The organism is Mycobacterium sp. ML4, assembly GCF_054515735.1.
On sequence record NZ_JBTNSY010000001.1, the window covers coordinates 1 to 57,671 of the forward strand.

The window sequence follows — 57,671 nt, forward strand, 5'->3', positions numbered from 1 at the left end:
CATGCGGGCTCACACCCCAGTCGGAGCACCGCCGTCAAGCCTTCGGCAGCTTCAGCACCCGATTCTTACCGCTTTCGGCGACAAACAGGTTCCCCGCGCCGTCGACCGCCACCCCGTGCGGCCCGTCGAGCCCCGGGAACGGCAGCACCGACTGGGAGCCGGTCTCCGCGGCCACCCGCACCACCCGACCGGTGCCCGCATCGCTGACGTACACGTTGCCGGCACCGTCGACCGCCACCCCCCACGGCTTGACCAGACCGAAGAACGGCACCGTCGTCTGGGCGCCGGTTGCGGCGGTCAGCTTCGTCACCTGGCCGTCGCCGAGGTCGGCCACGTAGACGTTGCCGGCGCCATTCACCGCCACCCCTTCCGGCCCATCGAGGCCGGTCATCGGCAACGCCGTGTGCGGCTTCGCCGCGACGGTTCCTGGGGCCGGGGCTGCGGCGAGCGTCGGGGCACTGCTGGCGCCGGCCTCCGGCGCGGCAGGGGCAGCTTGTGCGGCGGCGGCCAGCTCCGTGACGGTCTGATACCGTTCGCCGGGTTCTTTGGCCATGCCTTTAGCGATGACGGCATCGAAATCCGGCAGCAGGTCGGGGCGGGCCACCGACGGTCTTGGCGGCGGCAAGCTCAGGTGCGCGGTGACCTGACTTTCCAGCGAGTCGCCGGGAAAAGGACGGTTGCCGGTCAGGCATTCGTACAACACACAGGTCAGCGCGTAGATGTCCGCGCGGGCATCGACGTCGCGGGCCATCAACCGCTCCGGGGCCACGTAATGCCAGCGCCCGAAGTGCGTCCCCTGCACGGGATCACCATGAGCCCGCGTTCAGCCCGTGTGCGGCATCGGCGGCGTCTGGCCGATGACGACGCCGCCGGCGTCGAGCGCCTGAAGTTGGTAGTAGCCGTCGTCGCTGCCGCCGCGCGGCAGCGGGGTGTCATACCCGGCCCAGTCGACGGTGGACAACATCGTCATCGCGGTGCTCTGCGGACCGTGTAACAGTCGCCACTGCCGCACTTCGGTGGCGCCGTTCCACACCGCATGGACGGCGTCACCGCCGAAGACCAGTTTCGGAGGTTCGGCCGGGCGGCCGGTCCACTGGTCGAGGTACGCGCGGTAGGTGCCACCGTCGACTTCAGCGTCGTACAGCATCGTTCCGTCCGGCGCGAATTCGGCGATGTGTGCGGCCGTTCCCCATCCACCGAACGTGGTCCCGCCGGGGAGCTGCTGCAGATTGCCCATCGCTCCGCTGCTGAGATTTCCGGGATGGCGCTGCGCACGCAGCAGGGTGGCCGTGCGCGCGGCGGGGTCCAGGCGGATCCATTTGAGGCTGCTCGGCACCGACCCGCCACCGGGCTGTCCGGCCTTGCCCTCGGCGTGGTTGTCGAACAGCGTCAGCATGTTCGCGCCGGGCATCTCGACATCGTGCTGGTAAGCGAATTCGACGCCCTCTGCCAGCGCGAACGTCGACTGCTGCCCGCCCAGGCGCCAATTGATCGTGCCGGTGCGAGGGTCGACGTTGAAAACCGTCGACATCGCACGCAGGCTGATCACCAGGTTGCCCGCGGGATCGAGTGCAATCGAATTCATGTGGTACGGGTCGAGCACCTGTCCGGCGGAGTACTTGGCGGGCGAGTCGCCGACCGGCACGTGCGCGAGGGCATCCCATTGGAACAGCGTCTCCCGTGAGGCAAGGTCGATCACCGAGGCGACGCAGTTGTAGACCCTGCCGTCCTTCGGGCCCCCGACGGTGCTGAGGTCGACGACGACCTCCTGATAAGACGTGACCAGGGCGTGCCCGTCGGGAGTGAGCCGGAATTCGTGAATGTCCGAGGACAGCGCGCCGCCCGGGGTGACGGTGTCGATCACGTTGTAGCGCTCGTCGGCGATGTAGCTGGCGCCCACGCCATGACCGCCCTGCTTGAGACCCTGCCACCAGGTGAGCACCGGTTTGCCAAGGTAACTCTGCACACGTAGATTGCCGGCGGTCTGGCCCGCGGGAAGCTCACGTTGCCACACCACTTTGCCGGATTTGTCGCAGACGACAAGGATCGCGGGTCTCCCCTCGCCACCAACCGCTCTGGCCGCGGTGGTGCCTGAGACGAAGAAGACGTAGCCGGCTCCGCCACCGGGTTTGTCGACGTTGACGGTGTAGCCCAACGACTGGGCCGACACTTCGGTACCCGAAGACGGTGTCGCCGGCGTCTTAGGCGGGTTGTCGTGCGAACCGCACGCCGCGGCGCCGGCGGCCAGCGCGGCGCCCGCCGCGACACCGAGTTGACGCCGCGATATGCGCCGGTCCATCGATCTCCTTCGAGGAGTCCACTCCTGCGGGCCGCTACCTGGGCTATTACATCAGGCGCAGTCCCGGGGCGGGATGAAACACTGAAGCCATGTGGTCGAGGGGGCTGGGCATCGCCGTGCTGACGGGCTTGGCGTCCGTCGGCTGCGCTGTGACACCCCCGGCCGGCCCGGGCTCGGCCGCCCGGTCGAACTATGTCGCAATGGGTGACTCCTTCGCAGCCGCTCCCGGTGTGCCGGAACCGGCGCTGCCGCGCGGATGCCACAAGTCAACCAACAATTACCCGGCCGTCCTGGCGCGCCGGCTGGCCGCCGCGGCATTCCATGACGTCACCTGCAGCGGGGCGACGGCCGACGATGTGGTCGATCGCGAACAGCGGACAGATCACGGGCTGATCCCACGCCAGATAGATATGGTCGGGCCGCCGACCGACCTGATCACGATCACGATCGGCGCCAACGACGTCGGGTTGGCCGGTGACGCGGAATCATGCGAAGTGAAGGCGGCCAATCCCAAGCCGTGCGCCGCGGCGTTCGTGGTCAACAACGTCGACCGGGTGTCAAGCGCCATTGCCCAGCAGGTGCCGGTGTGGAGCAGCATGATCGACCAGCTGCGAGCCAACGCGCCCAGAGCGCGCATCATCCTGGTGGGCTACGGAGTGTTCGTCCGGCCCGGTGGCTGTTTCCCCGATCAGCCCTTACTTCCCAACGACGCCAACTACCTGCAGTCCAAAGTCGACGAACTCGATGATCGGCAGCGAGAACTCGCCGCGGCCAAAGGGGTGGAGTTCTTCGACACCCGGTCGCTGTCAGCTGGGCACGACATGTGCGCACCGGCCGGTGAACGCTACGTCGAGGGCTACGTCACCAGGAACAGCGGCGTACCCCTGCATCCCACCGCGCTGGGCGCGACCGCCCTTGGGAATGCGCTGACCGATTACCTGGTCTTGTCGGAGAACCGATAAGCCCCCCGCTCTTCGCGGGTTCGCGCCGGGCACCGGTGCGGCACAGCCCAGCCGCGGTCACCCGCCGAGTTCCGCAGGGAAATTTGACGCGGGTGCAGGTTTAGCAGGCGAAACGGCAGTCAATCACTCCGGAGTCCGGCACGGCGTCAATGGTGGAATGGACGGGCATGATGCACACGCTGACTGGCTTCGGGACTTGTGCTTCGGTATTCACTGTGCTGGCCGCTTCGACGGTCACTCTGGGGACGGGCATGGCTGCCGCGACTGCGCCGGTGCCGATTAATCCCGTCTTGCGGAACTGCGATTTCAGCAGGGTCAACACGGCGGTCCAGATTCCACGTACCCTGCTCGGCCGCGGTATCGTCACTGTCCGCAGGTCCGGGTCGACGGTGACCGCCGACGTCAACCTGGTCATCTCCAACCAACCCGGCGCGCATTACGACGCCGGCCTGATTCAGGCGCCGCGCCCTGCCTCAGCCACGTGCGGCCCCGGGGACCCCGGCACCACGTTCACCGGCCTCGACACCGACCCGATGGGCCAGGCCAGTGTGTCCATCACCGCTCCGCTGCAGCAGGGCACGACCGGTATCTGGGTGATGATCACGTCACCCAACGAGCACAACCAGGCGCCGGGCGAGTTCTACTCCTCGGAGTACGTGGCGCCCGTGTAAGACCGGCGGGTGTTGTAATACCGTCGCAGGAATGACCGAGCACGAGATTCAATACGGTCAGGAAGCCGTCGACCGGCTGCCGTTCTCTTCGCCGGAGAAGTCGCAGCGGTATCGAACCGAGAACTACGCGGGTGCCGTCGGGCTCAACTGGTATCGCACGGACCCGACGCTGCAGGCCACCATGGCTTACTACCTCAAGCCCGACGAGCTGGCGGTGGTCGAGCCCCATCTGACCGGGATGGGCGAGCTGATGGGCGGGCCGGTCGCCCGCTGGGCCGAGGAGACCGACCGCAACCCGCCGCGACTGGAACGCTACGACCGGTGGGGCCACGACGTCAGCCGCGTGGTAATGCCGCCGTCGTTCACCGCTGCCAAGCGGGCAGTGCTCGACGCGCAGCAATCGCTGCGGGAGGCGTGTCGCGATGCGGGTTTCCGGTCGTCGCTGTCAATGTTCGCGTCGAATTATCTGCTCAATCAGGCCGACATCGGCATGGGTTGTGCGCTGGGCACCGGCGGGGGCATGGTCCAGTCCCTGGTCGCCGCCTATGCGCCGGCCGACGTCCGTGACCATGTGCTGGCCAAGTTCGACTCCGGCGAATGGGCGGGCGAGACCGCGCAACTGCTGACCGAACGCACCGGCGGTTCGGATCTGGGTGCGCTGGAGACGACGGCCCGGCGCTCCGGCGACGCGTGGTTGCTGAACGGCTTCAAGTGGTTCGCGTCGAATTGCGCCGGGGAGGCGTTCGTCGTGCTGGCCAAGCCCGAGGGCGCACCGGATTCCAGCCGTGGGGTCGCCAATTTCCTGGTGCTGCGCACCCGGCGGGACGGCACCCGCAACGGGGTACGGGTCCGGCGCCTGAAGGACAAGCTCGGCACCCGCTCGGTCGCCTCCGGAGAAGTCGAGTTCGTCGATGCCGAGGCGTTTCTGCTGTCCGGGGAGTCTTCCGATGATTCCGGCCCCTCCGACGGCAAAGGCCTGGGCCGGATGATGGAGCTGACCAACGCGGCGCGCCTGGGCATCGCGTTGTTCGGGTTGGCCAACGCGCGTCGCGCCCTGGTGGAATCGCTGTGTTACGCGCGGCAGCGACAGGCGTTCGGTTCAGCGCTGATCGACAAGCCCCTGATGCGGCGCAAACTCGCGGAGTTGATCGTCGATGTCGAAGCCGCCCAGGCGCTGGTGTTCGACGGCACCGGTGCCATCAATCACCGACAGCCCCGCAGCACGAGGCAACGCATCGCGGTGCCGGTCACAAAGCTCAAGGTCGCACGGCTCGGCATCACCGCGGCCTCCGACGCGATCGAAATCCACGGCGGCAACGGGTATATCGAAACCTGGCCGGTCGCGAGGCTCTTGCGCGACGGTCAGGTGAACACGATCTGGGAGGGGCCGGACAACATCCTTTGCCTGGACGTGCGGCGGGGCATCGTCCAGACCCGTGCCCACGAGGCATTACTGACCCGGCTGCGTGATGCGGTGTCGGTTTCCGACGATGACGAGACGACGCGCCTGGTGGGCGACCGGGTCGACGATCTGGAAGCGGCGGTCACCGCGTGGCAGAAGCTGGACGGCGCCGTAGCGGAAGCGCGGCTTTTTCCGCTCGCCCAGTTCATGGGCGACGTGTACGCCGGTGCGCTGTTGACCGAGCAGGCGGCGTGGGAGCGGCAAACGCGGGGCGGTGAACGCAAGGCGCTGGTCGCCCGACTGTATGCGCGCCGATACCTGGCCGATCACGGTCCGCTACGAGGCATCGACATCGTGGGTGACGAGGCGCTGGAGCGCTTCGACGAACTCGCCGAGGGAGCCCTGCGGCTATGAGTCGATCCATCTCGCGGGCCAACAGCGCGTTCTCCATGAATCCGTAATGGGTCCGGTAGTCGCGACGCGCGGGCCGGGGATGAGACGCCGGAACAGCGCCGCCCGCGGTGCCGCTGCCGCGACAGTGGTGGCGAACAGCACCTCTTGTTCGGTGATGAGTATGGGCGCCCGGCTCATCCCGTCGGAGGGCTCGCGGGCGGGTAGCTCCCGCGCGCCGACAGAGCCGGACTAGATCGGGATCAACCCGTGCTTTCGGGCCAACCGCGCCCAGTTCTGCTTGTCCCGCAGCAGGTGCATCGACCTGCGCAGCAGCAGCCGGGTTTGGTGCGGGTCGATGACAGCGTCGATGAACCCCCGCTCGGCGGCGATCCACGGAATCGCCATGTTGAGGTTGTAGCCCTCGATGAAGTCCTTCTTGATCTGCTGCGCCTCGGGCGTGGTCGGGTCGGGGAAGCGCTTCATCAGAAGCTGAGCGGCGCCCTCGGCGCCGATCACCGCGATGCGCGCGGTGGGCCAGGCGTAGTTGAAGTCTGCGGTCAACTGGCGAGAACCCATAACGGCATACGCACCGCCATAGGACTTGCGGATGGTGATGGTCACCTTCGGTACGTCGGCCTCGACCACGGAGTAGAGGAACCGGCCGCCCCGCTTGATGATGCCCCTCTTCTCCTCCTCGGCACCCGGCAGGAAGCCGGGCGTGTCCACCACGAACACCAGCGGGATTTGGAAGGAGTCACAGAACCGGATGAACCGCGCCGCCTTGTCGGACGCCTCGTTGTCGATGGCACCGGAGAGGTGCATGGGCTGGTTGGCGATCACGCCCACCGGACTCCCGCCGACCCGGGCGTACCCGGTGATGATGGCCGGCCCATGCTGCTGGGCGACCTCCAGAAAGTCGCCGTCGTCAAAGATGCGCAGCAGGATCTCGTGCATGTCGTAGGCCGCATTGTCAGAATCCGGCACGATCGAGTCGAGTTCGAGATCGGTCGGGGTGATCTCCGGTTCGAGTCCGGGATTGATGACCGGCGGCTTGGCGAAGCAGTTCGACGGCAGAAACGACAGGAATTCACGCACGTACTGGAACGCCTCGGCCTCGGAATTCACCACTTGATGAATGTTGCCGTAGCGGGCCTGCGCGTCGGAGCCGCCGAGCTCGTCGAGGGTGACGTCCTCGCCGGTGACCTCCCGGATCACGTCGGGGCCGGTGACGAAGAAATAGCCCTGGTCCCGCACCGAGACGAGCAGGTCGTCCTGGATCGGCGAATACACCGCTCCGCCGGCGCACTTGCCGAAGATGAGCGAGATTTGCGGCACCACCCCGGACAGCGCCTCGTGACGCTGGCCCAGCTCGGCGTACCACGCCAGCGAGGTGACCGCGTCCTGGATGCGGGCGCCGCCGGAGTCCTGGATTCCGATGATCGGGCAGCCGACCATCGCGCACCACTCCATCAGCCGGGCGACCTTGCGGCCGAACATCTCGCCGACAGTGCCCTGGAACACCGTCTGGTCGTGCGAGAACACCCCGACCGGACGACCGTCGATCAGCGCGTGCCCGGTGACCACCCCGTCGCCGTACAGGGCGTTCGGATCACCGGGGGTCTTGCACAGAGCACCGATTTCCAGGAATGTCCCCGGGTCGACCAGCGCGTGTACGCGGGCCCGGGCGCTCGGGATGCCCTTCTTCTCGCGCTTGGCCGCGGCCTTTTCACCGCCCGGCTCTTGGGCCAGCTCCAGACGAGCTCTCAGCTCGGCCAGCTTCTCGGCGGTGGAATGGATGACGGGAGCTGGTTCCGGAGCTAATTCGGTCACTACTTGCCTATCTCGCTCGTCAGTTCGGCCTCGATGTTGTCCAGCGCGCGGCTCATGTGTTCACCCACCTTGGCGATGATCGGCTCGTCGATGGCCTGGATGTGCTCGCCACCGATCGGCACGACCTCGAGGTCGGCGACGTACTCACCCCAGCCGCCGTCCGGCTTGCGGATGCCGTACCGCGGCTCGAACATGATCGCGTCGTCATGGTATCGATCGGCCATGTAGAGCGTGACATGCCCGTCGAACGGCTGGATCTCGGCGGTGTCGATCGCCCGGTTGTCCAGGTACGACGTGCGCTGGTGCTCGATGATCCCGGCCGGGATCTGTACGCCGCTCTGGCTGACGGCGTCCAGCACGAACCGCACCTGGCCATCGTCGTCGAGCTCCTCGAGCTGCTCGTACGGGATCGCCGGGATCGTGACGTTGAACGTCTTCTCGGCGAACTTGGCGTAGCGGTCCCAGCGCTTGCGGACCTCCTCCTTGGTCTGCGGGATCTCCTCGCCGGCGCGGACGGCGTCGATCAGGCCGACCCACTTCACGTCTTTGCCGAGGCGCTTCAGGCCGATCGCGCACGCGTAGGCCAGCACCCCGCCCAGCGACCAGCCGGCCAGGATGTAGGGCCCGTCGCCCTGCATCTCGATCAGCTTCGGCACGTATTGCGCGGCACGTTCTTCGATCGACCCCTCGACTCGTTCGAAACCGTACATCGGCGTGTCCGGCGGCAATCTCCTGAGCAGCGGCTCGTACACCACCGTCGAGCCGCCGGCCGGGTGGAACACGAACACCGGCGTCCGCGAACTGCCCTCGGGCCGCGCCCGCAGCGTTCGTACGAAGCCGTCGATCACGCCGGCCTCCAGGTAGTTGCGCACCTTGTCGGCCAGCGCCTCGATGGTCTCCGAACTCTGCACGTCCTCGACGGAGATCGGGCCGTCCGCACGCTCGGAGAGCCGCTGCGCCATCTTGGCGGCCCTCTCGTCGTCCAGCTTGGGCAACGGGTTGAAGATGCCGCCCGCGGACTTGCCGGTGACGACCGCCCAGGTGGCGAAGACGACGCGCTCGGCGGCGTCCCGAGGCGGAACGTCGGAGTTGAGCGCCTTGGCAACCGCCTCCTGACTCAATGCACCAGCCGTGGGCTTGTCGCCGTTACCGCTGGCGCCGTTGGCGCCCGGGCCGGCGGGATTCGTCGGTGGCGGTGGAATCGTTACGTCCGACGGCGGGGCGGGCTGCGTCTGCGGCTCCGCTTGCGGGACGGGCGCCGGCGCCACCAGGCTGGCTGGCGACGCTCCGCTGAGCAACTCGGCCTGCGCCCGCGCGATCTCCTCGGCGGTCTGCGTCTTCTGGTATTCGTGCAGCTGCTCGACCTCTTCGCGGTGCTCGATCGCGTACTCGATCAGCTTCTCCACGGCGTACAGGTTGGCATCGCGCACCGCGGTCAGCTGGATCGGAGGCAGGTCGAAGTCGTACTCGACGCGGTTCTTGATCCGCACCGCCATCAGCGAGTCCAGGCCCAGCTCGATCAGCGGCACCTCCCACGGCAGGTCCTCGGGCTCGTAGCCCATGGCCGCGGCCACGATGGTGCCCAGCCGGTCGGCGATGGTCTCGCCGGAGTCCGGAGACCACCGCCCGACGTCCGAGGGCAGGTAGCGGTTGGTGAGGCTGTCCGTCAGCGTCTCGGCGTCGGGCTCTTCGACGACAGGCGCCGGCGCGGCCGATTCGGCGGCGACCGCAGTGCCGGCGCCGACGGCAACCGGCAACACCGCCTCGGAACCGCCACGAGCCACCAGGGCGTCGTAGACCAGCGTGAAGGACTCGTCGATACGGGCGTGCACCTGCACCGACGCGCCCCCGGGATGACGGGTCAGCGTCGTCACCAACCGGGCGCCCTCGCCGGGCACCGCGCGCGGCTCGGCCGCCGTCAGCGTCGCGTCCGGCAGGACCGACGAGGCGGCGGCTTTGACCAGCGCCGCAAGATCGGGCGTCCTCTCCCGGGGCTTGTACTCCCACACATGGCGACCGTCGGGCAGCGCAACGTGGGCGCCCGGCATCAATATCGAGCCATCCCCGGCGAAATGCGCGTCCAGCCAGTGCTCTTTGCGCTTGAACCGGGTCGGCGGGATGTTCGCATAATCCTCGGGCCCGGATGCGCGGGTGAACAGGGTGCGGACGTCCAGGTCATGGCCGTGCACATACAGCTGCGCCATGGTCGAGATCATCGACTCGACCTCGTCCTGCTTGCGGGCCAGCGTCGGGATCAGCTGGGCGTCATGCAGACCAGCGGAAGCGGTGGTCAGACCGACCTGCATCAGCGCCACCGGGTTGGGCGCCAGTTCCAGGAAGGTGGTGTGGCCGCTGTCGACGGCGTTGCGGATGCCGTGGGTGAAGTAGACGCTGTGCCGCAGCCCCTTCTTCCAGTAGTCGACGTCGTGGATCGGCTCGCTGCCGGGCTTGATGTAGCGGCCCTCGTGCACGGTTGAGTAGATCCCGCAGGTCGGGCTCATCGGCTTGATGCCCTGCAACTCCGCGGCGAGCTCGCCGAGCAGCGGATCCATCTGCTGGGTGTGGCTGGCGCCCTTGGTCTGGAACTTGCGGGCGAACTTCCCCTCGGATTCCGCGCGGGCGATGATCGCGTCCACCTGCTCGGGCGGACCGCCGATGACGGTCTGGGTGGGTGCGGCGTAGACGCACACTTCCAGGTCCGGGAAGTCGGAGAACACCGTCTTGATCTCGTCGGCGGAGTACTCCACCAGCGCCATCAACCGGATGTACTCACCGAACAGCATCGCCTCGCCCTCACCCATCAGGTGCGAACGCGAGCAGATGGTGCGGGTGGCGTCCTGCAGGGACAGACCGCCGGCGAAGTACGCCGACGCCGCCTCGCCCAGCGACTGCCCGACCACCGCGGCGGGCTTGGCGCCATGGTGCTTGAGCAGCTCACCGAGCGCTATCTGGATCGCGAAGATGGTGACCTGGGTGGTCTCGATGCCGTAGTCCTGCGAGTCGTCCAGGATCAGTTCGAGCACCGAGTAGCCCAGCTCGTCCTGGACCAGCGCATCGACCTTCTCGATCCACTCGGCGAACACCGGGTTGCGCAGGTAGAGGCTCTTGCCCATCTTGCGGTGCTGCGCACCGAAACCGGCGAGCACCCACACGGGGCCGTTGGTCACCGGCCCATCGACGCTGAACACGTTCGGCCGCTGCTTGCCCTCGGCGATCGCGCGCAGCCCCTTGATGGCTTCTTCGTGGTCGTGGGCCAGCACCACCGCGCGCGAGCGGCCGTGGTTGCGCCGCGACAGCGAGCGGCCGATCGACTCCAGCGACGACGCCTGCCCCTCGGGGCTTTCCATCCAGTCCGCGAGTTCGGCGGCCGCGGCCTTTTTGCGTGAGGTCAGGAACGCCGAGATCACCAGGGGGACCGTTGATGGCGGAAGTTCTTGTGTCGCAAGCTCTTCCAGCGCCGCTTCCTTGAGCGCCAGCGCCTCCTCGGTGACGCCGGGCAATTCGTATTCGTCCGCGGCGGCGGCCGGCGCGTCGTCGTCGATGATCTCGCCGTACTCGTCGAAGCGCAGCGAGTGCCCGACCCCTTCGGTCAGGTCGCCGCCAGCGGAAACCACGGCGGCCTGCGGCGTGGCCGCCGGCTCCTCGGGCTCACGCTCCACCACGTCCCGGGGCAAGGTCTCGCGCACCACCACGTGCGCGTTGGCGCCGCCGAAGCCGAAGCTGGACACGCCGGCCAGCGCGTAGCCGCCGTAGCGAGGCCAATCGGTCGGCTCGGTGATCACCTTCAGGCGCATCGCGTCGAAGTCGATATACGGGCTGGGGCCCGCGAAGTTGATCGAGGGCGGCAGCTTGTCGTGCTGCAGTGCCAGCACCACCTTGGCCATGCTCGCCGCACCGGCCGCCGATTCCAGGTGCCCGACGTTGGTCTTGATCGCACCCAACAGCGCCGGGCGGTCGGCCGGACGGCCCTTCCCGACGACGCGGCCCAGCGCCTCGGCCTCGATCGGGTCACCCAGGATGGTGCCGGTGCCGTGCGCCTCGATGTAGTCGACATTGCGCGGGTCGATGCCGGCGTCCTTGTACGCCCGCCGCAGCACGTCGGCCTGGGCGTCCTGGTTCGGCGCGATCAGGCCGTTGGAGCGGCCGTCGTGGTTGACCGCGGTGCCGGCAATGACGGCCAGGATCTGGTCGCCGTCGCGGCGGGCGTCGTCGACGCGCTTGAGCACCAGCATGCCGGCGCCCTCGGAGCGGGTGTAGCCGTCGGCGTCGGCGGAGAAGGACTTGATCCGGCCGTCCGGCGCCAGTACCGCGCCGATCTCGTCGAACCCGAGCGTGACCGCGGGGGTGACCAGCGCGTTGACGCCTCCGGCCACGACCACGTCGGCCTCGCCGTTACGCAGCGCCTGCACGCCCTGGTGGATAGCCACCAGCGAACTCGAGCACGCGGTGTCGACCATGACCGAGGGGCCGCGGAAATCGAAGAAGTAGGACACCCGGTTGGCGACGACCGCACCCGAGTTCCCGGTGATCGCGTACGGGTGGGCGACCGTGGGGTCGGAGATGGCCAGGAATCCGTAGTCGTTGTTGGTGACGCCGACGAAGACGCCGACCGATTCGCCGCGCAGGCTGGACGCCGGGATGCGGGCGTGCTCGAGCGCCTCCCAGGTCAGCTCCAGCGCCATCCGCTGCTGCGGGTCGATGTTGTCGGCCTCGGTCTTGGCCACCGCGAAGAACTCGGAGTCGAAGCCCTTGATGTCTTTCAGGTAGCCACCGCGGGTGCGGGCCTTGGCGACGCGCTCGGCCAGCCGCGGCTCTTCCAGGAATTCCGACCAGCGGCCCTCGGGCAGATCCGTGATCGCGTCGCGGCCTTCCATCAGCGCGGCCCATGTCTCGTCCGGGGTGTTCATGTCGCCGGGCAGGCGGGTCGACAGGCCGACGATGGCGATGTCGACGCGCTCGGCGGGGCCGTTGCGCGTCCAGTCGGCGGCATCGCCACCGCCGTCGTCGGGCCGTTCGGGTTCACCCTCGATGATCCGGGTGGCCAGCGACTCGATGGTCGGGTGCTGGAACGCCACGGCCACCGACAGCGTGACGCCGGTCAGGTCCTCGATGTCGGCGGCCATCGCGACCGCGTCACGCGACGCCAAGCCCAGTTCCACCATCGGCACCGACTCGTCGATCGAGTCCGGCGACTTCCCCACGGCCTTGCCGACCCACTCGCGCAGCCATTTGCGCATCTCGGGGACCGTTAGCTCGGGCGAGTTCTCCTGGCTTATGTCAGACATCAGTTACCTTGTTCAGTCGTCAGTCAGAAGTGGCGAAGGTCGTCGCGGAGTTGACGCCGCTGCGCAAGCTGCCGTCGAGGTAGGCCGTGCGGCAGGCGCGGCGGCCGATCTTGCCACTGGAGGTTCGCGGGATCGAGCCGGCCTGGACCAGCAGCACGTCGCGCACGGTCACCCCGTGCCCGACGGCGATCGCCGCCCGGATGTCGTCGGCGATCGGCTGGTACTCGAGCTTGTGGGTCCCGGCGGCACGCTCGCCGACGATCACCAGCTGCTCGGAGGTGTCTTCGGCGTCGAACTTCAGGCCGGCGTGTGGGTCGTCGAACACTTTCTGCGGCAGCTCGTTGGCCGGCACCGAGAACGCGGCGACGTAGCCCACGCGCAACGCCTTGGTGGATTCCTGCGCCGTGTACTCGAGGTCCTGCGGATAGTGGTTACGCCCGTCGATGATCACGAGGTCTTTGATTCGGCCCGCGATATAGAGGTGACCGTTGTGGTAGGTGCCGTAGTCACCGGTGCGCACCCACAGCGCGTCGTCCGGGGCGCCCTCGGCGTGGGACTCGCTGACCCGCGACTTCAAGATGTTCTTGAAGACGTTGGCGGTCTCTTCCTCCTTGCCCCAGTAGCCGACGCCAAGGTTGTTGCCGTGCAGCCAGATCTCACCGACCTGCCCGTCGGGCAACTCGCTGGCCGACTCGGCGTCCACGATGACCGCCCACTCGTCGACGCCGACCTTGCCCGCGGATACCTGCGCAACCGCTTTCGGCGAGTCGGCGGCGACCTCGACGAAGTGCTGCTTGTTCAGTTCGTCGCGGTCGACGTGGATGACGGTGGGCGGCTCGTCCATCGGAGTGGTCGAGACGAACAGCGTGGCTTCCGCAAGACCGTAGGACGGCTTGACCGCGGTGGGCTTGAGGCCGTAAGGCTCGAAGGCCTTGAAGAACTTGCGCAGCGAGGCCGGCGACACCGGCTCGCTGCCGTTGAGGATGCCCTTGACGTTGCTGAGGTCCAGGGGCGGTTCGTCGTCGCGGGGCAGGCCGCGCACCGCGGCGTGCTCGAAGGCGAAGTTCGGCGCGGCGGAGAACGTTCCGCCGGTTTCGCCGGGTTTGCGGGCCAGTTCGCGGATCCAGCGGCCGGGGCGGCGCACGAATGCGGCCGGTGTCATGAAGGTGAAGCTCTGGCCGAGCACTGACGTCAGCAGCACCGTGATCAGTCCCATGTCGTGGAAGAACGGCAGCCAGCTGACCCCGCGGTCGCCTTCCTGGCCTTCCAGTGCGTTGAGCACCTGGACCACGTTGGTGGGCAGGTTCAGGTGGGTGATCTGCACGCCGGTGGGGGTGCGGGTGGAGCCGGAGGTGTACTGCAGGTAGGCGGTGGTGGTCTCGTCGGCGTCGGGCTCTTGCCAGGTGGAGGCGACCTCGGTGGGCACGGCGTCGACGGCGATGACCCGCGGGCGCTCCTTCGACGAGCGGGCCCGGATGAACTTGCGGACACCCTCGGCCGACTCCGTGGTGGTCAGAATCGTCGACGGCGTGCAGTCGTCGAGCACCGCGTGCAACCGGCCGACGTGGCCGGGCTCGGACGGATCGAACAGCGGGACCGCGATGCGGCCGGAATACAGTGCGCCGAAGAAGGACACCATGTAGTCCAGGTTCTGCGGGCAGAGGATGGCGATGCGGTCACCCGGCTGGGTGACCTGCTGCAGCCGGGCGCCGACGGCCCGGTTGCGGGCGCTGAACTCCGACCACAGGATGTCGCGTTCGATACCGTCGCGCTCGGTGGAGTAGTCCAGGAACCGGTATGCCAGCTTGTCGCCGCGCACCTTCGCCCACTTTTCGACGTGACGAACCAGGTTGGTGTTCGACGGGAACCGGATCTTGCCGTTCACGATGAACGGGTTGTGGTACGCCATGACGCCTTCTCCTGTCACAAACTCACTGTTAGTCGGCTACACCGACGGGTACTTCTCTAGCTGCCGGCGTACGCCGACGGTCGGTTTGGCCGACTGAAAAGCTCTGCGCGTAGCCCGGCTACGACGATCGCCTGCATGCGTAGGCGCCTGTCGTAACCGGTTTCGACCCACCCGGGTCAACCACATGCTCTTAATTTTCTCTTAATGTTAAGGGGCCGGGGGCGGCAGACCAAATCACAAGGTACGCCTGATCGTGGCCGCCAACGTCGCACTGCGGGCTGTGTCTGGATAGCTCAGCTATCGAATTGGTATCGAAGGATCAGCTGTGCTTGGGGTGAGGCGCCTTGTCGAGCACGCCCTGTGCCCAATTCAGCGTCCACTGCGTGGCAGACATGCCGTCGGAACTCCAGAAATCCGTGGTGGCATACAACGCGTGGATGGGCTGCCCGGCCCCGCCGGCCAGCGTATTCAGCGTGGTCGGCAGGTTGGCGGGACTGAACGCCTCCTTGGGGGCCGCGCAGATCAAATCGCCCTCGGCGCAGATCTCGTTGGTGCGGCTGTTGAGGTCGCCGAAGCCGCCCGGGCGCGCGCCGGTCATGGTCAGACCGAGGCCGGACAGCACCGGCACTTCGTGCAGCGTGATCTCAGCGCCTACGCCGGGCGGGGTGGGCGGAATGTTGTTACCCACGCCCTCTTGCCGGCGGCCGTCAGCGATCAACGTCACACCCAGGACGAGGTCCTCATCGACGGGACCGAGGCCGGCCCCGATATCGCTGGCGACGTCGCCGGCGATCACCGCGCCCTGGGAGAACCCGACCATCACGTAACTGGTCAGCGGGCACCGGTTGTTCATATCGGTCATCGCCTTGACCGTCGCCCGGGTGCCCTCGGCGCGGCTCTCGTTATAGGTCATCTGACCGTCGGCGCTCAACGGATTTCGGAACTGCGCCGTGTAGGGGACGGTGTACGTCTGCACGCGGCCCGCGGCGAATTGCTGGTGGATCGGCCCGGTCACGTTGAGCAGCAATGCCTTCGGAAACTGGATCGGGTTGAGCGGGTCGTCCGTTGGCCATGACTCCCAGGTCCCCGGAACCGAGATCAGCTGCACATCGGGGCAGGAGGCATCCTGGGAAGCCGGCCGCGGCTTCTTCGGGTGCGAGGTCGTCGGCCCGGGCGGCAACACCCCCGGTGGTACCGCGCTCGGCGGGACCTCGTGCTGACGTAACAGCATCACCCCGGCGATGATGACAAGGGCCACCACCAGAGCCATCGAGCCGGCTGCCAACCAGGCAAGCCGCCGGTGGCGTTTGCGCCGCGTGCTGTTCTTGGCCATCTTCTCCCGCTCACAGAGTCCGGTAGGACCCTCGGCGGGTCCCAGGCGAATGGTTGGGCAAGTGCCTTACCAGGTAACGCACCTTCGCGCCCTTCTCACCCGCGCAGCGTGGTGATGCGGACATACCGCGCTCTGCTGCACTCCCTACACGGTACCGGTCCGTGAAACGGTTTCGGCGCGGTGAATGCGCCGAGTGGCTAGCGAATGGCGCCGACTATGTCACCCGACATGGCGCTCAGCTGGCCGGCCCAGGAGCCCCAGCCGTTGTCTCCGCCGCCCGGAAAGTCGAAGTGACCGTTGTGGCCGCCGACGTCGCGGTAGTGCTGGTAGAAATTCCTGCTGTCACCCATCGCGGCATCCCCGGCGCCGAGCATGGCCGCGGGATTGCTGGCCGCGCCGGTGGTCGGACTCCACACCCACACCCGGGTGTTGTTCTGGGCCAGCAACGCCTCATGCACCCACGGGTCGTGCCACTTCCAGCGACCCAGCTGCGGAGCTCCCCACATACCGTTGCCGTCCACCCCGCCGAACTGCTGCAGACCGGCCAGGATCGCGCCGTTGGTGAAGGTGTTCGACGGGTACAGGAAACCGGACAGCGAACCGGCGAAGCCGAAGCGGTCGGGGTGGAATGTGGCGAGCGCCATCGCGCCGTAGCCGCCCTGTGAGGCGCCGACGACGCCGTGACCGCCCGGAGCCAGGCCCTTGTTGGCGGCCAGCCAGTCGGGCAGCTCGCTGGACAGGAAGGTGTCCCACTGCTTGCTGCCGTCCTGCTCCCAGTTGGTGTACATGCTGTAGGCGCCACCTGCCGGTGCGACCACCGAAATCCCCTTGCCGGCAAGCGTGTTCATTGCATTGCCCGCGGTGACCCAGTTGCTGACGTCCGGGTTGGCGTCGGCCGCGTCCAGCAGATACACCGCGTGCGGCCCGCCCGCCAGGAAAGCGACGGGAATGTCACGGCCCATGGCACCCGACGGCACCATCAGAGTTTCGTACGGAGCCGCCTTAGCTGTGCCCGAGCCCAGGGAGGCCGTCACACCCGCCACCGCGACCGAAAGCACGGCAACGCACAACAGCCGTAGCACTACCGACAGACCCCTCATGTCCACCCTCCATGGTGTGACGCTGTGCACGACAGAACCCTAGCCCGAAGGTAGCTAACCACACCCGGCGCGGCGGGATAAAGGGGAGCTGACGCTGACGGCGGCGACCCGAATGGGTCGCCGCCGTCAGACGGTTGTTCCTCGCGCCGGCGATTTAGGTGCCGGTGCCCTGGTTCACGCCTACCGCAGCCGCGGTGGCGGGACCGGCGCCGGGGGTCGCACCCAGCGTGCTCTGCAGGTCACCCTTCATCGCGTTGAGCTGCGCGCCCCAGTACGGCCAGTCGTGCGTGCCGTTGGCGTCGAAGTTGAACACCGCGTTGTGGCCACCGGCCGCGTTGTAGGCGTCCTGGAACTTCAGGTTGCTGGTCCGCACGAAGCCCTCCAGGAACTTGGCGGGCAGGTTGTTACCGCCGAGGTCCGACGGCTTACCGTCGCCGCAGTAGACCCAGAGCCGGGTGTTGTTGGCGACCAGTTTGCCGACCTGCAGCGACGGGTCGTTGCGCTGCCACGCCGGGTCATCCTTCGGACCCCACATGTCCGATGCCTTGTAACCGCCGGCGTCACCCATGGCCAGGCCGATCAGCGACGGGCCCATCGCCTGCGACGGGTCCAGCAGCGCCGACAACGAACCGGCGTAGATGAACTGCTCGGGGTGGTAGGCAGCCAAAATCAGGGCCGACGAGCCGGCCATCGACAGACCAACCGCGGCGCTACCGGTCGGCTTGACCTGCTTGTTGCTGGCCAGGTACGCGGGCAGCTCGCTGGTCAGGAAGGTCTCCCACTTGTAGGTGGTGCAACCCGCCTTGCCGCAGGCCGGGTTGTACCAGTCGCTGTAGAAGCTGGACTGGCCACCGACCGGCATGACCACGGAGATGCCGGACTGGTTGTACCACTCGAACGCCGGGGTGTTGATGTCCCAACCGTTGTAGTCGTCCTGAGCACGCATGCCGTCGAGCAGGTACAGCGCCGGCGAGTTGGCTCCACCACTCTGGAACTGGATCTTGATGTTGCGGCCCATCGCCGCCGAGGGCACCTGCAGGTATTCCACCGGCAGCCCCGGACGCGAGAACGCACTCGCGGTCGCGGAGCCACCGACGAAGCCGACCAGACCCGAGAGCAGGGCCGCACCAACGGCTCCCACCATCAGGCGGCGCGGCATACCTGTCACGGCGCCACGAAACCTGTCAACAAGCTTCATCCTTGCTTCCTCATCCTCATCCTCATGGGCACACCCTTACGCACCAATGTGCTTGGGGGCGCGTCCCGAATTGGGTCAGACTGCACGCACGCGGCGCTGCAGTGCACAGGTAGTCAACCACACCTTGAGGCCCCGGCTCTCCTTCGGGATGGCCTCGACGGCGGCATCCGACCGCGTTTCGGCGCTGTTTCGGCGCTCCGCGCGGCGTCCGGAAACCCCGTTTCCGCATGTGCCCCCCGCCGCGTGCTTGCTGGTGACGGCTCACATGTGATGTTGCTGAAAGTTTCCCGACGGCGCCAGGTGGACCGTGTCGGGTGATTCTTAAAAAAATTCTGAGCCGCGGGGCCGGGCGGACGCCGATTTCGGTTCGGGAGCGGAGTTCATTCGCGCGGCGGGGACGGCGGCACCCTGGGCACCTCCAGGCCACACTTCACCAACTCGTACAGCGGCACCCGGTCGATGCGGTACTGGGTGAACTCGTAGGCGTGCAGCACGTTCGACACGAATCGGCGCAGCGTCATCGGGGCACGTACCGAATTCAGCACGGCCTGGGTCGCGGGGCACTTCAGCGCGGCTTCGGCTTCGGCCACCCACTGCTGATCCAGGTAGCCCGGAATGCCCGGCGGCCACTTCACCCAGGGCCCGTCGGCGACCACCCAGTCCGGGAACAGGTTCTTGTCGTGCCCGATGCGGCCGTGCTTGAGGCGCTCGGTGTGCGCAGCCAGCGGGTTGGCCAGCCCGATCTGGTCGATCACCCGGACGTCGAGCCCGACGTTCATGCCCAGCATGCCCAGGTTGGTGAAAAACACCGTGTGCTGCGGTTTCTGGTCGACGGGGATGCCCGGGGCGCTGCCGGGCGGGATCATCGGCACCAGGTCCCACTGCGTGTAGTTGCCCGACGGCAGTAGCAGCGCACCCCCGGGGGTGTTGTCGAGTGCGACCAGCACCGCCGCCATGCGGGGGTAGTCGAGGTAGTCGGCGGCGGTCAGCGGGTGCGCGCGGCCGGTGGCCTGCGCATAGAAGCGGCGTTCGTCAACGATCCCGGAGTAGCTGACGTGCGTGGCGTCGTCGCCCATCCCGGGCGAATTGGCCGCCCACAGCGACCAGCCGGCCACCGCCAGCCAGAGCGCGCTCACGCCGCCGGCCAGCCAGTAGCCGGTCTCCTTCGAATAGTCCTTGCCGTCAGGTATCACCACCGGGATAACGGCGACCGGCGCCAGCAAACAGAACAGCGGCGTCAGCAACACCCGGCCGTGCATGAAGTCGCCACCTTGACGGATCCAGTACAGGGCCTGCAGCAGACCGCTGACGAGCATCCAGGTCACGACCGCCGCAGGACTCTGCAGGGCGCGCGCCAGCCGGCCATAGCCCGGCGCCAACGTGGGTCGCATAAACGAGGGCCGCCGCCGTGCCACCAGCAGCACGATCCCCAGCGGCACCAGCAGCACCACCGGCACCCACAGGGAGTAGGGCGCGTTGAAGTTCGCCAGGTAGATCATGCCTTGCGACCACTTGTCTCCGGCGGCATCCTTGGCCAGGGCGGTGCCCGGGACCAGCAGCCCGTAGTACCCCATCCGGAAGATCTGGTAGGCGACCGGCAGCAGCCCGCCGGCCAGCACGATCAGCCCGCGGCGTCGCCAGGTGCGAGCCGCGATCATCATCATGACCAGCGCCGCGCCGCCGATCAGCGCCAACTCGGGCCGCACCAGCACGCTGCAACCCGCGACGAAGGCGAGCGCACCGATGAACCACCGACTTTGCGGGCGGACCCGCAGCGGCTGCGCCCAGCAAATCATCATCCACCACAGCAGGCCGAGGTAGGCCATCACCAGCCCGCTCTCCAGGCCGGATGTGGCAAAGTCGCGCGCAGGTGGCACCGCGATGTAGGCGAGCGCGCCGGCCGGCAGCATGATCGCGCGGCGGCCACGCAGACTGGGCGCGTACAACCGGCCCGTCCCCAGCATCAACAGCACCACGCCGAGCACCGACAGCGTCAACGCCGCCGCCAGTGCCACATACTCGAGCCGCAGCGGGCCACCCACCCAGCTGCACACGTACAGCAGATACGTCCATACCGTGGAGGTGTTGGCCTCCACGCGCTCACCCGCGTTGAACACCGGCCCGTTGCCGGCCAACAGGTTGCGCACCGTGCGTAGGACGATCAGGCCGTCGTCGGCGATCCACCGGCGTTGCCAGGCACCCCAGCCGAACAGCACGGCGACCACCGCCACACTGGTCCACAAGCTGACCCGCACCGTGGCGGTGTAGGGGAACACCGGCCACTTGACCCGCCGAACCGACGGACGCCGTGCCAGTGCCGCGGCCTGCAGCGCCCTGAATCTCTGGCTAGCCGAAAGCAACAGCAGCACCAACTGTTGCGATCCAGGCCAGAGCGAGCAGCTGCAGCACGCGGTCGCGCAACGCGATGTCCTCGGGTTCCCCGGCCAGCCCGCCGTCGACGTCCACCGCGTAGCGGAGGATCGCGATGGTGAACGGAATCATCGACACCGCGAACCACGAACCCGAATAGCGGTCGCGCTCGAACGCCCAGAGCCCGTAGGACAACACGACGGCGGCGGCCGACAACGTCCACACGAACCGCAGGTAGGTACTGGTGTAGCTCTCCAGCGACTTGCGGATCTGCGCGCCGGTGCGTTCGGCCAGCTGCAGTTCGGCGTAGCGCTTGCCGGCCACCATGAACAACGACCCGAAAGCCGCGCTCAGCAGGAACCATTGTGACAGGGGGATATCGGTGGCCGCACCGCCGGCGATGGCGCGGATCAGATACGCCGACGACACGATGCAGATGTCGATCACGGCCTGGTGCTTGAGACCGAAGCAGTACCCCAGCTGCATGACCAGGTAGACGACCATGACCACGGCCAGGTTGGGTGTCAGCCACCAGGACAGGCCCAGCGATATCGCGGCCAGCACCACGGCCAGCGAGTACGCCAGCCACTCCGGGACCACGCCGGCGGCGATCGGCCGGAACCGCTTGGTGGGGTGCTCACGGTCCGCCTCGACGTCGCGTACATCGTTGATCAGGTAGATAGCCGAGGCCGCCAGGCTGAATACAACGAAGGCCACCCCGACTTTGGTGGCCACGTCGCCCCAGTCGTACCGGACCCCGCGCCCGGCCGCTGCCAGCGGCGCGGCCAGCACCAGCACGTTCTTCACCCACTGCCGCGGGCGGATCGCCTTGAACACCGCGGCTACCAGGTTCTGCGGCGGCCCGGTCACTTCCGCGAGATCGTCACTCATACTCACCACCTTTGTCGGGCCGCGCGGTCCACCCGGACGGCTGCCGCGGCAACCCCGGCACCGAGGGCCACGCCGGCGGCAACGTCGCTGGGGTAGTGCACTCCCAGCAGGATTCGCGACAACGCCATGGGGGGTACCAGGACCATCGGCAGCGGCACGCCTCCAGGTAGCCCCATAGCCCTGCCCAGCAAAATCGCCGCCGCCGTCGTCGAAGTGGCATGCGCGGACGGGAAGCTGAGCCGGCTGGGCGTGCCGACGTTGACCGTTACGGCCGGATGATGCGGCCGTTCGCGCCGCACCACCCGCTTCACCATGACGGCCGCGGCGTGGGCGGCGAAGGTTCCGATACCGGCCACCAGCCAGTCCCGGCGCCGGCGCGGATCCAGCACAGCCCCCAGCAGTGCCACCGCCAGCCAGCCGATGCTGTGTTCGCCGAAGTGTGACATCGCGCGCGTCACCGGCAGCACCCCCGGGCGCTGCGTCAGCGCCGACTGGACGGCCACCATTGCTGCGACTTCACCGTGCGGCGGCTCGGCCGGTTCAACCATGGCTGGCCGCACCGGCAGCGTCGGCCGAGCCATACACGGGTAGCACCATCTCCCACTTCTGCTTGCTGGACAGCACGGGCAACGCTTCCCGATACACCCGGCGCATCTCGTCGAAGCGGCGCGCCAGCTGGCGCTGCCGGCGCAACGACGCCAACAGCAGCGAGAACATCTTGGCGCGGTCCCGCTGCCGGTAGACGACCCCGCAGCCGTCGGCGGTGGTGACGGTGACGCCGTCGACCGTGCACAGCCGGAACCAGCGCGCGTCCTGGGTGGGGACGTTGAACTCCGGTCGCTGGTGGTGAGCGGGGTCGGCGGCCTTGAGGTTGTGCAGGATCCCGCGTGCCAGTCGGTAGCCGATGACCACCGGGTTCACCGGCGGCTTCATCACCTTCTTCTTGTGCAGCGGCGCCGGCAACTCGCTGGCGGCAGGCAGCACCACCGCGTCCGGGTAGGCCTCGCGCATGCGGCGTACCTCCGGCAGCGCCGATTCCAGGATGGAGAAGATGTGCTCGGGGCCGGCGAGGAAGTCGTCGATGGCCCGGTTCTGAATCTTCACCGTCGAATATTCAAGGCAGGCAAGGTGTTTCAGCGTCGCCTTGAGGTGGCTGCGGACCAGACCGGAGATGTCGCCGTCCCAGTGCATCGCGGCGACCACCAACCGGTTGCGCAGATGGAAGTAGGCCTGCCAGTCGATGGCGTCGTCCTTGTCGCTCCAGGCCATGTGCCAGATCGCGGCGCCGGGCAGCGTGACGGTCGGATAGCCGTGCTCAGCGGCCCGCAGGCCGTAGTCGGCGTCGTCCCACTTGATGAACAGCGGCAGCGGCTGACCCAACTCCTCGGCGACCTGGCGCGGGATCATGCACGTCCACCAGCCGTTGTAGTCGACGTCGATGCGCCGGTGCAGCAGCTTGCTCTTGTCCTCTTTGTCGTTGAGCGGGTACTCGGCGAAGTCGTGGTCGTACTCGGCGTGCGGCGCGGCGGTCCACATGAAGTTCGACCGATCCACCACCTCGCCCATGATGTGCAGGTGCGAGGGCTCCTGCAGGTTGAGCATCTGGCCGCCGACCAGCATCGGGGATCTCGCGAACCGGCTCATCGCCAGGACCCGCAGTATCGAGTCCGGCTCGATGCGGATGTCGTCGTCCATGAACAGGATCTGCTGACAGTCGGTGTTTTTCAGCGCCTCGTACATCACCCGGCTGTAACCGCCGGACCCGCCCAGGTTGGGCTGGTCGTGAATGGCGAGCCGGGCGGCCAATCTCTCGGCGGCCGCCGGGAAGTCCGGGTGGTCGCGCACCTTGCGGGCGCCCTGGTCGGGCACGATCACCGCGCCGATCACCTCGTCCACCAGCGGGTCGGCGGTCAGTTCGCGCAGCGCGTTGACGCAGTCCGCGGGCCGGTTGAAGGTCGGGATGCCGACGGCGATGTTGGCCGTCCCGGGGGCCGGGATCGGCGCGTACCAGCCGCCGTTGAACAGGGTTACCTTGGTGTCGGTGGTGATGTCGAACCAGATCCAGCCGCCGTCCTCGAACGGCTGCAGACTGACCTCGATCTCCAGCACCGCAGGGGTTTCGTCGGTGCCGCTGAATCCGCGTCCCTCGATGAAGATCCGGGCCCCGGTGGCCTTGGTCCGGTACAGGTCGACGCGACCGGTTCCGGTGAGTTCGACACGCAACACCACTGATTTGCAGATGGACCAGCGTCGCCAGTAGCTGGCCGGGAACGCGTTGAAGTAGGTCGCGAACGACACCTCGGATTCGCCGCCGATCTGCAGGGAGGTGCGGCTGGTCGCGTGCGCCCGGCGGGCGTTGGTGGTCGATTCCTCCAGGTACAGCTTGCGTACGTCGAGGGGTTCGCCGGGACGCGGCAGGATGATGCGCGACAGCAGGCTGACGGCGGTCATTTGGGTGTCGCCCCCTCGGTCGTCAGTGGGGCGCCGTCGCGCAGGTGTGGCGCGAGGGTGTTGTCGTACATGCTCAAAGCGCTGGCAATGGCCATATGCATATCCAGATACTGGTAGGTGCCCAAGCGACCGCCGAACAGCACCTTGGCGGCCGCGGTCTCGGACTTCGCCCTGGCCCGGTAGGCGGCCAACAGGGCGCGGTCGGCCTCGGTGTTGATCGGATAGTAGGGCTCGTCGTCGTCTTCGGCGAACCGGGAGTACTCGCGCATGATCACCGTCTTGTCGGTCGGGTAGTCACGCTCGGGATGGAAATGCCGGAACTCATGAATACGCGTGTGCGGGACATCTGGATCGTTGTAGTTCATCACCGGGGTGCCTTGAAAATCGCCGATCGGCAGCACTTCGAGCTCGAAGTCCAGCGTGCGCCAGCCCAGCCGCCCGTCCGCGTAGTCGAAGTAGCGGTCCAGCGGCCCGGTGTACACGACTGGAGCGTCCGGGCTGGCCGCGCGCAGTCCGTCGCGCACGTCGAACCAGTCGGTGTCCAGCCGGACCTCGATCCGGTCGTCGGCGGCCATGTTCTGCAGCCAGGCGGTGTACCCGTCGACCGGCAGGCCTTCGTAGGTGTCGCTGAAGTAGCGGTTGTCGAAGGTGTAGCGCACCGGCAGCCGGGTGATATTGGCCGCCGGCAACTCCTTGGGATCGGTCTGCCACTGCTTGGCGGTGTAGCCCTTGACGAACGCCTCGTACAGCGGCCGGCCGATCAGCGAAATGGCTTTTTCTTCCAGGTTCTGCGCATCAGCGGTGTCGATCTCCGAAGCCTGCTCGGCGATGAGTTTGCGGGCTTCCTCCGGGGTGAAGTACCGGCCGAAGAACTGCGACACCAGGCCCAGCCCCATCGGGAACTGGTAGGCCTGCCCGTTGTGCATGGCGAACACCCGGTGCTGGTAGCCGGTGAACTCGGTGAACTGCCGCACGTAGTCCCACACCTTCTTATTGGAGGTGTGAAACAGGTGCGCCCCGTACTTGTGGACTTCGATCCCGGTCTGCGGCTCCGGCTCGGAATAGGCGTTACCGCCGATGTGCGGGCGCCGCTCGACAACGAGGACCCGCTTGTCGAGTTGGGTGGCCACGCGCTCGGCAATCGTCAGGCCGAAAAATCCGGAGCCGACGATGAATAGGTCAAAACGTGCGGTCATCGGTTGCCTAGGGTATCCGACCTTGCCGCCAAAACCCGTTTCGCGGGTGGCCCAAATGCGTGCCGTCGGTCGAACGTCACACCTGTGAACCGCTCCCCTTACGATTCGATATCGTCACTCTAGTCACATCAATCTCACTCGTACCATCGGTCGTGTGGGTTACATGTCGTGCAGGCCGGACCCACAAAACGAATAGTCCAAATTGAGGAGACTTCCGTGCCGAACCGACGCCGACGCAAGCTCTCGACAGCCATGAGCGCGGTCGCCGCCCTGGCAGTCGCAAGTCCGTGTGCCTATTTCCTTGTCTATGAATCGACCGCCGACGCCAAGCCGGTGGAACACCACGAGTTCAAGCGGGCCGCCAACGTCGCCGACCTGCCGGGCGAGCTCATCTCCGCGCTATCCCAGGGACTGTCCCAGTTCGGGGTCAACCTGCCGCCGGTTCCGGCACTCGGAGGGAGCAGCGCCGCCAGCACGGGCCTGGGCACCACCGGGCTGGGGACCACGCCCGGACTGGCCAGTCCGGGCCTGGGCACCACCGGGCTGGGGACCACGCCCGGCCTCGCCAGCCCCGGCCTGACTCCGACGACGCCCGGCGCACTCCCGCTGCCGGGTAGCACGCTGACGCCGCCGACGGCTGCCACGGGGACCGGCGTCAACCCGGCACTCACCAGCCCCACCGGGGTGGCCCCCGGCCTGACGAGCCCGTCGGCCCTGAGCCCGGCCACCGGCACCGGCGAGGTCCCGATCACCGCACCGGCCGGATTGGATGCCGGCGCCGACGGGACCTATCCGATTCTTGGTGACACCTCCGGCCTCGGAGGCGGCGCCGGCACCGGACTGTCGCCGGTCACCCCGGCGGGCACCGGAAGCGGCGGCGGCGGCGGTCTGGTCAGCGACCTGATGCAGGCGGCCAACCAGCTGGGCGCCAGCCAGGCCATCGACCTGCTCAAGGGCCTGATCATGCCGGCGATCATGCAAGGCGTTCAGGGCGGCGCCGCCGGAGCTCCGGCGGCGGCGGGTGCTGCACCCGCCCTGCCCGGCGTTCCCGGTGCGGCCGGTCTGACACCGGTTCTGCCCACCGCGGGTGCGCCCGGCGTGCCCGCCATACCCGCGGCGGCGGGGGTGCCCGCAGCCGCTGCGCCGGCGGTGCCGGCGGTGGCCGCGCCACCGGTGTAACGAAGCCTGTCACGTGACGGCACCGCAGAGTCGGCGCTGGACCGGGTCCCGGCAACCCGCCCAGCCACTAATACTCTGCGGTGTCGTCGACAGCCTCCCCCCTTCCCCGTGAGCAGACACAAAATCGCCGTGGAGCGCCAGCTCCAACGCGATTTTGTGTCTGCCCGCGCCAAAAGCCGTGTCGCCTCATAAGGAACATTAGACACACACGTAACATCAGCCTGATGTCCCGCAGCCGCGCACCCACGATGCTGCTCACCGCCGCCTTGGCAACGGTGGTCATCGTGTCGTGGGTACTGATCCGCCCTTCCGCAGGCAGCACCCCGTCGCCCGCGAGGGCGCGCGACACCCAGCTCGCCGAGCAGCCTCTGGTGGGCCTCGGCGGCGGGGTGACCGTCCGCGAACTGACGCAGGCCACGCCGTTCTCCCTGGTAGCGCTGACCGGCGACCTGACCGGCACCTCGGCCCGGGTGCGCGCCAAGCGGGCCGACGGGTCGTGGGGCCCCTGGTACCAGACCGAGTACCAGACCTCGGCACCCGACGGCTCGACGGCGGACCCGCGCAGCACCGACCCGGTGTTCGTCGGCACGACGACCAGCGTGCAGATCGCCGTCACCCGGCCGATGGACGCTCCGGTGACCCAACCCCCGCCCGCGCCGTCGTACTCCGGTGATCTGGGCTATCGGCCGGCCACCAAAGAGCAGCCGTTCGGGCAGAACATCAACGCGATCCTCATCACGCCGCCGCAGGCGCCCGCCGAGACGCACTGGACTCCGCCGACCGGCGTCACCATGCCGGGCCAGGCGCCGCAGATCATCAGCCGCGCCGAGTGGGGGGCCGATGAGTCGCTGCGCTGCGGCAGCCCGGAATACGACCGCGGTGTGCGCGCCGCGGTGATCCATCACACCGCGGGCAGCAACGACTACTCACCGCTGGAGTCGGCCGGCATCGTCAAGGCGATCTACACCTACCACAGCAAAACCCTGGGCTGGTGCGACATCGCGTACAACGCGCTGGTCGACAAGTACGGCCAGGTGTTCGAAGGCAGCGCCGGCGGCCTCACCAAGCCGGTCGAGGCGTTCCACACAGGTGGGTTCAACCGGGAGACCTGGGGCGTGGCGATGATCGGCAACTTCGACGACGTCGCTCCCACTCCCATGCAGATCCGCACGGTCGGACGGCTGCTCGGCTGGCGGCTGGGGTTGGCCGAAGTCGACCCGAAGGCCACCGTGGAACTTCAGTCCGCCGGTAGCTCCTACACCACATATCCGGCCGGCGCGATAGCCAAGCTGCCGGCCATCTTCACCCACCGCGACGTCGGCAACACCGACTGCCCCGGCAACGCCGCCTATGCGCTGATGGACGAGATCCGGGACATCGCCGCGCATTTCAACGATCCGCCGGAGGAATTGATCAAGGCGCTGGAGGGCGGCGCGATCTACGAGCACTGGCAGGCGATGGGAGGCATGACCAGCCCGCTGGGCGCTCCCACGTCGCCGGAGGCCGACGGCGCGGACGGATCGCGGTTCGTCACCTTCGCCAAGGGCGCCATGTACTGGTCGCCGGCCACCGGCGTGCAACCGATCACCGGCGCCATCTACGACGCCTGGGCGGCGCAGAGCTATGAGCGCGGACCACTCGGGTTGCCGACCAGCGCGGAGATCCAGGAGCCGCTGCGGATCACGCAGAACTTCGTGCACGGGACGCTGAACTTCGAGCGGTTGACCGGCAACATGACCGAGGTCCGCGACGGCATCGCCACCCCTCTGTCGACCCAACCCCCGAGCGGCCCGAACGTGCCGCCCGAACACTTCTCGTTGCCGGCACACCCGCCCAACTAGTCTGCTGGGGTGCCCGAAACGCCCTACCTGACGATCGATCTCGATCGGGTGCGCGAGAACTTCCGGGTGTTGCGGTCCGCACTGCCCGATGCGCAGATCCGCTACGCGGTCAAAGCGAATCCGGCTGCACCAATCCTGCGCGTGCTCGCGGCTGAGGGTTCCGCATTCGACGTCGCCTCGGTGGGCGAGGCCGATGCCTGCATCGCCGCGGGTGTCGGCGGTGAACGCTTGGCATTCGGGAACACCGTCAAGAAGCCGGCGGCGGTGTCGGCGGCATATGCCCGCGGCATACGTGTATTCACATTCGACACCGCACATGACTTGAGCGTGCTGGCTGAACATGCGCCCGGGACACAGGTGGAATGCCGCATCGCTCCGGCTTTTCCGTCGTCGGTGACACCGTTCGGTCACAAGTTCGGCTGTGCACCGGGGCACGCGGCAGAACTGCTGAACCGTGCCCGTTCGCTCGGGCTGGCACCGGCGGGCGTGAGTTTCCACGTCGGTTCCCAGCAACTCGAGGTCTCCGCCTGGAATCTCGGCATCGGCTGTGCAGCAGCGATTTTCGACGAGTTCGGTGATCTCGGGACGATCAACGCCGGTGGCGGGTTCCCGCTGCCGTATGCACTCGAGGCTCCGGATTTCGAGGAGATCGCCGGGACCATCCGCGAGGCACTGAGCCGGCATTTCGGCTCGCAGACACCACGACTGGCACTGGAGCCCGGCCGGGTGATAGTCGGTTCGGCCGGTGCCATCAGCTGTGAGGTGGTGGCGGTACGCACCGGCACTGACGGACGGCGCTGGGTCTACCTGGACGCCGGGCGCTACAGCGGGCTGGCGGAAACCGAGAACGAGTACATCCGCTATCGGCTGCGCACCCGGCGCGACGGTGATCCGTCCGGCGATGCCGTGCTGGCGGGGCCGACGTGCGACGGCGACGACGTGTTGTACCGGAACTACCCGTTGCCGGTCACGCTGCGCCCCGGTGATGAGGTGGAGATCCGCGATGCGGGCGCGTACACCGCCAGTTACGCCTCCGTCGGCTTCAACGGATTGCCGCCTTTACCAACATTTTTCGTGCCGGAAGGCGGTGCGGGACGGACGATCGTCGAGCCCCTGGCGCCGGGCCTGACCCGAAACTGGACCCTGTCAGAGGTGATCTGCGATGTGCGGACCGACCACCAGCGGCTGGTGATCGGCCGCACCGAGCAAGGTGTGTCGCTGTTCAGCGACGACGAACGGCAGAGCACCGAATTCAGCCAGCTGGTCTACCACGAGGCGCTGCTGGTGCCCGCACTGTTGCTGGCCGAGCAGGTCGGCCGCGTGTTGATCATTGGCTCCGGGGAGGGAGTGGCCAGTCAGCTTGCGGTCGCCGCCGGAGCAGTGCACGTCGACCATGTCGACATCGACCGCGAAGCGGTGCGGTTGTGCGCAGAACACCTGCCCTACGGATACTCGATGGACGAATTACGCAGGGCGGAAAGGGGATTGGGCCCCATCACCATGTACTACCGGGACGGCTGGGAGTTCGTGGAGCAATGCAGCGCGCCGTATGACATCGTGGTGATCGACCTTCCCGACGAGCGCTCGGCGCACGCTCAACACAATCGCCTCTACGACGCCGCCTTCCTGGCGAAGTGCCGCGGGATCGGCCAGGTGGTCGTGGACCAGGCAGGCTGTCCGACACTCTGGCGCAACGACACGCTTCGCTGGTCGTGGCAACGTTTCCGCGAAACGTTCGGCACCGTCGTCTATTTCGGCAGCGATGAGCACGAGTGGGCGTTCCTGTCCGGCCTCTCGTACCCCGTCGCCGATCCGGTGGCACTGATGTCCGAGCGGCTGCCCACCCTCGCGTACCAACCGCGCACCATTGACGCCGCCTCGCTGGTGTCGGCCACCATCCCGCCGAAGACGTTGCGCGACTAGCGTTGGCCGATGCGGGCCGGCCGGTGGCCGCGCCAGCGGACGTGCGCGCGGGTAAATGCGGCCGGACATCTGGCTTTCGGCTACCAGCTCCGCCCACTGGCTGGGCGCGCACCTGGCCCGGGTCGAGACGGCGATCGACTGTCTCGGCGTTGAGGTCGTAGGTATTGAACTCACACCCGCAGTGCGTGGGCCGCTACCGGTGCCGGTGTGACTCAGGTGGAGTCGATGCCGATCGGAAAACGTTATTCAGCTCCGCATTTCGGTGCATAGCCACTACGCTTCAGTTGCCTCGGTTGAAGGCACGCTACCGAATCCCATTCTAGGAGGGTTGGACGATGTCCTACTTGGTCTCCACGCCAGCGCAGATCACAGCTGCGGCCGGGAACCTGGACAGTATCGGCTCGACGCTGCAGGAGGCGACCGCCGCGGCCTCAGCGCCCACGACCGGGATCGCGGCTGCCGCGGCCGACGAGGTATCGACGGCCGTTTCGGAGCTCTTCACCAATTTCGGCCGGGAGTTCCAGGCCCTCAGCTCTCAGGCGTCTTCCTACCACGCCGAGTTCGTGCGTTTGCTCGACGGTGGCGCGGCGGCGTACACCAGCGCTGAAATCGCCAATGCTGAACGGGTTTTCGAGTCCGCCGTCGGCTCCGCCAGCTGGACACCCAACGCCGCGGCCGCCGCTCCCGGCGGCGCCTACGGGCAACTCGTCACCAACACGCTCGCCAATCTGCAAGCCCTCGGCAGCGACTGGGCCGCCGACCCGTTCCCATTCCTGCGCCAGTTCCTGGCCAACCAACAGGGGTACGCACAGCAGATCGCGACTGCTATCGCGAACATCCCCGCGAACCTGCCAAATCTGCCGGCGGCCATCCAGGCGGCCATCAGGCAGATCTTGTCGTTCAACGCCGCGGCTTTCGTTCAACAGTTCATCAGCACCCAGATCGGCTTCGCCCAGACATTCGCCACCGCGGCTACCAACGGGATCAGCGGCCTGGTGGCCGGGCTGCCCCAATACGCGTCGGGCCTTCAGTTGGCGTTCCAGCAACTCCTGGCAGGCAATTACACCGGTGCGGTCTCGGATTTCGGCACGGCCACGTTGGGCCTGCTGGTTACCGGAGTCGACACCGGACCGGTCGTGTTCACCGGCAGCATTTTCAGTACGCTCACCGCCACCGTAAATCCAACGCTGCTCGGCCCGCTGGGAGATTTCTTCACCATCATGAACATCCCCGGCCAAGAGGCGCAGTACTTGACCAATCTGATACCACCGTCGATCCCCCGCCAGATCGCGCAGAACTTCACCAACGTGCTGGATACACTCACCATCCCCAGCATCGAAGCGCAAGCGGACCTGACTATCGCCACGGGGACTGCGGATGTCAAAGCCTTCTTCGGGCTACCCCTCGTGGCTACGTATGCAGCGGCGGGCGCTCCGCTGGCGACCCTGAACGCAATGGCAACCAGCGCAGAGGCTTTCGCGCAAGAGGTGTCGACCGGCAACTATGTCGGGGCGGCCGGAACGCTGTTCGATGCGCCGGCGGTGGCTTTGAACGGCTTGCTCAACGGCAACGTCCCTCTCGATACGACGATCAACATCCCCACGGGGCTGCCGGCGCCCTACAACAACATCGCGATTGTCCTGCACTTGCCTTCGGACGGGCTATTGGTTCCTCCCCATCCAGCAACCGCGACGATCGATATTCCAACGATCAATCCGATCGATGTGACCATCTTGGGCACGCCGTTCTCGGGATTGGTCCCGTTGCTGGTGAACTACGCGCCGCAGCAGCTCGCCGCGGCAATCGCGCCCGCCTAGAGGATCGCGACCGACACCACGATGCCGAGCGCGAACTGCGCCGCGGCCACCATCAGCGCCTCGAAAGCGTATTCGTCGGCTTGGAACAACCCGTCCATGTCGATGCCGATCACCACCGTCGCAATCCGCATCATCACCACCTGCGCGGCGATGCCGACCAACCCGAAAACGGCCGACGCCAGCAGGCCCTCGCGCAGGTTCCCCGACGACGAGTAGATGGCGATGACCACGATGAAGGCCATGCTGACCATCCCAGCGGCAGCGACGATGATGGCGTTCGGCTTGCCGGCGTTCACCATCTTGCGCAGCGGACCGGGTGTCGTCAGATCGATGGCGTAGAACCCGACGATCATCAGTATCAGCCCGACGATCGAGTACAGGATGATCGCGGCGGCGCCGCTACCGAGTCGACTCCAGTAGTCACCCGAATGCAGCGCGACAGTCGTCGTCATCGAAGATCAACTCCGTTCATCTCAAAGGAATCGTTCATCTCAAAGGAATCGTTCATCTCAAAGGAATCGTTCATCTCAAAGGGATTCGGTGTGGAACGAACGCCGCGCCATCATCGGTGATGAGTCCGGCAGTCTCGCGGATGCCCAGACCCGCCGCAGTGTCGCCGACCACCCAGGCCCCCAAAGCCGGCCGCATGTCGTCGAATTCGGGCAACGGGTCCAGCAGCTGGTAGACGAAGCCCTCGTCGCCGTAGAACCCGCCCGTGGCGGTCTCCATACCGGCGCCGACGACGCTGATGTTCGCGCCTTCCCGTCCCAGCTTGGGCTTGCGCACGTATTCGGTGAGTTCGTGCGGGTCGTCGAGGTAGGCGGGCAACAGGTTCGGGTGGCCTGGGTACATCTCCCACAACACAGCCAGGATCGCCTTATTGGACAGCAACGTCTTCCACAACGGCTCGATCCACATGGTCTGCGGCAGCGTCGACACCACGTACTTGCCGAACTGATCGTCGAGTACCCACTCCCAGGGATGCAGTTTGAAGATCGCGTGGATCGCGTCTTCCTCGAGGTCGACGAAACGCTCCAGCGCGGAGTCCCAGCCGACATCCTCGATTAGCAACCCGACGGTCTGAAAACCCGCTTCCGCCGCGGTCTCCTGCAGGTAGGTGGTGGTGATCTGATCCTCACCGGTGGCCTCCACGCCGGACCAGGCGAAGTGTAATTCATTGCTGGGCAACAGATCACGCACCACTTTCCAGCGGTCGACCAGTTGCTCATGCAGCGAGTTCCACTGGTCGTCGTCGGGAAATTTGTCTTTGAGCCAGTACCACTGCACGATCGCCGCTTCCAGCAGCGTCGTGGGGGTGTCGGCGTTGTATTCCAGCAGCACCGCGGGTCGGCGTCCGTCGTACCGTAAGTCGAAGCGGCCGTACACATGTGGGTCCGAGCGGCGCCATGATTCGGCGATGTGCGGCCAACTCCATTCCGGCAGGCCGAAATCCGCGTAGCGCTCCATCAGGACCACTTGCTCGACGGCGTTCAGGCACATCGAATGCAGCAGTTCGACGTCGGCTTCCAGCGCCAGAACCTCGTCCATCTCGAACTCGTAGTACACCGATTCGTCCCAGTAGGGCCGGTCGGCGCCGCGCGCGTCTCGGGCCGGTGTCCCGTAGACGAGCCCTTGCGACTCGACGATCGACTGCCAATTGGCACGCGGCTGCGACCTGCCGCGTTTCACGAGCCGCCACTCCCTTTGCCGCCGCTGCCGCCGATGCCGCCGCGCTGGATCGTGGTGCCCGACTTCGTGGTGACGGTGGCCCCCTTGGGGATGCTTGTGGTGCCGCCGGTCGGCCGTTGCCCGACCGAACCGGAGCTGCCGTAGTAGTAGCGGTACGAATGCCCACCCCAGAAGAAGAAGCCGTTCATTCCCGGGGTGTGACCGGTGCAGTAGCTGTCCGGGACGATCACCGGCTGGCCGTTCGGATCGTCCTGGACGCATTGGGCGGTGACGTGTTCCGGCGACAACAGCCAGTACCCGACGCCCGCCACCAGGCCCACCACTCCGACGGCGGCCGCAGAGCCCATCAAGATGCGCTTCTGCTTCCGCCGCTTGGCTTCGGCGGCCAGCCGTGCCTCTTCGATCTCGCGTTGCTTGTCCTCGTGCTTCTTGCGGGCGCGCAACTCAGCCGGTGTCGGCGGTCGCGGCTTGGTCGTTTCGGCGTCCTGGAACTGGATGCTGCCCAGCGGTTTGGGCTTTGGCGGCGCATCCGGCTCAGGTTCGCCGATCGGCGGTATCAGGCCGTCCGGCAGTGTCTCCGGGGCATCTTTGGCCGGCCGGTGCGCACCGAACGAACTCCGGCGGGGGCCGCGCTGTTCGCCCGGCTCGATGCCACCCGCCGTCGGCTCGCTCGGCCCGGACCCGGCCTCGTCGGTCCCCCCACCATCCGGCGGGTCTGATTCTGCACCCACTAGCTGCCCTCCGGTCCCCTCCTGCCGCCGCGCGCATTCGTGAACACGCGGGCAGTGTCCCACATCGCGCCCGCCGTGGCTAAGACCACCAGCGCTCCAGTACGCGTGCCACGCCGTCCTCGGTGTTGGGCGCCGTCACCTCGTCAGCAGCGGCCTTCGCGTCGGGGTGCGCATTGCCCATCGCCACTCCGAGGCCGGCCTGCAGCAACATCGGCACGTCGTTGGGCATGTCACCGAAGGCGACCACCTCCGACTCGGCGATGCCCAGCGGTTCGGCGATCTCGCGCAGGCCGCTGGCCTTGCTGATCCCGCGCGGCAGGATCTCCAGCAGGCCGTTGTTGGTGGAATACGTCAGGTCGCCCTCTTCACCGAGATGACCGGCCATCGCGGCGGCCATCTCCGCGCTGGGAACGCCCGCTTTGCGAATCAGCAGCTTGATCGCCGGCGCACTCAGCAGGTCGTCGACCGACACTTCGGTGTTGTCGGGGTTGAGCCACGCGTGTTCATAGCCCGGAGAGCTGATGAACTGCGGGGTCGCGGTGTCATGGGCTCGCTCGCCGATCCTTTCCACCGCGAGCCCGGCTCCGGGTAGCACCCGCAGCGCGATGTCGGCCAATGAGGCCAGCGTGTCGACGGACAGGGTCTGAACCGACAAGACCCGGTCGTGTTCGGGGTCGTAGATGACCGCACCGTTGGCGCAGACCGCCATCGGGGCAAATCCGAGGGCCTCGACGACCGGCCTGATCCAGCGCGGGGGACGCCCGGTCGCCAACACGAAGTGCGCACCCCCGGCGACTGCGGCACGCACCGCGGCGCGTGTGCGGGGACTAAGGGTCTCGTCGTCGTTGAACAGGGTGCCGTCGACGTCGCACCCGATGAGCGCGGGTCTTTTCGACGGCAAATCTCGCTCAGCGGCCGGCTCAGGCATCGGATCCCAGAGCCGGGGCGTTATCGCAGGCGGCCGGGTTTGTCAGAGGGACCTGCCTTCTGTCGTTTCTTCGCTGCCTCGTTGTACAGCTCGCGCTTGCGGGCTCGTTCGGCCAGTTCGGCGATACGGAATTCTTTGGACTCGTCCGGGGTCGGCGCACTGCCGCCCAACCGGCGCGGCACCCAGGGCTCACCCTCCGGATGCGGATAATTTTCCTGCGCCCAATAGAGCATCGCCTGCATCGCCTGACGCAAAGTCGCGTTGAGCGCTTCGTAATCGCCTCCCGGAGACAATGGCGGCCCGATTGCCGCTGTGATGGGTATCTTGCTGCGCACAAGCTTCTTCGGATGATCTTTGGGCCAGATCCGGTGTGCGCCCCAGACGATCATCGGAATGATCGGCACCTGCGCCTCGACTGCCATCCGTGCTGCCCCGGTCTTGAATTCTCTGAGTTCGAAGCTCCGGCTGATTGTCGCCTCTGGATGCACCCCGATAAGCTCGCCCTCCCGCAGCCGCTGTACGGCGACCGAGTACGCCTCGGCACCCATGCTGCGGTCCACCGGGATCAGTTGGATGTGCTTGATCACGTAATTGACCGCCTTCACCTCCTGCATCTCGGCCTTGATCATGAACCGCAGCCGGCGCTTGCGTTCCTTCGCGGCGAGCGACGCGGGGATCCAGTCCACATAGCTGGTGTGATTGAGCGCGATGATGCCGCCGCCCTGCGACGGAATGTTCTCCAAGCCGTGGTAGGTGATCTTGTTTCCGTTCAGCGCCATCGCTGTGGGAACGAGATACTCCAGCATCCGAAAGACTGGCTCGGCCATCTCTTACGTCTCCTTTTTCCCTACCGCTACTGTCGCGGCATCCGGCCAGCGGCCCTCGCCGCACTCTCCTCAGCGTCCATTTGCGCGGCCTCCGATAAGCTCGGAGCCCCGCCGCCAAGTCGCCGTGGCACCCAACTTGCGTTGGCTGGATGAGGATAGTGCTGCTGGACCTGCAGCAACAGCGAAGACATCGACTCGCGCAGCACTTCGTTGGTCCGAGACACGTCCGGCAGGGCCTGCAGCGGCGGCCCGATCGCCACGGTCACCGGTATTTTCTTGCGCCCCAGCTGTCGCGGCAAGCCCTTGGTCCAGATGCGATGCGCGCCCCAGACGATCACCGGGACGATCGGCACGCCGGCTTCGATGGCCATCCGGGCGGCGCCTTTCTTGAAATCTTTGAGCTCGAAGCTGCGGCTGATCGTGGCCTCCGGATAGACCGCGACCAACTCGCCATCCCGCAGTGCCTGCACCGCCCGGGCATAGGCACCGGCCCCAGAGCTGCGGTCCACCGGGATCGCACCATTTCGCTTGATCAGGAAGTCGACGATTCTGACCCGCTGCATTTCGGCTTTGATCATGAACCGCAGCCGCCGATGTCGCCGGCGCATCGCCAGTCCCACCGGTAGCCAGTCGACATAGCTGGTGTGGTTGATGGCGACCACGGCGCCGCCGCGCTGCGGAAGGTTCTCCTCGCACGTAACGGTGATCCGCGTCCCGGTGCCGTGAACGAGAAGCTGAGCCAGAATTTCGCAGGCGCGGTAGACGGGTTCGGCCATCGGTCACTCCGCGGCTCCGGTGGGGTGCGCCCGCTCGGCACGACGGGCCGCCTTGACCGCCGCCTCCTCCGCGTCCATGCGGGCCGCCTCGGCCAGGGACGGGGCACCGCCACCCAGACGGTGCGGCACCCAGAACTCGCCGGACGGGTGTGGGCCGTACTGTTCCTGGGCGCGGATCAGCAAATGTTGCATCCGGGAATGCAGCAGGGCGGTTAGTTCGTTGGTCGACAGGGTCGGTTCGATCGGTTCCCCGACGATGACCTGAATCGGCACCTTGGGTCGGAAGAGCTTCTTGGGGTGACCCTTCGTCCAGATCCGCTGCGCGCCCCAGATGACGTGCGGAACGATCGGCACGCCGGCCTCTATCGCCATCCGGGCGGCACCCGTCTTGAACTCCTTGATCTCGAAGCTGCGGCTGATCGTCGCCTCGGGATAGACACCGACCAGCTCGCCGGCCTTGAGGTGTTCGACTGCGGCCGCATAGGACGCGGCACCGCTTTGCCGATCGACCGGGATATGGCGCAGAGCGCGCATGACCGGTCCGGTGACCTTGTGGTCGAACACCTCCTGCTTGGCCATGAACCGCACTTTGCGGCCGAGCCCCTGCCGGTACGCCGGCAAACCCGCCAGCGTGAAATCGAGATAGCCGGTGTGGTTGATTGCAACGACGGCGCCACCTGTGGCCGGCACGTTCTCCACGCCGCTCACGGTGATCTTGAGACCCTGCAGGCGAAAGATCATTCGGGCGAGGGTGATGACGGTGCCGTATGCAGGTTCCACAGCAGTTCAGCCTAGTGCTCCGAGCTGTTGGGCACCCCAAGTGGGCAAAACGCGTAGTGAGAGAGGTGAGCGTTGTCGTTCCCCGTAACACCACCGCCGATCCCCGCCGTGGTGCTCCGGCTGGCCGGCGGACGGTCGGTGCACGCGGTGTGGCGCAACGAGCTCGGCGACGTCACCTTCCGGGTGGACCACGGCGCCGAGTTCATCAAGGTTGGCGGGCAGCATTCGGCCGACTTCACCGACGAGGCGGCACGGTTGCGCTGGGCGGAGCGCTATCTGCCGGTGCCGCACGTCGTCGATCTCGGGGTCGACGGGCAGACGCCCTGGCTGCGCACCCGCGGGCTGCCCGGGGTATCCGCGGTGCACCCACGCTGGCAGGCGGTACCGGCGATCGCGGTGCGCGCGATCGCCGTGGGCTTGCGCACGCTGCACGACAGGCTGCCGGTGGCATCGTGCCCATTCGACTGGTCGGTGGCCAGCCGGTTGCCCGTGCTGCATCCCGCGCACCGGGCCAAGCTCGAGGACCCGCCGGGGATCGACCGGCTGGTGGTGTGCCACGGCGATGCCTGCGCTCCCAATACGCTGATCGACGAGCGCGGTGAGTACTGCGGTCACGTCGACTTCGGTGAGCTCGGCGTGGCCGACCGGTGGGCCGATCTCGCGGTGGCAACGCTGTCCCTGGGCTGGAACTATCCCGGCCGCAACTGGGAGGCGGAATTCTTCGCCGCTTACGGCGTCGACCCCGACCCGCTGCGTATCGACTATTACCGGCGGTTGTGGCAGGACCCTGCGCTGTGACCCAAGCTAAACTCGGGGCTGCATTCACGCGGACGTCAGACGGTATTCGGAAGGTATTTGTGCAGGTTACAAGCGTCGGCCACGCCGGCTTTCTGATCCAGACCCGGGCCGGCAACATCCTGTGCGACCCATGGGTCAACCCGGCCTATTTCGGGTCGTGGTTCCCGTTCCCGGACAACAGCGGGCTGGACTGGGACGCCCTGGGCGAGTGCGACTACCTGTACGTCTCACATCTGCACAAAGACCACTTCGACGCGAAGCTGCTGGCCGCGCACGTCAACAAGGACGCAGTGGTACTGCTGCCCGATTTCCCGGTGCCCGACCTGCAACACGAGTTCGAGAAGTTGGGGTTTCACCGGTTCTTCGAGACCACGAATTCGGTGCAGCACCGGTTGTCCGGTCCCAACGGGGATCTCGACATCATGATCATCGCCTTGCGGGCACCCGCTGACGGCCCGATCGGCGACTCGGCGCTGGTGGTGTCCGATGGTGAGACCACGGTTTTCAACATGAACGACGCCCGCCCGGTCGATCTGGACGTGCTGGCCGCCGACTTCGGGCAGATCGACGTGCATCTGCTGCAGTACTCCGGCGCGATCTGGTACCCGATGGTCTACGACATGCCCGCACGCGCCAAGGAGGCGTTCGCCACCCAGAAGCGCCAGCGCGGCATGGATCGCGCTCGCCAGTACATCGCGCAGGTCGGGGCGACGTGGGTGGTCCCGTCCGCCGGTCCGCCCGCGTTCCTGGACTCCGAACTGCGTCAGCTCAACGACGACCGGAACGATCCGGCCAACATCTTTCCCGACCAGATGGTGTTCCTGGATCAGATGCGCCGCCACGGCCACGACCGCGGCCTGCTGATGATGCCGGGGTCCGTCGCCGATTTCACCGGCTCGCGGCTGAACTCGCTGCGGCACCCGTTGCCCACCGAGCAAATGGAGGCGATCTTCACCACCGGCAAGGCCGATTACATCGCCGCCTACGCCCAGCGCATGGCGCCGGTGCTGGCCGCGGAGAAGGCCGGCTGGGCCCCTGCCGCCGGTCCGCCGCTGCTCGAGCCGTTGCGCGCGCTGTTCGAGCCGATCATGTTGCAGAGCAACGAGATCTGCGACGGCATCGGTTATCCGGTGCAGCTGGTGATCGGGCCGGAGACGGTGATCCTCGACTTCCCCAAACGAGCGGTGCGGGAGGCCGTCCCGGACGAGAAGTTCCGGTACGGTTTCGAGATCGCACCGGAGTTGGTGCGCACGGTGCTGCGCGACAACGAACCGGACTGGGTCAACACCATTTTCCTGTCGACCCGGTTCAGAGCCTGGCGTGTCGGTGGTTACAACGAATACCTGTACACGTTCTTCAAGTGCCTGACCGACGAGCGGATCGCCTACGCCGACGGCTGGTTCGCCGAGAGCCACGACGATACGGCCTCGATCACGCTCGACGGTTGGGAGATTCAGCGGCGCTGTCCCCACCTCAAAGCTGATCTGTCGAAATTCGGTGTGGTCGAGGGCAATACGCTGACCTGCAACCTGCACGGCTGGCAGTGGCGGTTGGAAGACGGACGCTGCCTGACCACGCGTGGGCACGAGTTGCGGAGCCGGCGGGCATGAGCGCCGCGGCCGACCTGTGCTACGACGACGGCGTGGTCCAGTTGGATCAGATGGCAATCACATTGCGCCGCTATCACTTTCCTTCCGGCACGGCCAAAGTCATCGGCCTCGATCAGATCCGGGGATACAAGGCCGAACCGCTGGGCCTGTTGACGGTCCGGTTCAATCTGTGGGGTAGCCCGGACTTGCGCCGGTGGCTCCCACTGGACCTGTACCGGCCGCTCAAGTCGACGCTGATCGCCCTCGACATACCCGGCTCGCAGCCCGCCTTCACACCGGCGCGTCCCGATGAATTCCTGGCCTGCCTGGACGGCCTGCTCAGCCAACGCGGCTGATTCTCCGCCGAACCGCTAGCGGTCCTGCAGCGCCGCCTTGCCCGCGTTGTAGCCGGGGGTGAACGTGATTCCCGGCCCGCCGTGACACCCGGCACTGCCCAAGTACAGGCCCTGCACCGGGATCGGCTGTCCGATATAGCCCTTCGGGCCGGGCCGGTTCTGCCCGATCTGGTTGGAGTGCAGCAGGCCATGACAGTAGTCGCCGCCGGGCGCACCGAACATCACGCCCATGTGCTTGGGCGTGAAGGTGGTGTGCCGGATGATGCTGGGTTCGAAATTTGGTGCCAGCCGGGTGATCTTGTCGATGACCCGCTGCCCCATCTCGACCTTGGCCTGACCGTAGTCGGCTCCCCCCTCGATGGGGAACCACAGCGCAAACGCCGATGCGGCGTGCTTACCCTCCGGCGCGAGCTCCGGATCGTGCACCGACGGAATCTGCAGCACCAGCGTCGGGTCCGCCGGCACGATGCCGCGGCGGCAGTCCTCCCACTGCTGCTGAACTTCTTCGGGCGTGCAGAAGATTCCGATCGACGCCTGCATGGTCGGGTCGTTGAGCGCCTCGTACGGCGCGGCGAACTGCGGCGCCTCCTCCAGCGCGAAGTGCATCTGCAGGTAGCTCCCGCGATGGTCGATGCGCCCGTAGCGCTCCCGGATCTCGCCGGGCAGCACCGACGGGTCGATCAAGTCGTTGACCGTGGCATCGGGTGCGATCGACGAGACGACGATCGGGGCGTGCAGGGTGTCTCCGGCCTCGGTGCGCACTCCGGTGACCCGACCGTCGGCCACCAGGATCTCGGTTACCTTCGACCGCAACCGGACTTCGCCGCCGTGGTCCTCCAGCACCTGTGCCAGGTGCGCGGTAAGCGCCCCGATGCCACCGCGCAGCTTCTTCATCTGGACGAAGTCGCCCTCGGGGATGCCCAGGCCGAACGCCAGGGCGGCGGCACTGCCCGGCGTCGACGGACCCCGGTAGAGGGTGTTGACGGCCAGCACCGTCATCGATCCCCTTATCGCGCCGTGCTTCTCGCGGTCCGGGAAGTAACGGTCGAGCACATCGGTGACCGAGCCGAACAGCATGTCGTCGATCGCGGAGCGTTCGAATTCGTTGGTGGCGCAGGCATACATCTCGTCGAAGGTCTTGGGCAGCGTGCCGGCCTCGAAACGGCCCAGCGCCCGGGTGGGCGCCTGCGCCCACATCAGCAGCCCGCCCATGCCGGCCACCGCGTCGGCCCCGTGCACCTCGTTGAGGTGGGCGAACATCTTCATCGGGTCGCTGTACTGGACCAGCGGATCGTCACCGATGCCGCGCAACGCCACCGACATCACCTCGAGGTCGACCGTCGGCAGCGCGTCCAGGCCGAGTTCGCCGATCACCTGCGCCGAAGTCGGGAACTGCACGGAGCCGGCGATCTCGAAGTGGTACCCGTCGAATAGTTCCACCGTCGACGCCATCCCACCCGCGTAGAGCTTGGCGTCCAGGCAGACGGTGCGCAGACCCGCCCGCTGCAGCATCACCGCCGCGGTCAAGCCGTTGTGGCCCGCGCCGATGACGATCGCGTCGTACTGGGTTCCCGATTCAGACATGCCGACCTCCCGAATGGGAGGCTGACACGGTCACCAAGTTTTGTCAATTATGACGAAACACGACCGGTGACCCACGTGTCGGTGATCCCCGCGCGCAACGCCTCCAGCGCGACCTGGCTCATCCTCGCCAGTTCGCCCAGCGATCGGTCCTCACCCAACATCCAGGACTCCATCGCTCCGAAAATCGCTGCTGCGATGCAGCGGGAGATGACCACGCTGCGCAATCTCGCGTCGGGGGTTCGGCCCGCCGCGCAGCCGCGGCGCACCAGCTGCGCCTGAATCGCCTCCGCCAGGTCGGCCTGTACCTCGCGGATGTGCCGGACGATCCGGCCGGGGTCCAGCTCGCCGCCGCGCAGGGTCGCGATCTTGGTGACCGCCTCGACGTCATACGGGAACGCGAACACGGCCGCCTGCACCGAATCGATGACCGCCTCGTCGACGGGGCGCGCGTCCAGCGCGGAGCGAAACCAGTTCAGACCGGTGTAGTCGGCGAAGAGCAGATCGTGCTTGGAGCTGAAGTGGCGGTAGAAGGTTCGCAGCGAGACGCCCGCGTCGGCGGCGATCTGCTCGGCAGACGTGTCCTCCACTCCCTGGGCCAGAAATCGCACGACCGCCGCCTGCCGCAACGCCTCCCGGGTACGCTCGCTCCGCGCCGTCTGAGCCGGCCTGACCATGGCAGTAAGGTACCCCAGCGGGTCAGGAATTAGTTATGTCAATATTGACAAAACTTTGCGAACGGGGTGAGACTGCGGCAATGGTGTCTCTCATCGCCCACGCGGTCCTGGGCATCGCCGTCATCTACTGGATCATCGGCTCCAACCGGCAGCTCTACGCGAGGCCGGCCGACGGTCCGCCGTTCTCGCCGCTAGAAGTCGTGTACTACCTCGTCGGCATCGCCTCGATCGGTCTGGGCTGGTACTTCAACATCCGTTTCGTGCAGGAGTACTCCCGCGGATCGCACAACCCGATCTGGGGTCCGGGCAGTTGGACGCAATACATCCAGCTCATGTTCACCAACCCGGCGGCGGGGTCGGCCGGCCAGGATTACACGATCGCGAATGTGATCCTGCTGCCGCTGTTCTCCATCACCGACGGCTACCGGCGCGGTTTCAACCGGCCATGGCTGTTCTTCGTCAGCAGCCTGTTCACCAGCTTCGCGTTCGCTTTCGCGTTCTACTTCGCCACGATCGAGCGTCAGCACCGGCACCAACGCTCGCGCGAAGCCGCCGCCGCCTAGGCAGGCTCGAGCACCTCGGTGCCGACGTAGGGCACCAGCGCCGCCGGCACCCGCACGCTGCCGTCGGGCTGCTGATGGTTCTCCAGTATCGAGACCAGCCAGCGCGTGGTGCCCAGGGTGCCGTTGAGCGTGGCCGCCGTCTGCGCCTTGCCGTTTGCGTCGCGGTATCGGGTGGCCAACCGGCGCGCCTGGAACGTGGTGCAGTTCGACGTCGACGTCAGCTCGCGGTACGTCGCCTGCGTCGGCACCCACGCTTCGCAGTCGAACTTGCGTGCGGCCGACGAGCCGAGGTCGCCGGCGGCCACGTCGATCACCCGGTAGGGCACCTCGATGTGCGCCAACATCCGGCGCTGCCAGCCCAGCAGCCGCTGATGCTCGGCCTCGGCCTCATCCGGACGGCAGTAGACGAACCCCTCGACCTTGTCGAACTGGTGAACCCGGATGATGCCGCGGGTGTCCTTGCCGTAGCTGCCGGCCTCCCGGCGGAAGCACGACGACCAGCCCGCGTACCGCAGCGGCCCGCCGGCCAAGTCCAGGATCTCGCCGGAGTGGTACCCGGCCAGCGGCACCTCCGAGGTGCCCACCAGGTACAGGTCGTCGGCCTCCAGCCGGTACACCTCGTCGGCGTGGGCGCCCAGGAATCCAGTACCCAACATCACCTCCGGACGCACCAGCACCGGCGGAATCATCGGGATGAAGCCGTTCTCGACCGCGACGCGCAACGCCAACTGCAGCAGTCCCAGCTGCAGCAACGCCCCGCGGCCGGTCAGAAAATAGAACCGCGAGCCGCTCACCTTCGCCCCGCGCTGCATGTCGATCAGGCCCAGCGACTCACCGAGCTCCAGGTGATCCTTCGGGTCGGAGAGCGCCGGCGGCTGACCGACCAGCTCGAGCACCGCATAGTCGTCTTCCCCACCGGCCGGAACCCCGTCGACGATTACGTTGGAGATCGCCATGTGCGCGGCGGTGAATGCCACCTCTGCGGCAGCCTGGTCCGCCTCGGCGGCCTTGACCTGCTCGGCGAGGTCTTTGGCGCGTTGCAGCAGCGCCGGGCGCTCTTCCGGGGACGCCTTGCCGACGCTCCTGCTGGCGGCTTTCTGCTCGGCGCGCAGCGAATCGGCCGCCGAGATCGCCGCACGGCGCGCCGAGTCGGCACTCAACAGGGTGTCGACCAGCGCCGGATCTTCGCCGCGGCTGAGTTGGGAGCGTCGTACGGCGTCGGGCTCCTCCCGGAGGAGCTTGAGGTCGATCACGGCCGCAAGACTACTTCCCGGGTCGCTGCCCGATCTCACATGCGCAACGATTTTCACGCCTCCCCGTCGGCCCTGTCAGAATGGAGCCGATGCTGGACGCGCCCGAGAAAGAACCGGTACCCGACCCTGCCGCCGACGAGGCGGCAGAGGCGGCGGCTGCCCAGGAATCGCCGGCGGCCGGCGCGACCGCGTCGCAGCAGCCGTCGCGCGGGTTTCGCTGGCCCCGGTCGCTGCAGGCGTCCGCGACCCGGCGGGGGCTGTTACTCACCGCCCTGGGCGCCCTGCTGATCGCCGGCCTGGTGACCGCCCTGCCCGCGGTGGGCACCGGTCCGGGCCGGCTGGCCGGATACATCAACAGCAACCCAGTGCCCAGCACCGGTTCCAAGGGCAATCCCGCGTTCGCCCGTGCCACCAGCGGCGACTGCCTGAACTGGCCGGAGGGAACGCCGGAGTCGGCGAGCATCGTCAACTGCGCCGACGACCACCGGTTCGAGGTCGCCGAATCCGTCGACATGCGAACCTTCCCCGGTTCGGAGTACGGCCCCAACGCCGCACCGCCGTCTCCGGCGCGCATCCAGCAGATCAACACCGAGCAGTGCGATCCGGCCGTGCGCCGCTATCTGGGCGCCAAATTCGACCCGAACAGCAAGTTCACCGTCAGCATGCTGTGGTCGGGTGACCGGGCGTGGCGGCAGTCCGGTGAGCGCCGGATGCTCTGCGGCCTGCAACTGCCCGGCCCGAACAACGAGCAGGTGGCCTTCAAAGGCAAGATCGCCGACATCGACCAGTCGAAGGTCTGGCCTGCCGGCACCTGCCTGGGCATCGACCCGACCACCAACCAGCCCGTGGATGTCCCCGTGGACTGCTCCGCGCCGCACGCGATGGAGGTCACCGGCACCGTCAACCTCGCCGAGAAGTTTCCCAACGCGATGCCCTCCGAAGCCGACCAGGACGGCTTCATCAAGGACGCCTGCAACAAGATGACTGACGCCTACCTCGCACCCATCAAGCTGCGTACCACCACCTTGACTCTGATCTACCCCACGGTGTCTCTGCCGAGTTGGTCCGCGGGCAGCCGCGAGGTGGCCTGCAGTATCGGCGCGACGCTCGGCAACGGCGGCTGGGCAACGCTGTTGAACAGCGCCAAAGGCCCACTGTTGATCAACGGCCAGGCGCCGGTGCCGCCGCCCGACATCCCCCCGGAGCGCCTCACTCTGCCGCAGATCCCGGTGCAGCTGCCCACCCAACCGCCGTCGGCGCCCGCCCAGCAGCAACCGCAGCAACAGACGCCCACCACCCCGCCCGGCAACCAGCACCTACCCAACCAACAACCCGTGGTGACGCCTACCCGGGAACCGTCGTCACCGTCGAGTCAAACACCGTCACCCACCCAGGCAGCACCGCCCCCGGCCGACGGCGGTGCCCCGCCACCGGCACAGGCACCCGAAGGTGCGCCGGCCACCGAGCCCCCACCCGGGTAGCCAGGTGACCGTGCGGATGGACCCGCAGCGGTTCGACGAATTGGTCTCCGACGCACTGGATTTGATCCCGACAGACTTGACCGCCGCCATGGACAACGTCGTCGTCCTGGTCGCCGACCGCCATCCCGACGAAGGCGACCTGCTCGGCCTTTATGAAGGGGTGGCGTTGACAGAGCGCGATTCCGACTACGCCGGAGCGCTGCCGGACACCATCACCATCTTTCGCGACGCACTGCTGGATGTCTGCTCATCCGAGACGGAGGTGGTCGACCAGGTCGCGGTCACGGTGATTCACGAGATCGCCCACCACTTCGGCATCGACGACGACCGGCTCGATGAGCTGGGCTGGGCCTGACGGCCGGTTCAACGGGCATGGCCGGGCGCGGCACCCGCCCTTTGTCGGCGCCCGGTGCTAAGAACAGGTTATGAGCACAGGCTGCCGCGACTGCCGGGCAGGCTTAGATCACTGCCACGGCACCGTCATTCGTCACTCCCTGGGCCGGCCGGAATGCACCGAGCCGGACTGCGTCGCTCCTGAGTTGTTCACCCACGCGTTCGTCGTCGACTGTGACGTGGTCGGCTGCGCATGCGGGGAGGTTTCGGGCGATCTGATCCGATCAGCGCATCGGGTCGGTGCTTGACGACACTGCGTCCTGCGCCGGCGTGGTGTCCGGTGCCGGGTGAAACGGCGGCGTGAGATGTCCCCACCGCACGCAGCTCCACCGCCCGTCGGTGATCGGCGCCAACGCCACCGACTCGGCGTTGTCCAGGGGGTTGTCGAGGACGAAGGTGCTGTCGACACCGGCCAAAACCGCGGCCGCCAGTCGAATCGCCGCGCCGTGGCTGACCACCACGATGTCGCCGTGCCAACGGTCGTCGTCCAGGTAGCGCATGCGTAGCTCGGTGAGGACCGGCACGTAGCGCTCGAGGACATCGTTGGCGGTCTCACCGCCCGGCAGGGCCAGGTCCAGCTCGCCGCGGTGCCAGCGTCGGTAGACCGCGTTGAACTCTTCGATGGCCTCGTCGTCATTGCGGTTCTCCAGGTGGCCGACCTGTACCTCGTGAATGCCGGTCAACTCCTTCGGGGCAAGCGCGACTTCCGAGGCGATCACCGCCGCGGTCTGCGACGCACGAACCGCCACCGAGTGCGCGAGGACGGTCGGGCGGCTGTGTCCGCCCCGCGCGAAAGCCCTTGCCTGGTCACGCCCCAGCGGTGTCAGCGCGGCGCCGGGCGGCAGGGTGTCCAATCGCCGTTCGACATTGCCGAAAGACTGTCCGTGCCGCACCAAGATCAACCGGCCACTCATCGCAGTGTCTCCCCCACCCCGCTCCGCAGCCGCGCCAGCCAGCGCGATGCCTCATCCGACGCCGGCGGCAGCACCCCCGCAGCCCGGCCGGTAGGCCAGGATCCCAAATAACGCACATCGGCACAACGACGGTGCAAGGCTTTGAGTGCCTCGGCGACCGCTTCATCGTCGATGTGGCCGACGCAGTCGACGAAGAACATGTAGGTGCCCAATCCGGTCCGGGTGGGCCGGGATTCGATGCGGGTGAGGTCGATGCCGCGCATTCCGAACTCGGTCAGCGCTTGTAGCAGCGCCCCCGGCGCGTTCTCGATCCGCAACACCGCCGAGGTGCGATCGGCTCCGGTGCGCTGCGGGGGCGGACCGGGCCTGCCGATCAGCACGAACCGGGTCCGGGCGTTGGACTCGTCGACCACGCCCTCCGCCAGCACCGTCAGTCCCCGTCGAGCTGCGGCCAACGGCGATGTGACGCCCGCGTCGACCTGACCTTCGGCCACCTGGTGCGCTGCGTCGGCGTTCGAGTACGCCGGTTTCAGCTGCACATCGGGGAGGTTGGCGGTCAGCCATCGCCGCACCTGCGCGGCGGCCACCGGAAAGGCTGCCAGCGTGCGCACTTCGGTGGCGCTGCGACCGGGTTGGACGACGATGCTGAATGCCACGTCCAAGGTGGTCTCGGCGTAGATCTGCAGCGGCGAGCCGAGTGCCAGGCTGTCCAGGGTGGGCGCCAGCGATCCGTCGATCGAGTTTTCGATGGGTGCACAGGCATAGTCCGCACTGCCGTCGCGGACCGCATCGAGGGCGGCCGGCGTGCTTTCCACCGCAAGCGGCTGCGGGGTTCGGGGCTCACGCCCGGGGATCAACCCGTCGGCGGTGATCTTCTGCAGGGCAGCCTCGGTGAAGGTTCCCTCAGGACCGAGGTATGCGATGCGCAACACGCCCCCACCCTATCGGCGCACGCTCAGCGCACCCGACCTTGTCACCGCCACCGAACTAAGTTATCTTAGGCTTACCTAACAAACTCGGAGGTAGACGGTGCGCACGGCCCCCCATCCCGCTCCCACGACGGCAGAACGAATCCGTAGTGCCTGCTCACGGGCCGGCGCCGGCCTGCTGGCGATCGAGGGCCGGGATCCGGTGCCTACGGTCCTGCACCATTTGCTGCGCGACGGGAACTTCGCCCTCGCAGTGCCCCGGGCGGACGCCCCGCTGGAGTGCGGAGCCCAGGCGCTGCTGGAACTCACCGACTACGCGCCACTACCGCTGCGCGAACCCGTTCGATCGCTGGTGTGGGTGCGCGGCCGGCTGCACCGGATCCCGTCGAGCCGGCTGCAGGTGGTGCTCGATGTGATCGCCACCGAGGACCCGAATCCGGCGCTGCTACAGGTGGACCGGCCCGACTGCACGCCGGCCCGCGACGAAGAGCGCTACATCCTGCTGCGCCTTGCGATCGAATCCGTGGTGGTGACCGACGCCACCGGCGCCGAGCCCGTCGAGGTCGCGGAGCTGCTCGGCGCCAGACCCGACCCCTTCTGCGAGATCGAGTCCACGCTGCTCTGGCATCTCGCGACCGCGCATGACGACGTGGTCGCCCGCCTGGTGTCCCGGCTGCCGGCGCCACTGCGACGCGGACATGTGCGCCCCCTCGGACTGGACCGCTACGGCGTGCGGTTCCGCGTCGAAGGCAACGACGGCGACCGCGACATCCGGCTTCCGTTCCACAGGCCGGTCGACGACATGGCCGGACTGCGCCAAGCCATTCGCATTCTGATGGGCTGCCCCTTCGCCAACGGGCTGCGCGCACGTCGATAACCGCGGCCGGGGACGTAAGTTAGCCGGGTGAACGGCGATCGATCACCCGAACCGCCCCGATTACGCAGGCCAATCGTGCCGCAGCCGGCGCAGCCCACCCGACCGGAGCCCGCCCCGGTGATCCGCCGTCCCGCCCGCGTACCGGGACCGGCGCCCAGACCGGCCGCCGCGCCGCCATTGCCGCCGCCGCCGGCTCCGGCGGCACCCAGAGCTCGTCGCACACGGCGGAAGCGCCGCTGGATCCGCACCATCGCCCTGAGCGTGGTGGTCCTGCTGTTGCTGGCGACTGCGGGCGTGCTGGCCGGCATGCTGTGGTTCGACTCCGCGGTGCACCGCCAACCGGTGTTCTCCGACTACGCGGACCGGCCCGGGCCGGGGCGCGGCACGAACTGGCTGCTGGTCGGGTCCGACAGCCGCCGGGACCTCTCCGCCGAGCAGCAGCAGGACCTGGCTACCGGCGGTGATGTGGGCACCGGCCGCACCGACACGATCGTGTTGGTGCACGTGCCCGGATTCGGGTCCAACATGCGGACCACACTGGTATCGATTCCGCGCGACTCCTACGTGCCGATTCCCGGCCACGGCCGCGACAAGATCAACGCCGCCTTCTCCCTCGGCGGGGCGCCGCTGTTGGCGCAGACGGTGGAGCAGACCACCGGCCTGCGCTTGGACCACTACGCCGAGGTCGGATTCGGCGGGTTCGCCGTCTTGGTCGACGCCGTGGGCGGGGTGACCGTATGCCCCGCCGAGCCGATTCACGACCCGCTGGCCGGGCTGGATCTGCGGGCCGGCTGCCAACAGGTGGACGGGCGCACCGCCCTGGGCTACGTCAGGACCCGCGCCACCCCGCGCGCCGATCTGGACCGGATGATCAACCAACGGCAATTCATGTCGGCGTTGCTGCACCGGGTGACAAGCCCGGCGGTATGGCTCAACCCGTGGCGTTGGTATGCGGTGCCGCGCGCAGCGGCGGGCGCCCTGACTGTCGACCGCGGGGACCACGCGTGGGACCTCGCCCGGCTCGGCTGGGCGCTGCACGGCCCCACCACACCGATGACCGTACCCATCGGGGAGTTCACCGACAGCGGCGTGGGCGCGGTGGTGGTGTGGAACCACGACGCCGCACGCGACCTGTTCGACGCGCTGACTGCGGACGCGCCGGTGCCGCCCGGCGCCCTACCGAACCAGCCGTGAGCAACCGCGACGGTTCTGCGCGGCATGCAAATGGATGAATTGGCTCCACCCATTCTCAGGTAGCGTTGCGCCCGCCAATAGCTAAACCTGGCCCGGCCCAGAATAGGTTTAACGCCGCGGCATAGTTAGGAAAACCTCTCCCGAATGGTGATGCCTTCGTTGCAGATGCCCAACCTGCATTCCACTGAGCAATGGTCTCATGGCGAAATTTCATTACGCCGGGTTCGCGCCTTTGTCAGCCTCGAAACCGTGACGTATCGCTTTGTCGACCGGGAAACCGCGACACTGCATTACGGCTGTCCCTTGATTCCAGTCGCGCCTAGCAGCAGGCCTGCGGTCCCACCGGTGCCTGCGTTGCCGGAAGTGATCGCTCCGGTACCGCCGTTACCGCCGTTGCCGCCGTTCCCGATCAGCACAGCGCTACCGCCGTTGCCGCCGTCACCACCAGTGGAGTTGCCTCCGCCGCCGGCGCCCCCGGCGCCGCCGCTACCGAACAGCTGGCCGGCCTTTCCGCCGGCGCCACCATCACCCCCGTTGGTAAAGCCGGGCGTGCCGGCTCCGCCGATCCCGCCGTAGCCAAGCAGGGTGGCGTTGCCGCCGACTCCGCCTGCTCCGCCATTGTTTCCTGATCCGCCCGCGCCGCCGGACCCGCCGTTGGAAATCAACAGTCCGGCGTTGCCCCCGGGCCCGCCGACTCCACCCGTGCCGCTAATGCCAACTCCGCCGGTCCCGCCGGCGCCCCCGGTGCCGAACAGCTGACCACCATTTCCACCGGCGCCTCCGGCGCCGCCAATGGCGCCGTTGCTGAATCCACCGGCGCCGCCGGCGCCGCCTGGGCCGGCAAGCAGTCCGGCGTTGCCGCCATGCCCGCCTGCTCCCCCGCCGCCCTGACCTCCTCCGCCGACTCCGCCATCGCCACCACCGGCGCCGACCAGCCCGCCAAACAGCCCTCCCGTACCGCCGGCCCCGCCGGCCCCGCCGGTCCCGTTGGCAATGATCGTGGTGGAGCCGCCCATGCCACCGCCACCGCCGGCGCCGAACAGTCCGGCGGACCCGCCTGCTCCGCCTACCCCACCGAGCTTGCCGGCTGATGCGCTGAATCCACCAGTGCCGCCGACCCCGCCGTTGCCGGAGAGCCATCCGCCGGCGCCGCCGACTCCGCCGGCCGCGCCATTGCCGGTTGACGAGTTTCCACCGGCTCCGCCGACGCCGCCGGTGCCCCACAGGCCAGCGGCCCCGCCGGTCCCGCCGTTTTGGTCAAGTCCACCGGAGCCGCCGGCGCCACCGTCGCCGAGCAACCAGCCGCCCGGCGCGCCATCTGCACCCGATCCTGCTGGGGCGGGCGCGCCGTTGCCGATGAGTGGGCGCCCGGTGGCGAGCTGGACCGGCGCATTTACCGCATTGAGTGCCTGCTGTTGCAAGATGTGCAGCGGCGAGGTGCTGATCGGAGCGTTGAAGCCGTCCCGGCCAAACAGCACGCCACTGGCGCCGCCGGTGCCGATGGCACCCGCCGCCGTTCCGGTTCCGCCGTAGCCGCCGTTGCCACCGTTTCCGATCAGCACGGCGTTGCCACCTGCCCCCCCGAGGCCCCCGGTGGTGGCTCCCGACCCGCCGGCTCCGCCGGCCCCGCCGATGCCTAGCAACGAGCCGGCCTTACCGCCGGTGCCGCCGGCGCCGCCGGCGGCAGCTGCGCTGGCCCCACCGGCCCCACCGACCCCGCCGGAGCCGAGCAGCAAGGCATCGCCGCCAGCTCCACCGGTCCCGCCGTTGTTGTTTCCGCCCCATCCGCCGACCCCGCCGGCACCACCGTTAGAAATCAGCAGGCCGGCGTTACCGCCATGCCCGCCGGTTCCCCCGACGCCAAATTGGCTGTTGCCGCCGGCGCCCCCCGCCCCACCACTGCCGAACAACATCCCGGCATTACCACCGTCACCGCCGGCTCCGGCGCTCCCTTGGCTGGATCCCCCGGCGCCCCCGGCCCCACCGCTGCCGGCGAGCCATCCGGCGTTGCCGCCGGCCCCGCCGGCACCCCCATTAGCTCCACCAGCCCCGCCGCCCATGCCGCCGTTCCCGCCGCCGGCGCTGACCAGCCCGCTCAACAATCCCCCGGCCCCCCCTGCGCCGCCGGCACCACCGCCAGAGGACCCATATCCACCGGCTCCGCCAACCCCGCCGGCACCGAACAGGCCGCCGGCTCCGCCGGCGCCGCCGGCCCCGCCGGCCGCGCCAGACAATCCGAATCCGCCGGCACCGCCGACCCCGCCATTGCCGAACAGCTGCCCGCCGGCTCCGCCGGCACCGCCCGCCCCGCCTTGGACCAACGCTGACCCCGGACCGCCGGCCCCACCAGCGCCGCCGGCGCCCATCAAGCCGGCGGCGCCGCCGGCGCCGCCCCGTAGACCCGCCGCGCCCGACCCGCCGTCGCCGCCGTCGCCGAGCAACCAGCCGCCGGGTGTTCCGTTTTGCCCCGTGCCGGGTGTTCCGGCCTTGCCATTGCCGATCAACGGACGCCCGGTAGCCGCCTGGATGGGGGCATTGATTGCGTCGAGCAATTGCTGCAATGGCGAAGCGCTGGCGGCCTCAGCGCTGGCGTAGGCGCTTGCGGTAGCAGTCAAAGCCTCGACGAATCGCTGCTGGAAAGCCGCTGCCTGAGCGCTGATCACCTGGTACTGGTGACCATGTACCGAGAACAGCGCGGCAATGGCTGCCGATACCTCATCCTCGGCGGCCACCAGCACCCGTGTCGTCTGGGCCGCCGCGACGGCGTTCGCGGCGTTAAGCGTCGAACCGAAACCGGCTAGATCAGCGGCGGTTTTCTCCAAAATTTCCGGCATCGTGAATACAAACGACATTTCGACCTACCTGGAACGGCGTTTACGTACGACTCGCAGCTGAACCTCATTGAATCAGCACCCCGCCGAGTCTGAAAGGGTTGCCCGTCGTCGTTAACGTGACGGTCGCAAGTCTGGCCGGTCGTGGTCGCCCAATATTGGCAAGAGTACGTATAGGGCGGATAGGTGACGTGATCTGCTTCAGCGGGGCCGGTCATGGGCACCATCCCACTCCTGGTCGACTCCATCTGAAGCTAAGCCGACCACCGGGAGCAGCTCGTTGCAGTGGTTCCTTACCGAGCAGGTCGAAGAGGTCCGGCTGGGTCAGGCACGCCGCGGGCGCTCAGCTCTAGTACGGCGAGCTAACCGCTGTTCTCGGTAGCCTTGCGCCTTTCCAGCCATGCCTTGGTACGGCCGGGGTGGTTCGTGGCGATCCACGCCACGCCGACCTCGCGACAGAAGTCGATGTCGTCGTACTCGTCAACCGTCCAGCAGTACACGGACCTGCCCTGGGCGGCCGAGCGGTCGACCAGTTGCGGGTAGTCCCGCAACGCCGGCAGCGAGGGTCCGACCGCGGTGGCGCCGACGGCAGTGGCCGCACTGCTGGTGAGGTAGCGGCCGGTCTTGCCCAGCAACACCGTGGGCAGCATCGGCGCGGCCCGCCGGATGCGCCAGACCGCCGCAGCGGAGAACGACATCACCACCGCACGCGATCGATCCGCGGACGCCGGAGCGGCGATGCCGAAGCGGTGCAGCAGCGCCAGCAACTTGCTCTCCACCAGCGACCCGTACCGGACCGGATGCTTGGTCTCGATGAAGATCTTCACCGGACGGTGCCAGTCCAGGACCATCGCAACGAGTGCGTCCAGCGTCAGCAGTCCGGTGTCACCGTGCGTGCCGTCGGGCCGCCAGCTGTCGTGCCATACCCCGTACTCCAGCTCTCGCAGTTCGGCCAGTGTCGTCGTGCTGACCAAACCCTCGCCGGTCGAGGTCCGGTCGAGGCGGCGATCGTGCACACACACCAGGTGGCCGTCACGGGACAGCCGGACGTCACATTCGACCCCGTCGGCGCCTTCTTTCAGAGCTATGTCATACGCGGCCAGGGTGTGTTCGGGGCGGGAATACGACGCGCCGCGGTGGGCAACCACAAAGGGATGCCCGGCGAGGACCTCATCCGCCCGCGTCATACGCCTATGCTGCCGGTTCCTGTCCCTCCAGCTCAACCGCAGCGGCTGGTACCGATTGGGTGGGGCGATCCGCGTCCACTACGACCCAGCGATGCGCCGGCCGTTCCACAGGTTTGCGTTCGAATCCCTCGAACACGCGGGCGACCGCGCCCACCGCGACGGCGGCGACCAGGTAGGCGAGCATCACCATCACCGTGTTGTTGGCGATGCCTTGAGCATCGCTGGACAAGCTGGTGAGGATGGCGAACACCGAGACCGCGTAGCTGACGACCCAGGCGAGCCACCAGAACGAGATCGATTTGCGCACCCGCTCGTAGTGGTCTTCGACAAGTGCCAGCTCAATGACGTAGACGGGCGCCATCACCACGTTGGCGAACGGCAGCAGGCAACCGGCCCAGAGTCGGCGGGTCGAGCGATGCTCTGGTATTCCGTGATAGGTGAACGCCGCGGCACGCCGCGCGATCAGCCACTTCACCAGCACCAGGAAACAGGCCAGCATCGCCGCCAGCGCCGCTACACTCGCCGCGATTCCCAGCCAGTCCGCCGCCGCGGCCACCAGAGAATTCAGCAGGGTGTTGCGGTTGTAGACCAGCAATCCGTAGCGCACGGCATATACCAGCGCCGCACCGGCGAGCACGAGCTGGGTGGCGAACATCAGCACCCGCACAATCTCGGCGCTGGGTCCTGCCTTGACCGGGGCTCCCGGAGAGGCCGTCGCGGACACCACCCGGTCGCCCAGGGTCCAGCGCGGTATGACCATGTAGCGGGGTGTCGGGCCGAGCGGTCGTCGGACCGGTCGCGGCGGCGGCGCGGCGCCGGGGCGCACCGCTATCCAGCGGAAACCAGGTGGGAGCCGGGGCGGAGTGCGGGTCACGGCGGGGCCGGCCGGCCTCTGCAGTGCGGCTTGTCCGCTCCACCGCGGGTCACCGGGCGGCGTATCCGGCAGCGGCGCCATCAGCGCCCCGCGGCAACGTGGGCACCACGTGCGCTGACGCTCCCGCACGTTCCACCGAGTGCCGCACTGGGAGCACACCTGAATCACCGGACCAGCCTAATGGGTGTCGTCCGGCACGCCGCGGCACCGCTGGGCCTCATAGCACAGTCGCCGCCGCGACCGGCGGGCGCCTACGCCGTAATAGACGTGACCCAGGACACAGCTACTAACGGCTATCCACAATTTCCACAGGTTTATCCACAGCTTGGATGGGCGGTCAAGACAGCCCCTATCGGCCAGATTCAGCGGTGACTGTGGATAACATCTATGGTTACGAGGAGTGTCGATAGACAGGCTCGCGACCGCTCGAGCGAATAGATCATCGCATCCACATCCGCGCATACCCGCTGTGAACGGCAGCCAAACGTACGTGTTCGCGCCGACCAGGATGGCCCGGCCGGACGACAGCCCACCACCGGAAACACGGCCCCACCGAACGGCCCGGGCCGCGCCGGCATCAGGTTTTCCTCCGCCGCAGTGTTAGCGCTATGATCGCGGACGCAGAGCTTCGTTGTGACTCACCTCACTAGACTCGTCGGCGCGGCTAGATAGACATGCAGTTGGAAGGCGTTTGATGGCCACACATTCGTTCGGTCCGGGTTCGACGCCGTCGAAGTCGTACTCGGGGTCGCCAGCCTGGAACCAGGCGTATGTCGTCGCTGCTTTGCGTGCCGGCCTGATCGCTCTGGCGCTGCTGGCGATTCTTGCCCTCATCGCGCTGTCTTGATGCCCGCTTGATTCGGCCGCCCTGGGTATACCGACCGCGTGCTGCCCAGGGTCGTCCTTGCGGCATACGCGGTCATGGAGCAGGGTTGGATATGCCAGGCTCGCCCCGTGGCGGGACCCCGCGAATGACACGTCAGACGATTTGCTCATCGAAGGAAGGAAAGCCGTGGCTGAATACACCCTGCCCGACTTGGACTGGGATTACGCAGCACTGGAGCCGCACATCTCTGGTCAGATCAACGAGATCCACCACAGCAAGCACCACGCCACGTATGTCAAGGGCGTCAACGACGCGGTCGCCAAGCTCGAGGAGGCCCGCGCCAAGGGCGATCACTCGGCGATCTTTTTGAACGAGAAGAACCTGGCCTTTCATCTCGGTGGTCACGTCAACCATTCGATCTGGTGGAAGAACCTCTCGCCGGACGGCGGTGACAAGCCGACCGGCGATCTGGCGGCCGCGATCGACGACCAGTTCGGTTCGTTCGACAAGTTCCAGGCTCAGTTCAGTGCCGCGGCCAACGGGCTGCAGGGCTCGGGTTGGGCCGTGCTCGGTTACGACACCCTGGGTGGCCGACTGCTGACCTTCCAGCTCTACGACCAGCAGGCCAACGTCCCGCTCGGTGTCATTCCGCTGTTGCAGGTCGACATGTGGGAACACGCCTTCTACCTGCAGTACAAGAACGTCAAAGCGGACTACGTGAAGGCGTTCTGGAACGTCGTCAACTGGCCCGATGTCCAGTCGCGTTACGCGGCGGCCACGTCGAAGACCTCTGGCCTGATCTTCCCCTGACCGTCGGTTCCACCGACTGGGGCGCCGCGCGCCATCGCGCGGCGCCCCTGTTGCTCTCTACGCCGCATCGACCGCTTCGCGTGTTGCCGGTGAGTAACGTCGCCGATCACCGGCCCTGACCGGTCGCGATTCGACTTGCAGGGAGCCAAAACCCCGCGCATGCTTGATTATTCGAGCTAACATGTGTTCGAGCTACCAGCGTGGTTACTTCGAATGAAGGCGTCACGGAGGCAAGATGGATACTGGGTCAGGCCGGCCGATAGGTGTATCCCCTTTTCATGCTCGCGGTGCCCTGAAAGGGTTTGTGATTTCAGGACGTTGGCCGGATTCCACAAAGGAATGGGCTCAGCTGCTCATGGTTGCGGTGCGGGTCGCCTCACTGCCCGGATTGCTCTCCACCACAACGGTGTTCGGCGCTCGCGAGGAGCTTCCCGACGAGCCTGAGCCCGGAACCGTGGGTCTGGTCCTGGCGGAGGGCACCGTGTTCGGCGAAACGGCGATTCAGCCGGGGTATTTCGCCGACCATCAGCCCCCCGCGCTGCTGATGCTGCATCCGCCCTCCGAGACGACGCCATCACTGCCGGAATGCACCGGCGCGGCGTCAGGTTGCGTGTTGTTGCCCGGCTTGCCCTATCTGGGGTTGGAGCACCGCGCCGCGTGGGTGGAAGCCGAGGCCGACGGCACCATCACCTCCATGGTGAGCCGGGTCGGCGTGGACCCGATCAGCCATCCCGACACCGCGATCCTGGCGATGCTG

General features: G+C 67.4%; 47 protein-coding genes (1 of these 47 running past the window's edge). 19 read left to right on the forward strand and 28 right to left on the reverse strand.

The window, feature by feature from the left end; translation table 11 throughout:
• Positions 1–34: 34 nt before the first annotated feature.
• Both ACX9NE_RS00005 and ACX9NE_RS00010 read right to left on the reverse strand, forming a co-directional pair.
• Positions 35–802 carry a protein kinase domain-containing protein gene (locus tag ACX9NE_RS00005; RefSeq protein ID WP_459360350.1) on the reverse strand — a complete coding sequence of 256 codons (768 nt, stop codon included), beginning with the start codon at positions 800–802 and terminating at the stop codon, positions 35–37.
• Between the two features lie 21 nt (positions 803–823).
• Positions 824–2,299 (reverse strand): arylsulfotransferase family protein, encoded by a 1,476-nt coding sequence (locus ACX9NE_RS00010; protein ID WP_459360349.1) that lies wholly within the window; start codon positions 2,297–2,299, stop codon positions 824–826.
• Positions 2,300–2,499: 200 nt separating this feature from the next.
• Here ACX9NE_RS00010 and ACX9NE_RS00015 point away from each other — a divergent pair, with 200 nt between their 5' ends.
• The 3 genes from ACX9NE_RS00015 to ACX9NE_RS00025 all read left to right on the forward strand — a co-directional run bounded on the left by ACX9NE_RS00015 (position 2,500) and on the right by ACX9NE_RS00025 (position 5,748).
• Positions 2,500–3,261, forward strand: a complete 762-nt coding sequence (locus tag ACX9NE_RS00015) for an SGNH/GDSL hydrolase family protein (RefSeq protein ID WP_459370671.1) — start codon at positions 2,500–2,502, stop codon at positions 3,259–3,261.
• A 170-nt stretch (positions 3,262–3,431) separates the two neighbouring features.
• On the forward strand, positions 3,432–3,932 hold the full coding sequence (locus tag ACX9NE_RS00020; RefSeq protein ID WP_459360347.1) for a hypothetical protein: 501 nt from the start codon (positions 3,432–3,434) through the stop codon (positions 3,930–3,932).
• A gap of 31 nt (positions 3,933–3,963) precedes the next feature.
• Positions 3,964–5,748, forward strand: coding sequence for an acyl-CoA dehydrogenase family protein (locus ACX9NE_RS00025; RefSeq protein ID WP_459360346.1), 1,785 nt, complete (start codon positions 3,964–3,966; stop codon positions 5,746–5,748).
• 228 nt (positions 5,749–5,976) lie between these two features.
• On the opposite strand, the gene ACX9NE_RS00030 is transcribed toward ACX9NE_RS00025, so the two are convergent.
• The 11 genes from ACX9NE_RS00030 to glf all read right to left on the reverse strand — a co-directional run bounded on the left by ACX9NE_RS00030 (position 5,977) and on the right by glf (position 25,290).
• Complete coding sequence (locus tag ACX9NE_RS00030; RefSeq protein ID WP_459360345.1) at positions 5,977–7,557, reverse strand: acyl-CoA carboxylase subunit beta; 1,581 nt, start codon at positions 7,555–7,557, stop codon at positions 5,977–5,979.
• The gene (pks13, locus tag ACX9NE_RS00035; protein ID WP_459360344.1) at positions 7,557–12,842 is read right to left on the reverse strand and encodes a polyketide synthase Pks13; all 5,286 of its coding nucleotides are present in this window, start codon (positions 12,840–12,842) and stop codon (positions 7,557–7,559) included. The genes ACX9NE_RS00030 and pks13 overlap by 1 nt, the downstream gene beginning before the upstream one ends.
• A gap of 19 nt (positions 12,843–12,861) precedes the next feature.
• Positions 12,862–14,751, reverse strand: coding sequence for a long-chain-fatty-acid--AMP ligase FadD32 (fadD32, locus tag ACX9NE_RS00040; protein WP_459360343.1), 1,890 nt, complete (start codon positions 14,749–14,751; stop codon positions 12,862–12,864).
• A gap of 319 nt (positions 14,752–15,070) precedes the next feature.
• Complete coding sequence (gene culp6, locus ACX9NE_RS00045) at positions 15,071–16,084, reverse strand: carboxylesterase Culp6 (protein WP_459360342.1); 1,014 nt, start codon at positions 16,082–16,084, stop codon at positions 15,071–15,073.
• Positions 16,085–16,281: 197 nt separating this feature from the next.
• Positions 16,282–17,184: an esterase family protein gene (locus ACX9NE_RS00050; protein WP_459360341.1), complete on the reverse strand. Its 903-nt coding sequence runs from the start codon at positions 17,182–17,184 to the stop codon at positions 16,282–16,284.
• A 154-nt stretch (positions 17,185–17,338) separates the two neighbouring features.
• Entirely contained in the window at positions 17,339–18,382 is a 1,044-nt protein-coding gene (gene ag85A, locus ACX9NE_RS00055) for a diacylglycerol acyltransferase/mycolyltransferase Ag85A (RefSeq protein ID WP_459360340.1), read from the reverse strand.
• Positions 18,383–18,762: 380 nt separating this feature from the next.
• The gene (gene aftB / locus ACX9NE_RS00060; protein WP_459360365.1) at positions 18,763–20,742 is read right to left on the reverse strand and encodes a terminal beta-(1->2)-arabinofuranosyltransferase; all 1,980 of its coding nucleotides are present in this window, start codon (positions 20,740–20,742) and stop codon (positions 18,763–18,765) included.
• Positions 20,729–21,643, reverse strand: a complete 915-nt coding sequence (locus ACX9NE_RS00065) for a decaprenyl-phosphate phosphoribosyltransferase (protein ID WP_459360339.1) — start codon at positions 21,641–21,643, stop codon at positions 20,729–20,731. Before ACX9NE_RS00065 ends, aftB begins: the two co-directional genes overlap by 14 nt.
• A 2-nt stretch (positions 21,644–21,645) precedes the next feature.
• Positions 21,646–22,191, reverse strand: a complete 546-nt coding sequence (locus tag ACX9NE_RS00070) for a phosphatase PAP2 family protein (protein WP_459360338.1) — start codon at positions 22,189–22,191, stop codon at positions 21,646–21,648.
• A complete protein-coding gene (locus ACX9NE_RS00075; RefSeq protein WP_459360337.1) occupies positions 22,184–24,094 on the reverse strand; it encodes a glycosyltransferase in 1,911 nt (636 codons plus the stop codon). The genes ACX9NE_RS00070 and ACX9NE_RS00075 overlap by 8 nt, the downstream gene beginning before the upstream one ends.
• Entirely contained in the window at positions 24,091–25,290 is a 1,200-nt protein-coding gene (glf, locus tag ACX9NE_RS00080) for a UDP-galactopyranose mutase (RefSeq protein WP_459360336.1), read from the reverse strand. The genes ACX9NE_RS00075 and glf overlap by 4 nt, the downstream gene beginning before the upstream one ends.
• Before the next feature lie 216 nt (positions 25,291–25,506).
• Between glf and ACX9NE_RS00085 the strand changes: the two genes are divergently transcribed.
• The 4 genes from ACX9NE_RS00085 to ACX9NE_RS00100 all read left to right on the forward strand — a co-directional run bounded on the left by ACX9NE_RS00085 (position 25,507) and on the right by ACX9NE_RS00100 (position 32,050).
• Positions 25,507–26,469, forward strand: coding sequence for a hypothetical protein (locus ACX9NE_RS00085; protein ID WP_459360335.1), 963 nt, complete (start codon positions 25,507–25,509; stop codon positions 26,467–26,469).
• A gap of 224 nt (positions 26,470–26,693) precedes the next feature.
• The gene (locus ACX9NE_RS00090) at positions 26,694–28,310 is read left to right on the forward strand and encodes an N-acetylmuramoyl-L-alanine amidase (RefSeq protein WP_459360334.1); all 1,617 of its coding nucleotides are present in this window, start codon (positions 26,694–26,696) and stop codon (positions 28,308–28,310) included.
• A 9-nt stretch (positions 28,311–28,319) separates the two neighbouring features.
• Positions 28,320–30,233 carry an alanine racemase gene (locus tag ACX9NE_RS00095; protein ID WP_459360333.1) on the forward strand — a complete coding sequence of 638 codons (1,914 nt, stop codon included), beginning with the start codon at positions 28,320–28,322 and terminating at the stop codon, positions 30,231–30,233.
• Positions 30,234–30,568: 335 nt separating this feature from the next.
• Positions 30,569–32,050 carry a PE family protein gene (locus ACX9NE_RS00100; protein ID WP_459360332.1) on the forward strand — a complete coding sequence of 494 codons (1,482 nt, stop codon included), beginning with the start codon at positions 30,569–30,571 and terminating at the stop codon, positions 32,048–32,050.
• Here the strand turns inward: ACX9NE_RS00100 and ACX9NE_RS00105 are convergent.
• The 7 genes from ACX9NE_RS00105 to ACX9NE_RS00135 form a co-directional block, all read right to left on the reverse strand.
• The gene (locus ACX9NE_RS00105; protein WP_459360364.1) at positions 32,047–32,484 is read right to left on the reverse strand and encodes a DUF350 domain-containing protein; all 438 of its coding nucleotides are present in this window, start codon (positions 32,482–32,484) and stop codon (positions 32,047–32,049) included. The genes ACX9NE_RS00100 and ACX9NE_RS00105 overlap by 4 nt on opposite strands.
• An 88-nt stretch (positions 32,485–32,572) precedes the next feature.
• The gene (locus tag ACX9NE_RS00110; protein WP_459360331.1) at positions 32,573–33,739 is read right to left on the reverse strand and encodes a glutathionylspermidine synthase family protein; all 1,167 of its coding nucleotides are present in this window, start codon (positions 33,737–33,739) and stop codon (positions 32,573–32,575) included.
• Positions 33,736–34,470 (reverse strand): hypothetical protein, encoded by a 735-nt coding sequence (locus ACX9NE_RS00115; protein WP_459360330.1) that lies wholly within the window; start codon positions 34,468–34,470, stop codon positions 33,736–33,738. The genes ACX9NE_RS00110 and ACX9NE_RS00115 overlap by 4 nt, the downstream gene beginning before the upstream one ends.
• A 79-nt stretch (positions 34,471–34,549) precedes the next feature.
• Positions 34,550–35,398: an HAD family hydrolase gene (locus ACX9NE_RS00120; protein WP_459360329.1), complete on the reverse strand. Its 849-nt coding sequence runs from the start codon at positions 35,396–35,398 to the stop codon at positions 34,550–34,552.
• Between the two features lie 20 nt (positions 35,399–35,418).
• Entirely contained in the window at positions 35,419–36,225 is an 807-nt protein-coding gene (locus tag ACX9NE_RS00125; protein WP_459360328.1) for a lysophospholipid acyltransferase family protein, read from the reverse strand.
• A 26-nt stretch (positions 36,226–36,251) separates the two neighbouring features.
• On the reverse strand, positions 36,252–37,001 hold the full coding sequence (locus ACX9NE_RS00130) for a lysophospholipid acyltransferase family protein (RefSeq protein WP_459360327.1): 750 nt from the start codon (positions 36,999–37,001) through the stop codon (positions 36,252–36,254).
• Between the two features lie 3 nt (positions 37,002–37,004).
• Entirely contained in the window at positions 37,005–37,781 is a 777-nt protein-coding gene (locus tag ACX9NE_RS00135) for a lysophospholipid acyltransferase family protein (protein ID WP_459360326.1), read from the reverse strand.
• A gap of 72 nt (positions 37,782–37,853) precedes the next feature.
• Here ACX9NE_RS00135 and ACX9NE_RS00140 point away from each other — a divergent pair, with 72 nt between their 5' ends.
• The 3 genes from ACX9NE_RS00140 to ACX9NE_RS00150 are packed head-to-tail and all read left to right on the forward strand — an operon-like array spanning position 37,854 to position 40,524.
• Positions 37,854–38,579, forward strand: a complete 726-nt coding sequence (locus tag ACX9NE_RS00140) for a phosphotransferase (protein ID WP_459360325.1) — start codon at positions 37,854–37,856, stop codon at positions 38,577–38,579.
• A 59-nt stretch (positions 38,580–38,638) separates the two neighbouring features.
• Positions 38,639–40,189 carry a Rieske 2Fe-2S domain-containing protein gene (locus tag ACX9NE_RS00145; RefSeq protein ID WP_459360324.1) on the forward strand — a complete coding sequence of 517 codons (1,551 nt, stop codon included), beginning with the start codon at positions 38,639–38,641 and terminating at the stop codon, positions 40,187–40,189.
• Positions 40,186–40,524 (forward strand): hypothetical protein, encoded by a 339-nt coding sequence (locus ACX9NE_RS00150; protein ID WP_459360323.1) that lies wholly within the window; start codon positions 40,186–40,188, stop codon positions 40,522–40,524. Before ACX9NE_RS00145 ends, ACX9NE_RS00150 begins: the two co-directional genes overlap by 4 nt.
• A 15-nt stretch (positions 40,525–40,539) precedes the next feature.
• Here the strand turns inward: ACX9NE_RS00150 and ACX9NE_RS00155 are convergent, their stop codons facing one another.
• Positions 40,540–42,108, reverse strand: coding sequence for a phytoene desaturase family protein (locus tag ACX9NE_RS00155; RefSeq protein WP_459360322.1), 1,569 nt, complete (start codon positions 42,106–42,108; stop codon positions 40,540–40,542).
• 47 nt (positions 42,109–42,155) lie between these two features.
• A complete protein-coding gene (locus ACX9NE_RS00160; protein WP_459360321.1) occupies positions 42,156–42,782 on the reverse strand; it encodes a TetR/AcrR family transcriptional regulator in 627 nt (208 codons plus the stop codon).
• An 80-nt stretch (positions 42,783–42,862) separates the two neighbouring features.
• Here ACX9NE_RS00160 and ACX9NE_RS00165 point away from each other — a divergent pair, with 80 nt between their 5' ends.
• Entirely contained in the window at positions 42,863–43,345 is a 483-nt protein-coding gene (locus ACX9NE_RS00165) for a DUF2834 domain-containing protein (protein ID WP_459360320.1), read from the forward strand.
• On the opposite strand, the gene serS is transcribed toward ACX9NE_RS00165, so the two are convergent.
• On the reverse strand, positions 43,342–44,598 hold the full coding sequence (gene serS, locus ACX9NE_RS00170) for a serine--tRNA ligase (RefSeq protein ID WP_459360319.1): 1,257 nt from the start codon (positions 44,596–44,598) through the stop codon (positions 43,342–43,344). The two genes, ACX9NE_RS00165 and serS, sit on opposite strands and share 4 nt — an antisense overlap.
• An 89-nt stretch (positions 44,599–44,687) precedes the next feature.
• Between serS and ACX9NE_RS00175 the strand changes: the two genes are divergently transcribed.
• The 3 genes from ACX9NE_RS00175 (at position 44,688) to ACX9NE_RS00185 (ending at position 46,720) form a co-directional block, all read left to right on the forward strand.
• Positions 44,688–46,079, forward strand: coding sequence for a septum formation family protein (locus tag ACX9NE_RS00175; RefSeq protein ID WP_459360318.1), 1,392 nt, complete (start codon positions 44,688–44,690; stop codon positions 46,077–46,079).
• A gap of 4 nt (positions 46,080–46,083) precedes the next feature.
• Positions 46,084–46,434, forward strand: a complete 351-nt coding sequence (locus ACX9NE_RS00180; RefSeq protein WP_459360317.1) for a metallopeptidase family protein — start codon at positions 46,084–46,086, stop codon at positions 46,432–46,434.
• 70 nt (positions 46,435–46,504) lie between these two features.
• Positions 46,505–46,720, forward strand: a complete 216-nt coding sequence (locus tag ACX9NE_RS00185; protein ID WP_459360316.1) for a hypothetical protein — start codon at positions 46,505–46,507, stop codon at positions 46,718–46,720.
• On the opposite strand, the gene ACX9NE_RS00190 is transcribed toward ACX9NE_RS00185, so the two are convergent.
• Together ACX9NE_RS00190 and pheA are read right to left on the reverse strand one after the other, a co-directional pair.
• Complete coding sequence (locus tag ACX9NE_RS00190) at positions 46,697–47,386, reverse strand: histidine phosphatase family protein (protein WP_459360315.1); 690 nt, start codon at positions 47,384–47,386, stop codon at positions 46,697–46,699. The two genes, ACX9NE_RS00185 and ACX9NE_RS00190, sit on opposite strands and share 24 nt — an antisense overlap.
• A complete protein-coding gene (gene pheA, locus ACX9NE_RS00195; protein ID WP_459360314.1) occupies positions 47,383–48,318 on the reverse strand; it encodes a prephenate dehydratase in 936 nt (311 codons plus the stop codon). Before pheA ends, ACX9NE_RS00190 begins: the two co-directional genes overlap by 4 nt.
• A gap of 97 nt (positions 48,319–48,415) precedes the next feature.
• Between pheA and ACX9NE_RS00200 the strand changes: the two genes are divergently transcribed.
• Positions 48,416–49,192, forward strand: a complete 777-nt coding sequence (locus ACX9NE_RS00200) for a DUF2470 domain-containing protein (protein ID WP_459360313.1) — start codon at positions 48,416–48,418, stop codon at positions 49,190–49,192.
• Positions 49,193–49,219: 27 nt separating this feature from the next.
• Positions 49,220–50,386 (forward strand): LCP family protein, encoded by a 1,167-nt coding sequence (locus tag ACX9NE_RS00205; RefSeq protein WP_459360312.1) that lies wholly within the window; start codon positions 49,220–49,222, stop codon positions 50,384–50,386.
• 290 nt (positions 50,387–50,676) lie between these two features.
• Here the strand turns inward: ACX9NE_RS00205 and ACX9NE_RS00210 are convergent, their stop codons facing one another.
• The 3 genes from ACX9NE_RS00210 to ACX9NE_RS00220 form a co-directional block, all read right to left on the reverse strand.
• The gene (locus ACX9NE_RS00210) at positions 50,677–53,238 is read right to left on the reverse strand and encodes a PE family protein (RefSeq protein ID WP_459360311.1); all 2,562 of its coding nucleotides are present in this window, start codon (positions 53,236–53,238) and stop codon (positions 50,677–50,679) included.
• A gap of 341 nt (positions 53,239–53,579) precedes the next feature.
• Positions 53,580–54,404: a glycerophosphodiester phosphodiesterase gene (locus tag ACX9NE_RS00215; protein ID WP_459360310.1), complete on the reverse strand. Its 825-nt coding sequence runs from the start codon at positions 54,402–54,404 to the stop codon at positions 53,580–53,582.
• A 4-nt stretch (positions 54,405–54,408) separates the two neighbouring features.
• The gene (locus ACX9NE_RS00220; RefSeq protein ID WP_459360309.1) at positions 54,409–55,446 is read right to left on the reverse strand and encodes a DUF4328 domain-containing protein; all 1,038 of its coding nucleotides are present in this window, start codon (positions 55,444–55,446) and stop codon (positions 54,409–54,411) included.
• Between the two features lie 526 nt (positions 55,447–55,972).
• On the opposite strand from ACX9NE_RS00220, the gene ACX9NE_RS00225 reads away from it, so the two are divergent.
• From ACX9NE_RS00225 to ACX9NE_RS00235, 3 genes are all read left to right on the forward strand, one after another.
• Positions 55,973–56,125 (forward strand): hypothetical protein, encoded by a 153-nt coding sequence (locus tag ACX9NE_RS00225; RefSeq protein WP_459360308.1) that lies wholly within the window; start codon positions 55,973–55,975, stop codon positions 56,123–56,125.
• A gap of 165 nt (positions 56,126–56,290) precedes the next feature.
• Positions 56,291–56,914, forward strand: a complete 624-nt coding sequence (locus tag ACX9NE_RS00230; protein ID WP_459360307.1) for a superoxide dismutase — start codon at positions 56,291–56,293, stop codon at positions 56,912–56,914.
• A 235-nt stretch (positions 56,915–57,149) separates the two neighbouring features.
• Positions 57,150–57,671, forward strand: partial view of a peptidase gene (locus ACX9NE_RS00235; protein ID WP_459360306.1) — the 5' portion only. Its footprint extends 12 nt past the window's final position; 522 of the gene's 534 nt are visible here — the first part of the coding sequence; the start codon lies at positions 57,150–57,152; its stop codon lies off the right edge, out of view.

Coding starts and splice junctions, on each gene's coding strand:
- ACX9NE_RS00010 (WP_459360349.1), bottom strand. CDS start 2,299: ATGGACCGGCGCATATCGCGGCGTCAACTCGGTGTCGCGGCGGGCGCC.
- ACX9NE_RS00015 (WP_459370671.1), top strand. CDS start 2,500: ATGGGTGACTCCTTCGCAGCCGCTCCCGGTGTGCCGGAACCGGCGCTG.
- ACX9NE_RS00020 (WP_459360347.1), top strand. CDS start 3,432: ATGCACACGCTGACTGGCTTCGGGACTTGTGCTTCGGTATTCACTGTG.
- ACX9NE_RS00025 (WP_459360346.1), top strand. CDS start 3,964: ATGACCGAGCACGAGATTCAATACGGTCAGGAAGCCGTCGACCGGCTG.
- pks13 (WP_459360344.1), bottom strand. CDS start 12,842: ATGTCTGACATAAGCCAGGAGAACTCGCCCGAGCTAACGGTCCCCGAG.
- fadD32 (WP_459360343.1), bottom strand. CDS start 14,751: ATGGCGTACCACAACCCGTTCATCGTGAACGGCAAGATCCGGTTCCCG.
- culp6 (WP_459360342.1), bottom strand. CDS start 16,084: ATGGCCAAGAACAGCACGCGGCGCAAACGCCACCGGCGGCTTGCCTGG.
- ACX9NE_RS00050 (WP_459360341.1), bottom strand. CDS start 17,184: ATGAGGGGTCTGTCGGTAGTGCTACGGCTGTTGTGCGTTGCCGTGCTT.
- ag85A (WP_459360340.1), bottom strand. CDS start 18,382: ATGAAGCTTGTTGACAGGTTTCGTGGCGCCGTGACAGGTATGCCGCGC.
- ACX9NE_RS00065 (WP_459360339.1), bottom strand. CDS start 21,643: ATGAGTGACGATCTCGCGGAAGTGACCGGGCCGCCGCAGAACCTGGTA.
- ACX9NE_RS00070 (WP_459360338.1), bottom strand. CDS start 22,191: ATGGTTGAACCGGCCGAGCCGCCGCACGGTGAAGTCGCAGCAATGGTG.
- ACX9NE_RS00075 (WP_459360337.1), bottom strand. CDS start 24,094: ATGACCGCCGTCAGCCTGCTGTCGCGCATCATCCTGCCGCGTCCCGGC.
- glf (WP_459360336.1), bottom strand. CDS start 25,290: ATGACCGCACGTTTTGACCTATTCATCGTCGGCTCCGGATTTTTCGGC.
- ACX9NE_RS00090 (WP_459360334.1), top strand. CDS start 26,694: ATGTCCCGCAGCCGCGCACCCACGATGCTGCTCACCGCCGCCTTGGCA.
- ACX9NE_RS00100 (WP_459360332.1), top strand. CDS start 30,569: ATGTCCTACTTGGTCTCCACGCCAGCGCAGATCACAGCTGCGGCCGGG.
- ACX9NE_RS00120 (WP_459360329.1), bottom strand. CDS start 35,398: ATGCCTGAGCCGGCCGCTGAGCGAGATTTGCCGTCGAAAAGACCCGCG.
- ACX9NE_RS00125 (WP_459360328.1), bottom strand. CDS start 36,225: ATGGCCGAGCCAGTCTTTCGGATGCTGGAGTATCTCGTTCCCACAGCG.
- ACX9NE_RS00130 (WP_459360327.1), bottom strand. CDS start 37,001: ATGGCCGAACCCGTCTACCGCGCCTGCGAAATTCTGGCTCAGCTTCTC.
- ACX9NE_RS00150 (WP_459360323.1), top strand. CDS start 40,186: ATGAGCGCCGCGGCCGACCTGTGCTACGACGACGGCGTGGTCCAGTTG.
- ACX9NE_RS00155 (WP_459360322.1), bottom strand. CDS start 42,108: ATGTCTGAATCGGGAACCCAGTACGACGCGATCGTCATCGGCGCGGGC.
- ACX9NE_RS00160 (WP_459360321.1), bottom strand. CDS start 42,782: ATGGTCAGGCCGGCTCAGACGGCGCGGAGCGAGCGTACCCGGGAGGCG.
- ACX9NE_RS00165 (WP_459360320.1), top strand. CDS start 42,863: ATGGTGTCTCTCATCGCCCACGCGGTCCTGGGCATCGCCGTCATCTAC.
- ACX9NE_RS00175 (WP_459360318.1), top strand. CDS start 44,688: ATGCTGGACGCGCCCGAGAAAGAACCGGTACCCGACCCTGCCGCCGAC.
- ACX9NE_RS00185 (WP_459360316.1), top strand. CDS start 46,505: ATGAGCACAGGCTGCCGCGACTGCCGGGCAGGCTTAGATCACTGCCAC.
- ACX9NE_RS00190 (WP_459360315.1), bottom strand. CDS start 47,386: ATGAGTGGCCGGTTGATCTTGGTGCGGCACGGACAGTCTTTCGGCAAT.
- ACX9NE_RS00210 (WP_459360311.1), bottom strand. CDS start 53,238: ATGTCGTTTGTATTCACGATGCCGGAAATTTTGGAGAAAACCGCCGCT.
- ACX9NE_RS00215 (WP_459360310.1), bottom strand. CDS start 54,404: ATGACGCGGGCGGATGAGGTCCTCGCCGGGCATCCCTTTGTGGTTGCC.
- ACX9NE_RS00225 (WP_459360308.1), top strand. CDS start 55,973: ATGGCCACACATTCGTTCGGTCCGGGTTCGACGCCGTCGAAGTCGTAC.